A 56,017-nucleotide genomic window follows, 5' to 3' on the forward strand; every position below is an offset into this window, starting at 1 on the left:
TGGCTGGCAAGTCACTGGAATATGGTTGTTTCGGCCCGTCCCCGGATGAGGCGCCGACCATCGTTCTGCTGCACGAGGGGTTGGGGTGTCTTGCGCTCTGGCGCGACTTTCCGCAGCGCCTGTCGCAGGCCACGGGTTTCGGTGTCATGGCCTATTCGCGCGCGGGTTACGGCCAGTCCGACCGCGCCGAACTGCCACGCCCGCTGGACTACATGACCCGCGAGGCCACAGGGGTGCTGCCGCAGGTGCTGGGTGCCGTGGGCTTTCGGCGCGGCGTGTTGATGGGGCATTCCGACGGCGCGACCATTGCCGCGATATACGGGGGCACTGTGTCGGACATGCGGGTGCGCGGGCTGATCCTGATGGCGCCCCATTTCTTTGCCGAGGACATGGGTCTGGCCGAGATCGCCAGGGCGCGCGAGGGCTATGAGGATGGCCTGCGCGACCGTATGGCCCGGTATCACCGCGACCCGGACAACGCCTTTCGCGGCTGGAGCGAGGCCTGGCTCGATCCGGCGTTCCCTGCGTGGAGCGTGGCTGATGTCATTGACTACCTGCGGATTCCGACGCTGGCGGTTCAGGGGCGGCAGGACCAGTATGGCACGCTTGCGCAGGTGGACGAGATCGCGCGCCGCGCCTATGCGCCTGTCGATACGCTGATCCTCGACGATTGCCGCCACGCACCGCATCGGGACCAGCCCGAGGCGGTGCTGGAGGGGGTCGCCGATTTCTGTGCGCGGCTGGAGCGCATCGAGGCTGCCCAGCCTGTCGGCGCATGAGCTTTCCGCGCCCTGTGGCCTACATTCCCGGCCAGACGCCGCGTCACCCCGAAGGTCTCTTTGAGGCCCTGCGCGCCACCGTCCGCGCGGGCATGTCCGAGGGCGCGCTTGCCGACTGCGACGCCCTGCGGGCCGGGCTATATTACCTCGATGAGGGGCTGTTCTGGGAGGCGCATGAGGTGCTGGAGCCGGTCTGGATGGCCTGTCCGCCCAATTCCGCCGCGCGGCAGGTCGCTCAGGCGCTGATCCAGATTGCCAATGCGCGCCTGAAGCTGCGGATGGGGCGGCGGCAGGCTGCCGCGCGCATCGCCGCGCTGGCGGATCGCCATGTCACGGAGGTGCGCCACGCGGGTGGGGAGGCGCCCCTTGGGCAATCGCTCGAGTCGCTGGAGAGACGGTTGGAGGGGCTGCGGCAGGATCTGCGGTAGTGCAATATAATGCATTAAATTAGGTTTGCTTTTTAAGGTGCTGAAATTGGGTTGTATTGCTGGGTGTTCTGAGTGCAATAAAGGGCATGATCCTTGTTTACCGGCGCCGAATGATGCTCTATAGTGCATATTAAATGGAGGAGACGCGCATGGCCAGGGTCATCGATTTTCAGACCGATCCGTCGAAGTACCACCACTGGAAGGTCGAATACGACGGCCCCGTGGCCCGCCTGATCATGGATGTGGACGAAAATGGCGGCCTCTTCGAGGGGTATCAGCTCAAGCTGAACTCTTACGATCTGGGCGTCGATATCGAGTTGAACGACGTGGTGCAGCGCATGCGCTTCGAACACCCCGAGGTGAAGGTCGTGGTGATGATGTCCGGCAAGGAGAAGGTCTTTTGCGCCGGGGCCAATATCCGCATGCTGGGCGGCGCGGCGCATAGCCACAAGGTCAATTTCTGCAAGTTCACCAACGAGACGCGCAACGCTTTCGAGGCCGCCGAGGCGGACTCGGGGCAGAAATACATCGCGGCGGTCAAGGGGGCCTGTGCGGGCGGCGGCTACGAGCTGGCACTGGCCTGCAACCATATCATGCTGACGGACGACTCGCAGTCCTCCGTCGCCTTGCCCGAGGTGCCGTTGCTGGCGGTTCTGCCCGGCACCGGCGGGCTGACCCGCGTCACCGACAAGCGCAAGGTGCGCCGCGATCTGGCCGACATCTTCTGCTCGACCGAAGAGGGTGTGCGCGGCAAGCGGGCCCGCGACTGGCGGCTGGTGGACGAGGTGATCCCCAACTCGACGTTCGACGAGGCGGTTGCCGCGCGCGCACAGGAATTCGCCGCCGCCTCGGCCAAGGGCGACGCGCAGGGCATCACGCTGGGGCCGCTTGACCGGACCATCGCCGAGGACGGCTCGGTCAGCTACAGCCTTGTCGAGGTCGCGGTGGACCGCGCCGCGCGCAGGGCCGTCATCACCCTGAAGGGCCCCGAAGAGGAGGCGCCCGCCGACATGGAGGCCTTTCAGGCGCAGGGCGATCAGGCCTACCTGCTGAAGCTGGCGCGCGAGTTCGAGGACGCGATCCTGCACCTGCGCCTGAACGAGATGGATTGCGGGCTTTGGGTGATCCGCACGCAGGGCGACCCCGAGGCCTTGCTGGAGCAAGAGGCGCTGCTGGCCGACCATGCCGATCACTGGCTGGCCAACGAGGTCCGGCAATACTGGAAGCGCACGCTGAAGCGCGTGGACGTGACCTCGCGCTCGCTGGTGGCGCTGGTCGAACACGGGTCGTGTTTTGCCGGGGTGCTGGCGGAACTGCTCTGGGCCGTCGACCGCAGCTACATGATGGAGGGTGAATTCGAGGGCGACAACCGGCCCATCGCCACCGTCACCCTGTCGCCCGACAACTTCGGCACCTACCCGATGGGCAACGCGCTGTCGCGGCTGCAGACCCGCTTCCTTGCCACACCCGAGACGGTCGAGGCGCTGAAGGCCAGGATCGGCGAGCCGCTGGAGGCGGAAGAGGCCGATGCGGCGGGGCTGGTCACGATGATCCTCGACGACATCGACTGGGAGGACGAGATCCGCATCTTCATGGAAGAGCGCGCCAGCTTCAGCCCCGACGCCATGACCGGGATGGAGGCCAACCTGCGCTTCGCCGGCCCCGAGACGATGGAGACGCGCATCTTCGGCCGCCTGACCGCCTGGCAGAACTGGATCTTCAACCGGCCCAACGCGGTGGGCGCCGACGGCGCCCTGCAACGCTACGGCACCGGTCTGCGCGGCGATTACGCCATGGAACGTGTTTGAAGAAATTTCGAAGAAAATTCATGAACGACAGAGCTTTCGGCGAAAGCTCTGAGACCCCGGAGGACCCCAATGCTCGACCTGATCAACGTCAGCTACGACACCCAGATCCCCAATAACGTCGGCCTCAGCGAGGACCGCAAGGTGCTGAAGGCGCTTGAAAAATGGCACCCCGGCTACCTCGACTGGTGGAACCGGCTGATCCCGCAGAACTTTCAGGAGTCGATGGTCTACCTGCGCACCGCCGTTTCGGTCGACCCCAAGGGCTGGGCCAAGTTCGACTACGTCAAGATGCCCGAGTACCGCTGGGGCGTGCTGCTGGCGCCGCAGGTCGAGGATCGCAGGATCCCCATGGGCGAACACGCTGGCCAGCCCGCCTGGCAGGAGGTGCCGGGTGAGTATCGCAACATGCTCAAGCGCCTGATCGTGATCCAGGGCGACACAGAGCCGGGTTCGGTTGAACAGCAGCGCTTCCTGGGCCTGACGGCGCCCTCGCTCTACGACATGCGCAACCTCTTTCAGGTCAATGTCGAAGAGGGCCGCCACCTCTGGGCCATGGTTTACCTGCTGCAGAAATACTTCGGCAAGGACGGGCGCGAAGAGGCCGATGCGCTGCTGGTGCGTTCTTCGGGCAGCGAAGAGGCGCCGCGCATGCTGGGCGCCTTCAACGAGGAGACGCCGGACTGGCTGTCCTTCTTCATGTTCACCTATTTCACCGACCGCGACGGCAAGATGCAGCTTGAATCGCTTGCGCAGTCCGGCTTCGACCCGCTGTCGCGCACCTGCCGCTTCATGCTGACCGAAGAGGCGCACCACATGTTCGTGGGCGAGACCGGTGTGGGCCGCGTCATCCAGAAGACCTGCGAGGTCATGACCGAAAACGGCATCACCGACCCCTATGACATCGACCGGGTGCGCAGCTACGACGTGATCGACCTGCCGACGATCCAGAAGAAGCTGAACCTGCACTACACGCTCTCGCTCGACCTCTTCGGGCAGGAGGTCTCGACCAATGCGGCCAATGCCTTCGCCGCCGGGATCAAGGGCCGGTACATGGAGCACCGGATCGACGACGACCACCAGCTGAAGGGCGACACCTACGTGGTCTGGGATTTCGAGAACGGCAAGGCCGTGCAGAAGGAGGTGCCCGCGCTGACCGCGATCAACATGCGCCTGCGCGACGACTACATCCGCGATGCGGCGGGCGGCGTGGGACGCTGGAACAAGGCGATCCAGAAGGCCGGCATCGACTTTGAACTGAAGCTGCCGCACGAGAGCTTCCACCGCCAGATCGGCGTCTTCGCGGGCAAGAATTTCGACCCCGAGGGCAATATGGTCGGCCAGACCGACTGGGATGCGCAGGTCAAGGACTGGCTGCCCACCAAGGGTGACGGCGACTACATCGCCTCGCTGATGAAGCCCTGCTACGAGCCCGGCAAATACGCGTCCTGGATCGCGCCGCCCAAGGTCGGGATCGACAACAAGCCGGGCGATTTCGAATACGTCAAGCTGCACATGGCTTGAACTGGGGGTCTGAAATCGGGGGCCTGCGCCTTCGGTCAGGGCCTTCAGGCCGGGGCGCATGACCCCGAAGACCGAACCGACAGGGCAGGGCGCCCGCGCGCCCGCCACACCAAAGGGAGGAAACGCGATGCAGACCGAACGGTTTTGCGGCCACGCGCCGCGCGCCAAGGAACTATCCCGCGAGTTGCTGAGCAGCGGCCCCTGTCTGGGCTGTCCCGGCTGCCGGGGCATCTGCGCCGCGCTGATCGAGGCGCTGAGTGTGCCGGAGGTGGTGCTGAACCGGGGCGGCTCATGAACAAGCCCCTGAAGCAGCACCTGATCGACCCGGAAATCTGCATCCGCTGCTACACCTGCGAGATGACCTGCCCGATCGAGGCGATCACCCACAATGACGACAACGTCGTGGTGGATGCGTCAAAGTGCAACTTCTGCATGGATTGCATCCCGGTCTGCCCGACCGGCTCCATCGACGAATGGCGCGTGGTGTCCGAACCCTACAGCCTCGCGGAGCAGTTCGAGTGGACCGAACTGCCCGAGCAGGAGGACATCGGCCAGTCCGAGGCAGACACCGGCCTCGAGGCATTGGACGAGGCCATGGTAGCCCTGCTGGCAGAGGCGCACAGGGGCGCGGGCGGCAAGGCAAAGGCACCGGCCAGCGCGGCCAAGCCCTCGGTCAACATGTACACGCCGGGCAAGCCCGCCACCGCCAGGGTGCAGGGCAACTACCGCCTCACCGACGACCCGGATCACGACGTCCGTCACATCATCCTCGACCTCGGTGGCCAGCCCTTTCCCGCGCTCGAAGGCCAGAGCATCGGCATCATCCCCCCGGGCGCCGACGGCAAGGGCCAGCCGCATCTGCCGCGGCTCTATTCCATCTCCAGCCCGCGCGACGGCGAGCGCCCGAACTACAACAATGTCTCGCTGACGGTGAAGCGCGAGGCGCAGGGCCTCTGCTCGAACCACCTCTGCGACCTGAAACAGGGCGACACGGTGCAGATCACCGGCCCCTTCGGCGCGACCTTCCTGATGCCCGACAACCCCGAGGCGCGGCTGCTGATGATCTGCACCGGCACCGGCGCCGCGCCCATGCGCGCCTTCACCATGCGGCGCCAGCGCACCACCGGCGGCAAGACCGGCGGCATGGTGATGTTCTGCGGCGCCCGCACGCAGAAATCGCTGCCCTACTTCGGCCCGCTCAAGAAGGTGCCCAAGGACCTGCTCGACCAGCACCTCGTCTACTCGCGCGAGGGCGCGCGCGAATACGTGCAACAGGCCATCGCCCGCGAAGAGGACAAGGTCGCCGAACTCCTGAAGGATCCCGCCACGCATATCTATGTCTGCGGGCTGCGCGGCATGGAGGAAGGCGTCGAAAAGGCCATGACCAATATCGCCGAAAGCATCGGCGAGCCCTGGCACACCCTGCGCGACCGCATGCGCGAGGAAGGCCGATACCACGTCGAAACCTACTAGGCCCCCCTTGCCCCCGGGCACATCCCCTGCTTCTCTGGTCCTCCAAATACCCTCGGGGGGAGGCCCGCAAGGGCCGGGGGCAGAGCCCCCGCGACGCCCCAGCAAACGAATGACGCCGCCATGACAGACCGCCCCGCCAACGCCCATGCCCATGAGATCCGCGTCACATGGGGCGACTGCGACCCGGCGCGTATCGCCTATACCGCGCGGCTACCGTGGTTTGCGCTCGACGCCATCAATGCATGGTGGGAAGAACACCTCGGCGACGGCTGGTTCCAGATGGAGATCGACCGCAATCTCGGCACGCCCTTCGTGCGGCTGGAGATGGACTTCCGCGCGCCGGTCACGCCGCGCCACAGGCTGATCTGCCACGTCTGGCCCTCGCGGCTGGGCGAGACCTCGATCTCGTTCCGGGTCGATGGCGAGCAGGACGGCAAGCTCTGCTTTTCCACCCATACGACCAGCGTCTTCATCACCGCCGACAAGTTCGCCAAGCAGAAGCCGCCGCAAGCGATCCGCGACCTGATCGCGCCGTACCTGCCGACCGCGGCGGGCTGATCCGGCAGGCTGCGCGCGGGCCGGGTATCCATCACAGAACCAGCAGGAAAGGGAGGCGACCATGCCCGTCACGCGCCGCCGCGAAGGCAACACCGGATATGTCACCCTCGACAATCCGCCCGTCAACGCCATCGGTCGGGCCGAACGCGCGGACCTGCTCGAAGCCGTCGGATGGGCCGAGGCCGAGCGGCTCGACCGGGTGATCGTCACCGGCGCGGGCCACGCCTTTGCCGCCGGGGCCGACGCGCGCGAATTCGACGGCCCGCCCGCCGAGCCGCATCTGCCCGAGGTGCTGGATGCCATCGAACGCAGCCCGGTGCCCTGGGTCGCGGCGATCAACGGGGTCGCGCTTGGCGGCGGTGCCGAGATCGCCATGGCCTGCCGGATGCGCGTGGCCGCGCCCCAGGCGCAGATCGGCCTGCCCGAGGTGACGCTGGGCGTGATCCCCGGCGCGGGCGGCACGCAGCGCCTGCCACGCATCGTCGGGCTGGAAAAGGCGCTCGAGATGATCACCCTCGGCAAGCCCGTCTCTGCCGCCGCGGCGCAGGCCGCCGGTCTGGTGGATGACGTGGACGAAGACCCGCTGGACGCGGCCTTCATGATCAACACCGAGGACATGGGCTGCCGCGTGCCGGTCTGGGAATTGCCCCCGCCGCCCCATGACCCCGCCGCGCTGGCAGCGGCCCGCGAGCGGCTGGCCGCCAGAAGCCCCGGCCAGATTGCCCCGCTGCGCGCCGTCGATGTGATCGAAGAGGGGCTGACCAGGCCCTTCCACGAGGCCATGCAGTCCGAACGCGCCGCCTTCCTCGCGTTGCGGCAGGGCGATCAGGCCCGCGCCCTGCGGCACATCTTCTTTGCCGAGCGTGCCGCCAAGGCGCCCTCGGACCTTGCGGCAGTGCCCCTTCCGCTCGATACCGTCGCCGTGGTCGGTGGCGGTACCATGGGCGCGGGCATCGCCTATGCGCTCCTGAACGCCGGCCTCTCGGTCGTGCTGCTGGAAACCGACGCCGAGGGCGTCGCGCGGGCCGGCGCCAATATCGACAAGATCGTTTCGGCCAGCCTGAAGCGCGGGCTGATCGACGAAGCGGGCGCCGAGGCGCGCCGCGACCGGCTGACCCTGACCAGCGACTATGCCGCCGCCGCAAAGGCCACGCTGGCCATAGAGGCCGCCTTCGAGGCGATGGAGGTCAAGAAACAGGTGCTGTCGGCGTTGCAGGCTGCGCTGCCCGCCGAGGCGGTGCTTGCCACCAATACCTCTTACCTCGACATCGACGAGATGGCCGCCGTGCTCGACGATCCCGCGCGCCTCGTGGGCCTGCATTTCTTCGCCCCCGCCCATATCATGAAGCTGCTGGAGATCGTGCGCGGGGCACAGACCTCCGACGCGGCGCTTGCCACCGGCTTTGCGCTGGCCAAGCGGCTGCGCAAGGTGCCGGTGCTGGCGGGCGTCTGCGACGGCTTCATCGGCAACCGCATCCTCGCCCGCTACCGCGAGGCGGCGGACACGGTCTTCATGGATGCGGCAACCCCGTGGGAGGTGGACGAGGCCATGGTGGCTTTCGGCTATGCCATGGGCCCCTACGAGGCGCAGGACCTTTCCGGCCTCGACATCGCCCATGCCAACCGCCGCCGTCAGGACGTCACCCGCGATCCGGCGCGGCGCTACATTCCCATCGCCGACCGCATGGTCGAACTGGGCAAGCTGGGCCGCAAGACCGGCGCGGGCTGGTATCGCTACCCGGGCGGCGGCGGCAAGGTCGAAGACCCGATCGTCGCCGATCTGGCGCTGGAAGAGGCGCATCTGGCGGGCATCACCCGCACCGAGATGACCGAGGCCGAGATCGCCGAGCGCCTGGTGCTGGCGATGATCAACGAGGGCGCCGACATCCTGCACGAGGGCATTGCGCAATCGGCGCGCGACATCGACCTCGTGACGGTTTTCGGCTACGGCTTTCCACGCTGGCGCGGCGGGCTGATGTGGCACGCCGACAGGCTGGGCGTCGCCCATGTGGTGCAGCGGCTTGAAGCACTGGCCGCCGAGGATCCGGTGGTCTGGACACCCAGCCCCGCATTGCTGCAGTGCCGCGACACCGGGTGTGCGCTGTCGGACTATCGCAAGGCCTGACCGGGGCAGGGGCCGCCTGACCCCCTTGGATTTTAACGGATTGTTAACGACTGATCTTGCCATATGGTGGAAAGATACGGATCGCTGACAACCAACGGGGGCATTGCCCCAGCGGCCGGAGGTCACAAAAGCCGCATTATGGGCATGGATTTTGAAACAGTATTCCCGTCGGGTCCGGGGGGCTCCCGATCACGGGGGGACAGCGCTTTGAGCGGGTCCGCCCTTCCCGGGCGCGACGACCGCGCGGCGGCCCTGCTGCATCTCGTGCGGCAGGGGGTGAGCACGGCGGGCTCCATGATGCGCGCCCTTGTCCCGGCCGAGGACGTGGTGATCGTGACATGGCTGGAGGTCGCGCGGGACGACGTGCCAGGGGCCCGGTCGGAAGACGGGGCGGCTGACGGATCGGATGTGGGGGTCGATGACGCGCCGGGCCAGGGCCCCGGCCGGGCGGCGCTGCACCGGCTGGCCTGCAGGCACCTGCTGGCGGCGATTGCCGGCACCCAGCCGCCGGGAATGGCTCCGGGACCGGATGGCACCATGGCCTGTACCGCGCCGCTGGGCGGGGATACGGCGCTTCTGTGCCCCTTCGACACCGACGGCGGCGAGATCATGGGCGTCGTCGCGCTGCGCGCCCCGGCGGCGGTCCGACCCGCCGACACCGGCCCGTTGTTGGAAAAGATGGCCCGCGCGGCGCGGCTGGTGGGGCTGCATCTCGGCGGGGTCATCAGCAAGGTCGAGCTGGAGCTGGACCTGATCGCCGCCCGGCAGCAGATCAACCGGCTGGAACGCCTGAACCGCACCGATCCCCTGACCGGGCTGCAGAACAAGACCGCCTTCGAGGCGGGCTATCAGGCGCGGATCGGCGCGGCGCAGGACCCCCTTGCGCTGATCATCCTCGACGTCGACCATTTCAAATCCGTGAATGACCTCTACGGGCACCAGTTCGGTGATTCCTACCTGCGCACCCTGTCGCTGGCGCTTGGCTTCGCGCTGCCCGAAAGCGCCGAAATCGGGCGGATCGGCGGCGACGAATTCGCGATCCTCCTCGATATCCCGAAACGCGGCGCCGGCTACCTCGAGGCGGTGATGAAGCGCTGCCGCACCGCGATCCTGCGCGCCACGGCAACCCTGGGCAAGCCGGACCTTGGCAAGGTCAGCATGGGGGCCGCGATCTTTCCCGACCACGCCCGCGACGGCACCACGCTGTACGAACTGGCGGACAGCGCGCTCTATATCTCGAAAAGCGACGGGCGCGGGGCCCAGACGGTCTTTGATCCGGCGCGGCATCAGGCCTTCAACCCCCGGGCCATCGGACGGCGGTTCCGGCAGGCCGCGCATGACGGGCTGATCCGGCCTTATTACCAGCCGATCTACGATCTTCGGACGGGTGCCTGCCATGGCGTCGAAATGCTGGCGCGCTGGGGCGATGCCGACTTCGGGCTGATGACGCCCGAGCAATTCCCGGGCATCTTCCTCGATCACGAGAATGCCGAGCTTCTGACCCATGTGCTGACCGCCCGCGCGCTGTCGGACCTGTCGGACCTGCGGCAGCGCAACCCCGCGCGACCGACCCTGTCGATCAATGTCACCAGCTTCGACCTGATCAACCCGGAGTTCGTCTTCGACCTTCAGGCGCTGCTGTCCGACAACCCCGGCATCGACTGGGACAGCATCGTCATAGAGGTGACGGAAACCATCATGATGGGCGCGCCGAACGGGCAGATCTTCCGGTCGCTCGAGGAACTGCGCCGCCGCGGTGCGCGGGTGGCGCTGGACGACTTCGGCACCGGCTACGGCGGGCTGCGCCACCTCAGCGGCTGGCCCATCGACTGCATCAAGATCGACCGCAGTTTCGTGAACCGGATGAGCGAGAGCGAGACCGACGCCGCCATCGTCGAGGCGCTGCTGACCCTTGCGGGCCGGTCCGGGCTGACGGTGGTCGCCGAGGGGGTGGAAACAGAGGCCCAGCTGCAGCGGCTTCAGGCCATGGGCTGCCGCCTTGTGCAGGGCTACCTGCTGTCCGCACCGGCCCCCGCCGACCGGCTGGATGCGCTGATCCGCCCGCTGGACCTTGGCGCCTTCGCGGCGGCGGGGGCGCCGACCCTTGTCAGGCGCGAAGGGTGACGGAGACCGCGCGGCGCAGGGCGTCGATCGAGGAAGGCTTGCGCAGCATCACCCCGGGCACGATCCGTTCCGGCGGGACCTGCGTTTCGGCATAGCCCGACAGGTACAGCACCGGCAGGCCGGGCTGGCGGTCAAGGGCAAGCGCGGCAAGGCGGTGGCCGTCGACCGGGCCGCCCAGCCGGATATCGGTGATCAGAAGGTCGAAGCGCGGCCCCCGGTCGAGGGCGTCGAGCGCCGCGTCGGGCTGCCCGACCGGCGTCACCTCCAGCCCCATGAGCCGCAGGGCCTCGACCAGCATGGCGCGGAACTGGGGATCGTCCTCAACCACCAGCGCGCGGCGGCCGGACAGCCCGTCCGCCGGGGCGGGTGTGGTGTCGCTGTCTTCCGGGGTGGGGGCTGCCGGACCCATCGGCAGGCGCAGCACCGCCTCCGTGCCATGGCCAAGGCGCGAGGACAGCCGCAGGCTGCCGCCCATCTCGCGGGCGAAGGCGGCGGTCAGCGACAGGCCAAGGCCGCTGCCGTCCTGCATCTGGCGGCTGCCGAAGACGGGATCCTGCGCCTGTTCGAGCGCCTCGGCGGACATGCCGGGGCCATCGTCGCGCACCGTCAGGACCAGCGTGTCGCCCTCGCGCCGGACAAGAACCGCGATGCGCCCTTCGGCGCGCGCGGCATGTGACAGCGCGCTGCGGGCGTTCAGCACGAGGTTCAGCAGGGCGGTCTGCAGGTCGATCCCGCGCCGGATCGCGCCGATGCTCTCTTCCGGAAGGCTGGCGTCCAGCCGGTACTCGGCAGGCAGCGAGGGGCGGATCAGCCGAAGCGCGCCGCCGATCAGGGCAAGCGCATCGTCCGGCGGTGCCTCATGTGAGGGATCGCTGCCGAAGGCCATCATGCGCCGGGTCAGGTCGCTGCCGCGCGCGCAGGCGTCGCGGGCGGTTTCCAGCGCCTGCCGCATCGGCGCCGCCTCGGTCTGCATCAGGCCGGTGTCGCTGGCCAGCCGCACCACGCCCAGCACGTTGGACAGCTCGTGCGCGACGCCGCCGGCCAGTTGGCCAAGCGCCTCGCGGCGCTGCACGCCGGACAGGCGGTCCTGCAGGGTGACGCTGTCGGTCTGGTCGGTGACGGTCAGCACCAGCGATCCGGCATCGGGGCCCGTGGGGCGCAGGGTCTCGCAGTGAAACCGCAGGACCCGCATGCGCGCGGTGTCATCGAACAGCCCCACCAGCCTGCCGGTCTCGCGCCGCGCCACAACAAGCGCCTCCACCGGACGTTGCGCGGCGGCCAGCGGCTTGCGGGTCTCGGGGTCGAGAAAGCGGGCCTCGCGCAGCCAGGCGGCGACCGAGCGTCCCGCTCCGGCAAGGTCGCGGGCAGCCTGGTTCGAGGCGGTGATCTCGGCCTTGGCGTCGAAGACGACGACCGCCATGGGGATGGCGTCCAGCAGCTGTGCGACGCGGCGGCCCTGTTCGAGCGCGGCGCGCTCTTCGCGGTTCTGCGCCCGCGCCAGCCTCAGGACCAGCGCGGCAGAGACCAGCCCCAGCAGGGCCGCGCCCGCGGTCAGGCCGAGCGTGGTGGGAAACAGCCCCTGGCGCGTGGCCATGATTGTCAGCCAGGCGCCGAGGACGGGCAGAAGGATTGCAAGCGGCAGCACCGTGCGCGCGGTCCGGCTGCCGGTGCCCTCTGCGGTGGCCAGCGCGACCCAGCCCCGGTCCGGCGCGCGCAGCAGCGTGGCGGCGAAGATCAGCGCGAGGCTGATGGCGGTGGGCAGCGAGAGGCCGGTCAGCACGCCGACGCTTTGCGTTGCCGTGAGATCCAGCAGCCAGCTTTCCAGAGCGAAGAGGGCCAGCACCAGGCCCGCCGTCGACAGGCCAACCCATCCCGGGCGGCCCGGCGGCATCAGCGAGACCAGCGCCGCCAGCGTCAGCAGCAGGGCCGTGGCCGGTGACATGCGGTCCCCGGCGGCGGTGACAGCGCCGCTGGCCACCGCCCAGCCGCAGATCGCAAGGACGGCAGCCGCGCAGAGCCGCCGCACCAGCCCGGCGCGGGGGTGGTCGGCGGGCAGGACGAGGGACAGCGCCAGCAGCACGACCGCGCCGGCGGTCGAAGGCACCATGACCGGCAGATCGGGCGCCTGACGCAACACCCGGTCGATGCGGATCCCCCATCCCAGCAGCAGCGTGACAAGGGCGATGGCCAGGGCCATCCCCGCGGCGATGCGCGACACGCGCATCAGCCGCGCGCGGCGCAGCCGGGTCGGGGCCGGGGGGCGGTCGGTTTCGGCAGGCGCCGGGGCGGCGTGGCGTCCGGTCATGCGGTCAGGCGGCGCACGGTCCGGTCGAAGGACGACAGCGGCTCTGTCTTGTGGAACCGGGCCGAGGCCAGCCGCAACCCTTCGGTGAACAGCGGCGAAAGCACAAGCTCCATGTGGCCGGTCACGATGACGACGGGCAGCGCGGGGTCGTGCGCGTGCAGGCTGTGCAGCGTGGACAGCGCGCCGCCGCCCTCCATCAGGACGTCGAGAAAGACGATGTCCGCCGGGCAGCGGGCCAGCGCCGGAAGCACCTCCTGACCGGAGGCCACCCCGGTGACCGCATGGCCCAGTGCCTGCATCGCGGTGATGAAGGCGGCACGATAGTCGGCATCGTCGTCCGCGATCAGGATACGCGCCATGCTTCGCCTCCGGATTGAAGAATTCACGCAAATGTGTGATATCAGTGTGCAAAGGGAAAAGATACGGGCTGTAGGGGGTGCATGGCACAACAGGAACCCGCCGCGCAGGGAATACCGCTCGTTGTCATCGGTGCGTCGGCCGGCGGGCTTGAACCGCTCGAGGCCTTCTTCGAGGCCGCGCCGCTGTCCGCGGGCTGGGCCTTTGTCGTGGTCCAGCATCTGTCGCCCGAGTACCGGTCGCGCATGGATGAGCTTCTGGCCCGGCGCTCGCGCCTTGCGATCCGGCCGGTCGAGGACGGGCTGGCGATCGAGCCGGACACGATCTACCTCAACCGTCCGAACGCCTATGTCGAGATCGTCGACGACCGCTTCCGCGAAACCGCCTATTCCGACGAGGCCACGCGTCCGCATCTGCCCGTCGACGCGGTGTTTCAGTCGCTGGCCGGGCGAAGCGGTGGCTTCAGCCTTGGCGTCGTGCTCTCCGGTTCGGGCCGCGACGGGGCCAAGGGCGCGCGGATCCTGAAGGCCGGGGGCATTCCCGTCCTCGCCCAGACCCCGACAGAGGCGCGTTTCGATTCCATGCCGCTTGCGGCGATCGGCGAAGGCGCGGCCACGCGCGTCCTGTCCGCCGGTGACATGCCACGGGCCATCGCCGAGCTTCTGCGCGAGGCCAGCGGCGCCCGCAGCGGCGCCGAGGCCGAGGAGGGGGCGCTGGCGCGGATCATGCGCCTGCTCGAGGAAAACCGCAAAATCGACTTCACCGCCTATCGCCACGCCAATGTGCAGCGCCGCATCCAGCGCCGCCAGCAGCTGCGCGGCTTTGAGCGGCTGGAGGACTACGCGGCCTTTCTTGCCAGCGACAAGACCGCCCTCGACCAGCTGTATCAGGACCTGCTGATCGGCGTGACCCAGTTCTACCGCGACCCAGAGGCGGTTGTGGCGCTGCGGCAGAAGCTGCTGGACCCGCTGGCCGGGGCCGAACACGACGGCACGCCGATCCGCATCTGGGTGCCCGCCTGCGCCAGCGGTGAAGAGGCCTATACCATCGCCATCGAACTGACCGAGGCGCTTGAGAAGGCCAAGTCGAACCGCAAGTTCCGCATCATCGCCACGGATGTGCATCGCGGTTCGCTGGAGCGCGCCTCGCTGGGCATCTACACCCCCTCCGCGCTGGCCAATATGCCGTCCGGGCACCTGTCGCGATACTTCGAAAGGCAGGGCAACCTCTTCGTCGTTGATCCGGTGCTGCGGCAGAAGATGATCTTCTCGACCCATGATGTGCTGCGCGATCCGCCCTTTATGAACCTCGACCTGATTTCCTGCCGCAACCTGTTCATCTACCTGCGCGAAGAGCCGCAGGCGCAGGTGCTGTCGATGTTCCTGTTCGGCCTGCGCCATGACGGGCACCTGATGCTGGGCGGCTCGGAAAGCGTCGGGCGCTTTACCGAGGAATTCGCCACTGTCGACGCGCGCTGGCGGTTGTATCGCAAGACCACCGACAGGCGTTTCGTCGACCCCGCCGCGATGCACCAGCAAAGCCTGCCGCAGTCCCGGACAGAGCCGATCGTCAACCGCAGCCGTTCGGTGGCGCAGGATCGCACGATGATCGCCGATATCGCGGATATCCGGAACCGCGACGTCCTGATCAAAAGCTACAACCTGCTGCTGCGCCGCTACGCGCCCTCTTCGATTCTGGTGACAGGGGAAGGCACGGTGCTGGGCTGGTTCGGCGCCGCCGCCGCCTTCGTCGACACGATGAACAACCTTGCGGACTGGACCGTCGAGGACATCGTTCACCCGGATCTTCATTTCCCGATCAAGGTCGGCATGGAAAAGCTGCGGCAGGGCGCACTGGAGGTCTTTACCCGCAGCGTGACGGTGACGCTTGTGGCGGGCCGCCAGCAGCAATGCACGGTGCGGATCGAGGCGCTGGAGCAAAGCGCCCGGGTCAAGATCATGCTAGTGGCGGTCACGATGGAGGGCGGCGAAGAGGTCCTGCCGCCCCCCGCCGGGGCCAGCCCGGTCAGCAGCGACGACATGTCCCTTGTGACGGGGCGGGTCCGCGAGCTGGAGCGCGACCTGCGCCTGAGCGAACAGACCCTGAAGCAGGTGACCGAGCGGCTGGAGGCCAGCGGCGAGGAATTGCAGGCCTCGAACGAGGAGTTGCAGGCCTCGAACGAAGAGTTGCAGGCCTCGAACGAGGAACTGCAGGCCTCGAACGAAGAGCTGCACGCGGTCAACGAAGAGCTCGTCTCTGTCAGCTCCGAGCACGAGCGCAAGATCCAGCAGTTGTCCGAACTGAACGACAGCACAGAATTCGTGATGGACCTGATGAGGATGGGGGTGATCCAGGTGGACCCCGAAGGCCGCATCCAGCGGTTCAGCCGCCTGATGTCGCGCGACTTCGGCATGGTCGCCCATGATACCGACCGCCCTCTGTCCGTGATCAGCCCGCGGCTGGGGTTTGTCGACCTGCCCGATCTCGTCGCCCGGGTTGCGGAAAGCGGCGAACCGCAAGAGGCGGAGGGCGAGGTCGAGGGCCGCCGGACGGCGGTTCTGGTTTCGCCGCTGCGTCAGTCCGACGGCGCGTCCTTCCCGGGCGCGGTGATCGTGATCCGCTACCTGTAAGGGGCGCCGGACGGTCCCGGTCGCGCCGCGACCCCCGGCGCGGCCAGAAGCGCGCACCGGACATATCCGTCTGGCCGATCCGCCTGACGGATCCCCTTGGCAGGCCGATCGGCAATGCGCAGGCCGTGGCAAGACGCGCCGCGAGAGCCACCGCTGTGTCTGCGAAGACGGGGTGATGTCCCCTGCAGGCGGTCGGTCGGGGGCGGCAAGGGACTTGGTCGGAGGGCGGCACCTGTGGGCCAGAGAAATCGAAACCGGCTGCACACGCGGGCATCGCGCGGGCGCGCCGCCGGGGATGGCTGCCGGCGGCAGGGGGGCTTTGCGCCGGAGGGAAAGCAGGTCCGCCAGTATCAACCGGCGGGTGCCGATATCAGGGATCGCAGCGTCACCGGCTGCGGGGGGCGCGCGCTTTGCGACCGCCACAGGGCACAGGGCGCGGGACCTATTCCAAGGCCGGGCTGGACAGAGAGGCCGGGGCTGAACATCCAAGCCCGTTCTCGATTTCATTGTCGAAAAATCTGGCGACCCAAGGCGTGACCTTCCCGACCAGGTCCATGGGGGCGGCCATGCAGAGAAACCGGACGGTTCCCGGCTTACTGGTTTGGCTGAAAGCGGGCATGTTCCAGCCGTACCCTTGTGGTCCGTGATGGACAGGGCGGATTTATGGGGATCGCTTGCTTTTCCCCCTTGGCATCAAGGCCTTGGGGGAAGTGGCGGAGAGACAGGGATTCGAACCCTGGGTCCCCGTGAAGGGACAACGGTTTTCGAGACCGCCCCGTTCGACCACTCCGGCACCTCTCCGCGGGGGTCTTGGTAGCGGGGCGTTTAGCCAATTCGGATTCCGCTTGCAACAGCATTCGCAAAGAAAGTTTGCGGAAGCCCCGGGCGCCCCCTGCCGGAGCGGGGCCGACCGGCCCGGGATGGGCGTGCTCTTGCGCAAAACCGACAGGGGCGCTTGTTGCCGGACACCGCCTGCTCTAGGTCATCGGCATATCAGCAGGCACAGGCAGGAGCATGACGGATATGTCGGCAAGGCTTCGGAACAATGGCAGGACTCAGGGCGGGCCTTCCGCGATGGGGGCACTGACGTCCTTCGGACTGTCCGCGCTCTGGGCGCTGCCCGCCGGGGCCGAACCGGTCGACGACCTGTTCGAGGCCCTGCGGCTGCCCGAGATGATCGGAATCATGCGCGAAGAGGGCATGGCATACGGCGACGAGCTGGGGCGGGACATGTTCGCCGACAGCGCCTCGGCGCGCTGGACCGGGATGCTGGACGATGTCTACGACACCACCCGGATGGAAGCCGCCGTCCGCGAGGATTTTGCCGAGGCCATCGCGGGCACCGATCTCGACCCGCTGCTGAGCTTCTTCGAGGGCGAGACCGGGCAGCGCATCGTCGGGCTGGAGCTGGAAGCGCGCCGGGCCCTGATCGACGACGACGTCGAGCAGGCCGCGCGCGACGGCTTCCGTGCCGCGCAGGTCGACGAGGATCCGCGGCTTGACCAGCTGGGGCGGTTCATCGCGGTCAACGACCTGCTGGAGGCGAACGTGGCGGGGGCGCTCAATGCCTCGTTCCAGTTCTACAGCGGCCTCGTCGACGGCGGCGCGATGCAACTGTCCGAGGGCGACATCATCAGCGACGTCTGGGCGCAGGAGGAAGAGACCCGCTTCGACACCGAGGAATGGCTGCACGCGTTCCTGCTGATGGCCTATGATCCGCTCGACGACGAGACGCTGGACACCTATATCGAGGTCTCGGCCTCGGACGAGGGCAGGGCGCTGAACCAGGCCCTGTTTGCCGCCTTCAATGCCATGTACGACGATCTGTCCTATGCGCTTGGCCTGGTGGCGGCGCAGCAGATGCAGGGGCAGGATCTCTAGGCGGACCGGCGGGGCGAAGGGCTTGACAACGCAAGCGCGCCGGGGATAGAGAAAGGCACACAAGACGGGGCTTCGGCCCCGCCTTTTGTTTTTGGTCAATCGATGCCCCGATGGGGCACGCTGTTCGAGGCGGCCGGTAGCCCGGCCCGAAACGCCCGGAACCCCGGGGGCCGCAGAACGCGGGAGAGAAAAGGAAGACGCGCATGTTCGCGGTGATGAAAACCGGTGGCAAGCAGTACAAGGTTGCAGCCGGCGATACGCTCCGGGTGGAAAAGCTGGCAGCCGATGCCGGTGAAACCGTCCAGTTCAACGATATCCTGATGATCGGTGGCGACAGCCCCGTCGTCGGTGCGCCGCTCGTGGCCGGTGCTGCCGTTCAGGCCGAGGTCGTGGATCAGGTCAAGGGTGACAAGCTCATCCACTTCGTGAAGCGCCGCCGCAAGCACAGCTCGCAGCGCACCAAGGGCCACCGCCAGCAGCTGACCCTTCTGCGGATCACCGAGATCCTGTCCGAAGGCGGCGACAAGACCGGCGTGAAGGCCGCCGTTGGTGCGGGTTCCGCGCCGAAGGCCGCTGCTGACGCCGCCCCGGCGAAGGCAAAGGCCGCCAAGGCAGCCGCCCCCGCAGCCGAGGGCGACGACCTGACGCAGATCACCGGTGTCGGCCCCGCCGCCGCCAAGAAGCTGAACGAAGCCGGCGTCACCACCTTCGCCGCCCTCGCCGCAGTCGACCCCGAGACCTTCGAGGGCGCCAAGGTGAAGGCCGAGTGGGTCGAACAGGCAAAGACGCTGGCGTAAGCCGCGATAGCAAGGAGAGAGACACATGGCACATAAAAAGGCAGGCGGTTCCTCCCGCAACGGTCGCGACTCCGCCGGACGCCGTCTTGGCGTGAAACTGTACGGTGGCCAGGCTGCGATTCCGGGCAACATCATCGTGCGCCAGCGCGGCACGAAGTTCTGGCCGGGCGAAGGCGTTGGCATGGGCAAGGATCACACGATCTTCGCAACCGCCGAAGGCGCCGTGAACTTCCGCAAGGGCCTCAAGGGCCGCACCTTCATTTCGGTGCTGCCGGTGGCCGAGGCCGCGGAGTAAACCGACCGACGACGTCGCAGGATATTCGGGGGATCGGTCTGATGGCCGGTCCCCTGTGCCGTTTGTTCGGCACGGATCGGTCACATTCTGAACAGAAACGACTTGTATCCGCAGGGCCTGCAAAGGCCCGAATTACAGGCGGTTGCACGAGAGGAGAGTGCAGATGGGCCTTCATAACGTCATGGATCAGCCGACGGTTGAAACGGATCGTTTCGACCTGCGCCCGCTGCGTCGGTCCGACATGGGCCTGCTGGAGCATTATTCCGGCGACAAACGCGTGGCGACCATGACCACCTCTATCCCGCATCCGCTGCCGCCCGGCGCGACCGAGGCCTATGTCACCCGCGCCATCGCGCCGGAACGGGTCGAGGATATCTGGGCCATGGATGCGACGAAGTCCGGCGGGGCCGAACTGATGGGCGTGATCGCGCTGGAACGGATGGAGGGCAACCAGTCCGAAGTCGGCTACTGGGTCGCACCGCCGTTCTGGAACACCGGTCTCGCCTCCGAGGCGGTGCGCGCGCTGGTCGAGGCGAACCCGATGAAGAACGCCACGATGTTCGCCAGTGTCTTTCAGGACAACCCGGCCTCGGCCCGGGTGCTGGTGAACTGCGGCTTCGAATACATCGGCGATGCCGAAGCCTATTCCGTCTCGCGCGCCGCCAAGGTGCCAACCTGGACCTACCTGCGCAAACTCTGAGGATACGCCCATGCTCCGGACAGAGCGGCTGGTCCTCCGGCCTGTTCGGGCCGGAGACGCGGACTGGATCGCGACAGAAATCGCACGGCCCGAGGTGCAGCAATGGCTCACCTCGCCGCCGCACCCCTACAGGCTGGCGCATGCACGGGATTTCATCGCGCGCTTCGGCAGCGGCCCCGGCACGCGCGTCATCGACGCGGGCGGGACATCCTGCGGCGTGATCACCATCGAGGCGGCGAACAGCTTTGCCGATGACCGGTCCGAGGGCTGGGAACTGGGCTACTGGCTGCGCGTCGATGCCTGGGGCCGCGGCCTGATGACAGAGGCGGCGCGGGCCATGCTGACCGATCACCGCGCACGCCACCGGGCCACGATCCACTCCGGCTGGATCACCGGAAACGCCGGCTCCGCGCGGGTGCTGGCCAAGCTGGGCTTCCTCGGCCCGACCGAAACGCTGCGCCGCCATGCGCATTTCCGGGGCGGTCCGGTGCCGGTCGAACGGGTCCATCTGCCCGCCGATGCGCCGCTGCCGTGATGCGGCCTCGCTTGTTCCCCTGACCAAAACCCGTTAAGCGCGGGCCAGCCCTGACGAAAGCCACCACCCATGAAATTCCTCGATCTCTGCAAGGTCTACATCCGCTCCGGTTCGGGCGGCAACGGCTGCATCTCTTTCCGGCGCGAGAAGTTTATCGAATTCGGCGGCCCGGATGGCGGCGACGGCGGCACCGGCGGCTCTGTCTGGGTCGAGGCGGTGGACGGGCTGAACACGCTCATCGACTTCCGCTACCAGCAGCACTGGTTCGCGCAGAACGGGCAGGGCGGCATGGGCCGCAACCGCACCGGCAAGGATGGTGACGACATCGTGCTGCGCGTGCCCGTGGGCACCGAGATCCTCGAAGAGGACGAGGAAACCGTGGTGGCCGATCTCGCCACGCTGGGCGACCGTGTGCTTCTGGCCAAGGGCGGCAACGGCGGCTGGGGCAACCTGCGCTTCAAGACCTCCACCAACCAGGGGCCGCGCCGCGCCAACCCGGGGCAAGAGGGCGTCGAGCGCACGCTCTGGCTGCGGCTGAAACTGATCGCCGACGTCGGATTGGTGGGGCTGCCCAACGCGGGCAAGTCCACCTTCCTCGCCGCGACATCGAACGCGCGGCCCAAGATTGCCGATTATCCCTTTACCACGCTGCACCCGAACCTCGGCGTCGTCTCGGCGGACGGACGCGAATTCGTCGTGGCCGACATCCCCGGCCTGATCGAGGGCGCGCACGAAGGCCGCGGCCTGGGCGACATCTTCCTCGGCCATGTCGAACGCTCCGCCGTGCTGCTGCACCTGATCGACGGCACCTCGGGCACGCTGATCGAGGACTGGCAGACCATCTGCGACGAGCTTGACGCCTATGGCGCGGGCCTGTCGGACAAGCCGCGCGTGACGGTGCTGAACAAGATCGACGCGCTGGACGACGAGGAACGCGCCTTCCTCAAGGAAGAACTCGAAGCGGCGGGCGCCAGGGACGTCATGCTGATGTCGGGCGCCACCAACGAGGGTGTGACAGAGGTGCTGCGCGCCCTTGCGCCCCATGTTCAGGCCCGCCGCGCCGCCGATCGCCCCGCCGACCCCGACGCGGAGGAGGACGGCTCGTGGCAACCCTGACCGACGCGCGCTGCGTCACGGTCAAGATCGGCTCCGCCCTCCTGGTGGACCGTGAAACGCGCGGGCTGCGCGCGGGCTGGCTGGCCGCCATCGCCGAGGACGTGGCGGCGCTGAAGGCGCGCGGCGCCGAGGTGATCCTCGTGTCCTCCGGCTCCATCGCGCTGGGGCGGCAGGTGCTGGGCCTGAGCGAACCCGACCTGCCGCTGGAACAAAGCCAGGCGGCGGCGGCGGTGGGGCAGATCCGCCTCGCCCGGGCCTGGGAGGACGCGCTGGCGCCGCACGGGCTGACCGCCGCGCAGCTGCTTCTGACGCTCGAAGACACCGCCGACCGGCGCCGCTACCTGAATGCGCGCGCGACTCTGGCGACCCTTCTGTCCCATGGCATCGTGCCCATCGTGAACGAAAACGACACGGTGGCCACCGATGAAATCCGCTACGGCGACAACGACCGGCTCGCGGCGCAGATCGCCGTCACCGCAGGCTCGGACCTGTTGGTGCTGCTCTCGGATGTCGACGGGCTTTACACCGGCAATCCCGCCAGCGATCCCGCCGCGCAGCACCTCGCCGTGGTCGACCAGATCACACCCGAGATCGAGGCCATGGCGGGCGACGCCGGGTCCGGCCTGTCCAAGGGCGGCATGAAGACCAAGGTCATGGCGGCCAAGACCGCCACCGCCTCGGGTTGCGCCATGCTGATCGCCCACGGCGCCGCGCCGCACCCGCTGCGGCGGATCATGGAGGGCGAGCGCACCACGCTTTTCACCCCGCAGCTGGACCCGCATGCAGCCCGCAAGCGCTGGATCGCCGCGATGAAACCGCAGGGCACGCTGGTCATCGACGCGGGCGCCAGCCGCGCGCTGGCCTCGGGAAAATCGCTGCTGCCGGCGGGTCTGACCCAGGTCGAAGGCGGCTTTGGCCGTGGCGATCCGGTGACGATCCGTGCGCAGGACGGCACCGGTCTGGGGCAGGGGCTGACACGCTATACCGCCGCCGAAGCCCGCGCCATCGCCGGCCACCAAAGCGCCGAGATCGAGACCATCCTCGGCTATCCGGGCCGGGCTGTGCTGGTCCACCGCGACGACATGGCGCTCTGACCGAAGCGCTTTGCGCCCTCTGCTTCTTCTTGGTAAAAATACCTCACTGAACGCTCTCCAAAAAAGGCCAGACCGATGAAGGATCTCACCGACATTCCCGCCCTGATGCATGACATCGGCGCGCGTGCGCGTGCGGCTGCTGGGGATCTCGCCTTTGCCCCATCCGAGGCCAAGCAAAAGGCGCTGGAGGCCGCCGCCGATGCGGTTTGGGCGCGCCGGGCCGAGATCGTCGCGGCCAATGCCAAGGATCTCGACTTCGGCCGCGAAAAGGGCCTGACCGAGGCCATGATGGACCGGCTGGTCCTGACCGAGGACCGCATCAAGGGCATCTGCGACAGCCTTCGGACGGTGGCGGCGCAGGACGATCCGGTCGGCGCCGTGACCTCTGAATGGGACCGGCCCTCGGGCCTGCACATCCAGCGCGTGCGCACCCCGCTGGGCGTTGTCGGCGTGATCTACGAATCGCGCCCCAACGTGACGGCGGATGCGGGCGCCCTGTGCCTGAAGGCGGGCAATGCGGTGATCCTGCGCGGCGGCTCGGAAAGCTTCCATTCCTCCGGCGCCATCCACGCCTGCCTTGTGGAAGGGCTGAAGGCGGCGGGCCTGCCCGAGGACGCGATCCAGTTGGTGCCGACGCGCGACCGGGCCGCCGTCTCCGAGATGCTGACCATGACCGATTTTATCGACGTCATCGTGCCGCGTGGCGGCAAGGGCCTCGTCGGGCTGGTCCAGCGCGAGGCGCGGGTGCCGGTCTTTGCCCACCTCGAAGGCATCGTGCACATCTACCTCGACAAGGAGGCCGACCCGGTCAAGGCGCTGGCGGTGGTCCGCAACGCCAAGACCCGGCGCACCGGCATCTGCGGCGCCGCCGAATGCCTGCTGATCCACCGCGACGTGGTGGATACCATCGGGCAGGGCGTGATCCGCGCGCTGCTCGAGGCCGGGGTCGAAGTGCGCGCCGACGAAACCCTGCGCGCCATCGAGGGCACGCAGGAGGCGACCGCCGACGACTGGGGCTGCGAGTATCTTGACATGATCATCGCGGCGAAGGTCGTCGAGGACATCGACGGGGCGATCGCGCACATTCGTCGCTATGGGTCGAACCACACCGACTGCATCGTGACAGAGGATGACGCCGCCGCCGACCGCTTCTTCCAGCGCCTCGATTCGGCGATCCTGATGCGCAACGCCTCGACCCAGTTCGCCGATGGCGGCGAGTTCGGCATGGGCGCCGAGATCGGCATCGCCACCGGCAAGATGCATGCGCGCGGCCCGGTGGGTGCGGAACAGCTGACCAGCTTCAAGTATCTCGTGACCGGCGACGGCACGGTGCGCGGCTGACACCGCAAGGCGTGCCGGGCCCCGCCTGGTCCGGCGCGTCAGGCGATCTTGATCGACAGGGTCTCGTCGCGAAGCCGTGCCAGAAGCTTCTGGTCGCGGTCCTCCGCAAGGACGGCCAGCAGCACGAAATGCACCCGGTCGGGGGTGGGGTTTTCCAGCGGCGCGGCGCCGTTCAGGTGGTCCCACAAAGGCTGCTCGACCTTCAGGCGCGGTCCCTCGGCCCCGATCGACCAACCGGCGGCATCGCGGTCGAAGCGCACCCTGCCGCCCTGCGGAAGGGCGCTTTCACAGCACAGGAACGCAAGGAAGGCCAGTTGCACCTCGGCCCGGGGCAGATCGGCCTGGATCTGCCAGTCGACGCTGGTCCGGCTGTCCTTCAGCAGCGATTCGAAGATCGACAGGACCTCGCGCCGCCCCATCATCTGGGTCAATCCGGCACTGCCGAAGGCGACTCGGAAGAAGCGGATGCGGGCGGTGGCATTGCCGCAGCTCTCGTGGATCAGCTCCATCTCCGGCCCCGAGGCATCGCCGCCGGAAAGCGCCAGAAGCTCCAGCCCGTTCTGGATTGCGCCGATGGGGCTGATAAGGTCGTGACACAGGCGGGACCCCACGAGGGTCGCAAGATGGGCGGTGCTGAGGGACATGGTTTGCTTTGCCTTGAAAGGTTAGTTTTATGAACGACATCAATTCTTTACTCGAACCGGGCATGCTTGTCCGGCACCCCGGGCAACCGGATTGGGGCCTGGGGCAGGTGCAATCCAACATCGGCGGCCGGATCACCGTGAACTTTCGCGAGCAGGGCAAGGTGGTCCTTGATGGCGCCCGCGTCACGCTGGTCCCGGTCTACGATGGTTAAGCTATGGTATCACCGGTTGAAAAATAGTTAAGCCGACACAGGGGAAAGTCGGAGATCGCGCGGGCGCGCGCTCTGGCGGCAAGGGTTGATATGGCCCGCGCGCTTCTTTACGAGGCGGTCGGCGGCGCAACAGGGAGCGAAGGCATGGGCGAGGGCACGCAGGCGATCTCGGTCCGGCTGGCGCGGGACTCGGCAGAGATCGCGGCGGCACAACGGTTGCGCTACGAGGTCTTCGTCGAGGAACTGGGCGGCGACGGGCCGCTGGTCGACCACGGGGCGCGGCTGGAAAAGGATCGCTTCGATCCCTTCTTCGACCATCTTCTGGCGCTCGATGGCGACCGGGTGATCGGCGTCTACCGGCTGCTGCGCCAGGATCAGGCCGAGGCCGCCGGCCAGTTCTATTCCGAGGACGAATACGACCTGACCGCGCTCAAGCGCAGCGGGCGGCGCCTGCTGGAACTGGGTCGATCCTGCCTGCATCGCGATTATCGCGGCGGCACGGCGATGTTCCAGCTGTGGCAGGGGCTGGCGGACTATGTGCTGGCGCATGGGATCGAGGTGCTCTTCGGCACCGCCAGCTTTCACGGGACGGATGTGGAGGGCCTTGCCGGACCGCTGTCCTTCCTGCACCACCGCCACCTCGCCCCCGCGGATCTGCGGGTGCGCGCGCGGGCCTTCCAGCCCATGGACCTCGTGCCCGAAGCGGCCATCGACCGGCGGCAGGCGATGCGCGAGATCCCGGCCCTGATCAAGGCCTATCTGCGGCTGGGCGGCTGCGTGGGCGAGGGTGCCTTCATCGACCACGCCTTCAACACCACGGATGTCTGCCTTGTCATGGACACCGCCCGCATGGATGGTCGCCAGCGGGCGCTTTACACCCGGGGCAGCGCGGAATGAGCGCCACATGGGACGGCGGCGCGCCGCCACCGGCGCCCCGGCGCGGCGTGGGGGGCGCGCTGCGGATCGCCCTGCGCGCGCCCGCCATGCTGCTGGTGCTGACCGGGGGCATGATCGTCCTGATGGGCCTGAGGCTGCTGGAGCGGCCCTTCTGCGGGTTACACCGCCCGCTGTCGCCGCATGTGACCGTGGCGGTCTGCCGGACGGTGCTGCGGATCATCGGGCTTCGGGTGGCGCGGAGCGGGCCGGGCATGGCCGGCCCCGGCGCCATCGTCGCCAACCATACCTCCTGGCTGGATATTTTCGTGCTGAACAGCCTCGGGCCGGTCTATTTCGTATCGAAGGCCGAGGTGGCGGGCTGGCCCGGCATCGGCTGGCTGGCGCGGGCGACGGGGACCGTCTTCATCAACCGCGACCGCCGCGAGGCACAGGCCCAGACGCGGGTGTTCCAGGACAGGCTGATGGCCGGGCACCGGCTGCTGTTCTTCCCCGAGGGCACCTCGACCGACGGGATGCAGGTTCTGCCCTTCAAGACCACGCTCTTCGCGGCCTTCCTCGCCGATCCCCTGCGCGACCGGTTGCAGGTGCAGGCCATGAGCCTGCGCTACCATGCGCCCGAAGGCCGCGACGCGCGGTTCTACGGCTGGTGGGGAGACATGGAATTCGGGCCGTCGCTGCTGATGGTGCTGGCGCAGGCACGGCAGGGCCGCGTGTCGGTGGTGCGGCACCCGGTGCTGCGCGTGGCCGAGACGGCGGACCGCAAGAGCCTTGCGCAACGGCTGGAGCAACAGGTCCGAGACGGCCACCGGTCCGGCTGAGCAGCCCGGAATTTTCCAAAAATTCCGGACCGAATTTCCCGTGGAAATTCGCGGCCCGTCTCAGCCGCGGCCCAGAAGGCCGCGCAGCGCCGCCAGCGGGTCCTCGGCCTGCCAGATCTCTTCGCCGACCGACAGGAAGTCCGTGACCTGCGACAGCTCGGCCACCGCCTCGGCGGTCAGCCCGCCCTCGGCCACCACCGGCACTTCGATCATCTCGGACCACCATTCGAACAGGGCGCGTTCCGCCAGCGCGCCGTCCCCCAGCACGCCCGAAACGGGACCGAAAGAGACATAGTCCGCCCCGGCCTCTCCGGCGTTCATGCCGTCGTGGCGCGACTGCCCGCAGAAGGCGCCGACGATGGCATCCGCCCCCAGCGTCTTGCGTGCCGCCCGGACAGAGCGCGCGCCGTCCAGCAGGTGCACCCCGTCAAGGCCCAGCCGGTCGGCCAGCACCACATGGGTGTCGATCACCAGCGCCACCTCTGCCGCATGGGCGACCTCGCGCACGGCGTCGGCGGCGCGCGTCAGGCGATCCTCGTCGCGGGTCGCCAGCGACAGGCGCAGGCAGGCGATCTCTTCGCCCTCCAGCACCCGGGCGAGCTGGGCGGGAAAGCTGCCGAGGTCGAACTCGGGCGGTGTCACGAGGTAGAGCTGCGGCGCGGCGGCGGTGTCGGTCATCGTCTGGTCCCGTCTGGTCAGGGGGTCTCATATCGGCTCCAACCGCCTTTGACCATGGGATTTGTCGTGGCGATGCCTGTCCCGGGGCCTTGCCCGCGGGCCTGCGCTTGTCTAGGCAGGCGCGACCCTGATCCCGGAGGACTCCATGGCAACCGGCACCCCCCAACCGGCCTTCGTGCTGGTGCGCCCGCAAATGGGCGAGAACATCGGCGCGGCGGCCCGCGCCATGTGGAACTTCGGCCTCGACCGCATGCGGCTGGTGGCGCCGCGCGACGGCTGGCCCAATCCCTCCGCCGTGGCCATGTCCTCGGGCGCGGGGCGGCTTCTGGACGAGGCGCAGCTGTCGGAGGATATCGCCGGCGCCGTGGCGGATTGCTCGTGGGTTCTGGCCACGACCGCGCGCCCGCGCGACATGACCAAGACCGTCTACACCCCCGAGGCCGCCATGGCCGAGACCGCGCGCCGGATCGCTGCGGGCGAGAAGGTGGCCGTGCTCTTCGGGCCGGAGCGGGCGGGGCTGGAGAACGAGGACGTGGCGCAGGCCAATGCCATCGTCTCGGTCCCCGTCAACCCGGCCTTCGCCTCGCTGAACCTTGCGCAATGCGTGCTGCTTTGCGCCTACGAGTGGCAGCGCGCCACCCAGGAGGCCACGCCGGTGGTCGAGGCGCTGGCGGGCACCGAGTTCGCCGCCCAGCACGAGGTCGACCATCTTGCGCGGCACTACGAGGAGCGGATGGAAGAGGCGGGCTTCTTCTTCCCCGCCACCAAGGCCCCGGCGATGAAGCTCAACCTGCGCAACATGTGGTCGCGGATGCCGCTGACCCGCGCCGACGTGCAGATGCTGCACGGGATGATGCGTCAGATCGTGCGCTGGAAAGACAAAGACGCGGACTGAGACGGGGCTCAGTCCGCGAGGGCACCGGACCGGTCAGGGAGGAGGCACCGGTCGGGTGCGTTCGACAGGATCGGCGCGGGCCCGGGCCGGATCCCCGTCAGGCGATCAGTAGCCGTAGCCGCCGCCGTGGTGCTTCTTCTGGTGGGTCTTGTACTGCGGCTTCTGGTAGCAGCTCTTGCCCTGCAGGTACTTGGCGGAGACCCAGTAATAGTTGTGCTGGTAGGCGACCTTGGCCCAGCCGTGCTTGTAGGCCACCACATGCACCGGGGTGCAGGGATTGAAGGTGCCCAGGACGTGGTAATGGGTGCCGGGGCCCGAGCGGGCGTTCAGGGCGCTGTGGCCGACCCAGGCCTGGGTCGCGGAGGCGGCGGAGGCACCAAGGGTTGCGGCGGCGATAATGGCGGAGGCAATGAGGGTTTTCATGGGATGAGATCCTTTGGACGATGTCTTTGGTGATGTGATCCTGGGAACTGTCTGTCTTGGCACTGGTCTGCGTATCTGGTGCCTTCAATCTACCGTCCGCGCCCCTGTCCCATAAGTCCGGAAAGCCTGACTGCGGTATTCCTGACCCTCTGTCGCGCGGCTTCGAACCGGGTTGCGCGTGCTCGGCGCGGCATAGCGCCTCGCTTGAAGCCCCGCGTCACCGGCACTAGTGTCCGCGCGAAACCGGAGGGACCGATGGCCACAAATCGCAAGCTTTTCGAGGAAGTCGGGGAGGGCGGACGCCCGACCCAGCCACCGGCGGGCGGCATGATCGACGCCGGACGGCGCGGGGCGCGGGGCGCCATCCGCGCCTGGCTGTGGGTGCTGTTCGCGCTGGTCGTGGTCATGATCGCCGTGGGCGGCCTGACCCGGCTGACGGATTCCGGCCTGTCGATCACCGAATGGCGGCCTGTGACCGGCGCCCTGCCGCCGCTGAACGCCGAGGCCTGGGCCGCGGAGATGGAGAAGTACCGCCAGTCGCCGCAATACCAGTTGCAGAACCAGGGCATGAGCCTGTCCGAGTTCCAGTTCATCTACTGGTGGGAATGGGGCCACCGGCAGCTTGGCCGGGTCATCGGTCTTGTCTGGGCGGCGGGCTTCCTGTTCTTCCTCGTCACGAAGAAGATCCCGACGGGCTGGAATTCCCGCCTGCTTCTGCTGGGGGTCCTCGGCGGCGCGCAGGGGGCGATTGGCTGGTGGATGGTGTCCTCGGGGCTGGTGGGCGAGCGCGTCAGCGTTGCCTCTTACCGGCTGGCCACGCATCTTGGCCTTGCCTTCGTGATCCTCGGCTTCATCGCCTGGTACGTCTATTCGCTGGGCCGCGAGGAACGCGTGCTGATGCAGGCCCGCAGGCTGGCGGAGCCGAAGCTCTTCAGCATGTCCACGGGCCTCTTGCACTTCGCCTTCCTGCAGATCCTGCTGGGCGCGCTGGTGGCGGGCATCGACGCGGGCCGCAACTATCCCAGCTGGCCGCTGATGGAAGGCGCGCTCTGGCCGTCGGACATGCTGGTGCTGGAGCCGCTCTGGCGGAACTTCTTCGAGAACGCGGGTCTTGTGCAGTTCATGCACCGGATGGCGGGCTACCTGCTGGCGGTCTTTGGCGTGGTCGTCTGGCTGCGCGGGCGCCGCTCTCCGAACACCGACACGCGGTACCGGTTCAACGCCGTGCTTGCGGCATTGCTCCTGCAAGTGGCGCTGGGTATCGTCACGGTTGTTTATGCGGCACCCTGGCACGTGGCGATCCTGCACCAGCTGGGCGCGGTGCTGCTGTGGGCGGTGATCCTGCGGGCGCGTTTCGCGGCGCGGTATCCGGTGGAACAGTCGGTGAGGGGACGAAAGACGGCATGACGGCATACGACAACTTGATGGCCTTCCAGCGTGACACAGAGGCGCTGGCGCAGATCGCCGGTCGGCTCAGCTGGGATCAGGAGACGATGATGCCGCGCGGCGCGGCGGACCAGCGCAGCGACGAGCGCGCGGCGATGGAGGCGGTGCTGCACCAGCGCCGCACCGATCCGCGCATCGGCGACTGGCTGGCGCAGGTGGGCCAGCCCGAGGAACCGGTGGCCGCAGCCCAGGTCCGCCACATCCGCCGCAGCTATGAGCGCGCGGCGCGGGTGCCGGAGAAGCTGGCCAGCGACATCGCACGGTTGGTCAGCCGGGCGCATGTGGTCTGGGCCGAGGCCCGCGCCGACGACGATTTCGCCGCTTTCGCGCCGGTCCTGAAAGAGGTCGTGGCCCTGCGCCGGGCCGAGGGCGAGGCTCTGGCGGATGGCGGCGACACCTACGATGCGCTGTTGGACGACTACGAACCGGGGGCGAAGGCCGCCGATCTTGTCGAGATGTTCGGCGCGCTGCGTCCCCGGCTGGTCGCCCTGCGCGAGGCGGTTCTGTCGAAGCCGCCGATGCCGGGCCTTACCGGCAGTTTCGACGAGCAGGGGCAGATGAAACTGTCGCGCCTGCTGGCCAAGACCTTCGGCTACGACATGGCGCGCGGGCGGGTGGACAAGGCCGTGCACCCCTTCAGTTCCGGCAGCGGCGACGACGTGCGCATCACCACCCGCACCGTGCCGCTGGAGCCTTTCAACTGCCTTTACTCGACGATCCACGAAGTCGGCCACGCCAGCTACGAGCAGAACATCGATCCGGCCTACCGGCTGACCCCGCTGGGCGGGGGCGTCTCCATGGGCGTCCACGAAAGCCAGAGCCGCATCTTCGAGAACCAGCTTGGCCGCTCGCGCGCCTTCTGCGGCTGGCTCTACGGCCAGATGCGCGACACCTTCGGCCCCGACATCGGCGTTTCGACCGAGGAAGACTTTTACCGCGCGGTGAACCGGGTCCAGAACGGCTATATCCGCACCGAGGCGGACGAGTTGCAGTACAACCTGCACGTCCTTCTGCGCTTCGATCTGGAACGCGCGCTGATCTCGGGCGATCTTGCGGTGGACGACCTTGAAACCGCGTGGAACGACCGCTTCGAGGCGGACTTCGGCTTTGCCGTCGACCGGCCCGCGCATGGCGTCCTGCAGGATGTGCACTGGTCGGCAGGGCTGTTCGGCTATTTCCCGACCTACTCGCTGGGCAATGTCTATGCGGGATGCCTTTATGCGGCGCTGCGCAAGGCGGTGCCGGATCTCGACGAGGGGCTGGCGCGCGGCGACACCTCGGCTGCGACGGGCTGGCTGCGCGAGAACCTGCAACGCCACGGCGGGCTCTACAGCCCGCGCGCGGTGATCGAGCGCGCCGCGGGTCAGGTGCCCTCGGAAGGGCCGCTGCTGGACTATCTCGAAGAGAAGTTCTCGGGCCTCTACGGGCTGTAACGCAGTGCGGACCGCGCCGCCCCGGGTCGTGGCGCGGATCTTCAAACGACGGGGGCAGGGTGCGAAACCCTGCCCCCGCCGGGCGCCATGCTGTTCGTGAGTGATGGAACGCCGTACCGGTGCCGTTCCGATCAGCCTAGCGCGAAGTCGGCGCGTGGTCCCCTATGCTTTGGAATAGGTTTGCCGCATTCGCGGATTCCCTGAAAACAGGTAGCGGGATCGGGGATCACGCCGGAACGGCTGTGCCCCAGCCCAGGCGTCGATCCACCGACCATGCGCCCGCGCCGGTGATCGCGATCGCCAGGTAACCGCCGGCCAGCGCCATGTTCTTCAGGAAGTTGGTCATCTGTGCCGGGTCCGCGGGCGAGTGAAACATCACCGCCGTCGCCACCGAGAACAGGCCAAGCGCCAGCGCGGCCGGTCGGGTCAGCAGGCCAAGGATCAGGGCCAGCCCGCCAAGGATCTCGAACAGCACCACCGGCCATGCAAGGAAGGCGGGCACGCCGCCCGAGGCCATGTAACCGGCAAAGCCCTGCACATCGGCCAGCTTGCCCCAGCCCGCCACGAGAAACAGCAGGCCAAGGAGGATACGGGCAACCAGAAGCCCGGAATTCTGAAGTGTCATGTCATCGGTTCCTTGATGGAATGGTAAGATGACCGGACACTTATCACTGTGCGGACTGCAGGGAATTCCCGCAGTCCAAACAGGGATGGTGCATGAAAGCGCAGATTACTCTGCGCTTTCACCCTCGACTTCTCCGCCGTCCTCGTCGCCCTGGTCGGCGATCCAGGCAACAGAGACCACGGTTTCCCCGGCGCCGGTGTTGAACACCTTCACGCCGCCCGCGCTGCGCGAGCGGAAGGAAATGCCGTCCACCGGCACCCGGATCGACTGTCCCTTCGAGGTCGCCAGCATGATCTGGTCGCCCTGTTCCACCGGGAAGGAGGCGACGATATCGCCGCCGCGCATGCTTTTTTCCCAGGCGGTGACGCCCTGACCGCCGCGTCCGCGCACCGGGTAGTCGTGCGAGGAGGACAGCTTGCCAAGGCCCTTGGCGGTGATCGTCAGGATCAGGTTCTCGACCGCCGACATCTCGGCGTAGCGTTCCTGCGGCAGCGGCGCGTCGGCATTGCCCTCTTCGTCGGCGGGCTCGTCCTCTGTCACGCCCGCCATCAGGCGGCGCATCTTCAGGTAGGACGCGCGCTCGTCCGTGTCTGCCTCGAAGTGGCGGATCACCGACATCGACACGACCTCGTCGCCATTGGTCAGGCGGATGCCCCGCACCCCGGTCGAGTTGCGCGAGTTGAAGACCCGCACCTCTGGCACCGGGAAGCGGATCGCGCGGCCCGAATTCGTCACCAGCATGACGTCGTCATCCTCGGAACAGATGCGCGCGTTGATCAGGCGGGTGTTCTCGTCCTCGCCCTCGAACTTCATCGCGATCTTGCCGTTGCGCATGACGTTGGTGAAATCCGACAGCCGGTTGCGGCGGACAGAACCCTTGGAGGTGGCAAAGACGATCTGAAGATCGTCCCAGTCGCTTTCGTCCCGGTCCACCGGCATGATCGCCGCGATGGAAACCCCGGTCGGGATCGGCAGGATATTGACGATGGCCTTCCCCTTGGAGGTGCGTCCGCCCAGCGGCAGGCGCCATGTCTTCAGCTTGTAGACCATGCCGTCGGTGGTGAAGAACAGCAGCTGCGTGTGGGTGTTGGCGACAAACAGCGTGGTGACCGCGTCGTCCTCTTTCAGCCCGCCGCCCGACAGGCCCTTGCCGCCACGCTTCTGCGCGCGGAAGTCGGCCAGCGCGGTGCGCTTGATATAGCCGCCCGCAGTGACGGTGACGACCATGTCGGCGCTCTCGATCAGGTCCTCGTCGTCCATGTCGCCGGCCCAGTCGACGATCTCGGTCCGGCGGGGGACGGCGAATTCGTCGCGCACGGCGACCATCTCGTTGCGGATGATCTCCATGATCCGGTCGCGCGAGGACAGGATGTCGAGGTAGTCCTTGATCTTGGCCGCCAGCTCTTCGAGCTCGTCGGTGACTTCCTTGACGCCCAGTTGCGTCAGGCGCTGCAGGCGCAGTTCCAGGATCGCGCGGGCCTGCGTTTCCGACAGGTTATAGGTGCCGTCGTCATTGGCCCTGTGGGTCGGATCGTCGATCAGCGCGATATAGGGCAGGATTTCCTCGGCGGGCCAGCGCCGGGTCATCAGCTTTTCGCGTGCCTCGGAGGCATCGACCGAGGCGCGGATCGTGCGGACCACCTCGTCGACATTGCTGACCGCCACGGCCAGACCGCAGAGGATATGCGCCCGTTCGCGCGCCTTGCGCAGCAGGTAGGCGGTGCGCCGCGCGATCACGTCCTCGCGGAAGTCGAGGAAAGCGGTCAGGAAGGTGCGCAGGGTCAGCTGTTCCGGCTTGCCGCCGTTCAGCGCCAGCATGTTGCAGCCGAAAGAGGTCTGCATGGGCGTGAAGCGGAACAGCTGGTTCAGCACCACCTCGGCGGTGGCGTCGCGCTTCAGTTCCACGACGACCCGCACGCCGTCGCGGTCGGATTCGTCCTGCACGTGGGCGATGCCCTCGATCTTCTTGTCGCGCGCCGCCTCGGCGATGCGCTCGATCATCGTCGCCTTGTTCACCTGATAGGGGATCTCGTCGATGACGATGGCGTAGCGGTCCTTGCGGATCTCTTCGATGCGGGTCTTGGCGCGGATGATGACACTGCCACGGCCCTGCGTATAGGCCTTGAAGGCGCCAGAGCGGCCAAGGATCACGCCCCCGGTGGGGAAGTCCGGCGCCGGGATGTATTCGATCAGCGCCTCGGAGGACAGGTCGGGGTTCTCCATCAGCGCCAGCGTCGCGTCGATCACCTCGCCCAGGTTATGGGGCGGGATGCGGGTCGCCATGCCGACCGCGATGCCCTCGGAGCCATTGACCAGCACGTTGGGATATCTGGCAGGCAGAACAGTGGGTTCCATGCGTTCGTTCGCGTAGTTCGGAACGAAGTCCACGGTCTCCTTGTCGATGTCTTCCAGCAGGCTTTCGGCAACCTTTTGCAGGCGGCTTTCGGTGTACCGGTAGGCGGCGGGCGGATCGCCGTCCATAGAGCCGAAGTTGCCCTGACCGTCGATCAACGGCAGCGACATGGAAAAGTCCTGCGCCATCCGGACCAGCGCGTCGTAGACGGCGGAGTCGCCATGCGGGTGATAGCGGCCCATGACGTCGCCGACGGCGGTGGCGCATTTGCGGTAGGGCTTGGCCCGGGTCTGGCCGTTCTCCCACAGCGTATAAAGGATGCGCCGGTGCACGGGTTTCAGGCCGTCGCGCAGATCGGGAATCGCCCGGCTGACGATGACGCTCATCGCGTAGTCGAGATAGCTCGACTTCATCTCGTCTTCGATCGAGATCTGTGGCCCCGCGGGGGGCTTGCGAATTTCGTCTTCGTTTTCAGGGGGTTCGGGCGTATCGCTCACGTCGTGGGCCTGCTTGTTGTTCTGCCATATCTTGTTGGCGAGACTATATCAGATGCAGGATATGGGGTGCAATGGCGGCCCGGGCGGCCAGATTGGCAGCCAGCGCCCTTGGTGGCTAACACACTGTTTTTGTTGAAAAGTTAACCGGCACGCGGCAGCCTGATATGACAGGTTGCAAGAGGGTACAAGATGCAGATGTCGGAAACCGAAATGATGCTGAAGGGCTACGGGCTGACCACGGCGGAATTCTTTTATCACATGCCGGATTATGCCCATGTTCTCAATACCTTCGTCTGGCAGGACTATGACATAGCCCCGGATCATCCGCGGCTGTTCAGGTTCATCGACTTCTGGAAGGAAGAGATCGAGGGGCCGCTGCACTCGATCCGCTTTACCCACCGCAGGATGATCTCTCCGGGCGAGTGGCAGAACGTGGTGGGCGAATTCACCTATCATTGACGGAAGGGCGCGGGCGGATGGTCGGCCCCGGGTGCCCGCAGTGCAGCGGCGCCCCCTTGGATCATCGGTCGACACGGCGCAGGGCAAGGCCGGGCCGGGTCATGCCGGGGGCGTCAGCGCAGCAGGTCCTCGGTGCACAGCCGTCGTGGGCCGCCGCCGTAGGGCTGATAGGTGCAGTCCGAGGCGCGGAACGAGCGGAAGGCCCGGTCGCAGGCGCGGATATTGCATTGCCCCTGCGCGGCGGGCTGGGCGATCGACTGGATGACAACCTCCCTCAGCGAGGCGTTGTCACTGTTGCGCAGCCGTTCCTGCAGGGCGGCGCGCAGGGGCGCTACCTCGCGCGGGCTGAGGACGCCGTTATCCTCCAGCCGGGACAGCGCGGCCCCAAGCGCGTCGGTCTGGCCGGGTTCGGCGAAGGCTATCGCACCATCCCCGGCCACGTGCCGCGCGGGGCGGGTGTCGTCAAGGTCCTCTGGCAGATCGGCGCCCCCGGCGATCAGGCCAGCGTCGGGCGATTGGGCGGCCTGCAAAGCCGCAAGCTGGAACGAGGCCCAGATCTGCGCGGGCAGGGTGCCGCCGGTGACCTCGTCCATCGGGCTGTTGTCGTCATTGCCGACCCAGACGCCGACGATCAGCTCTTCGGTCCAGCCGACGAACAGTGCATCGCGGAAGTTCTGGCTGGTGCCGGTCTTGCCCACGGCACCCGGCACCTCGGCCACGGCACTGCCGGTTCCCTTGGTGACGGCGCCGCGCAGCAGGGCGGTCATGGCGTCCCGATGCGACAGCAGTTCGGCGGCGCGGCCCGAGGGCGCCGGTTGGGTCCAGTCGAAGGGGTAATAGGCGCGATCCGCACCGGCGGTGACCCCTTCGACGAAATGCGCCCGAAAGGGGGCCCGACCGGTGGCGATGGCGCCATAGGCCTCTGTCAGCTCCAGCAGCGACAGGCCCGAGGCGCCAAGCGCCAGCGAAGGCGTTTCAGACAGCGCCGCGTCGATGCCAAGCAGGCGGGCGGTCTCGGCGACCCTGTCGATGCCGATGTCCATGGCCATGTGGACCGTCGCAGCGTTGAGCGACTGCGCGAAGGCACTGGCCAGCGTCACCTCGCCATGAAAACTTCCGTCGAAGTTCTCGGGGGTGTAGCCGTCGATGTCCACGGGCCGGTCGGCGAGGCGGCTGTCGGGGCTGTAGCCCTCGGCAAGGGCGGTGAGATAGGCGAAGGTCTTGAAGGTCGACCCGGGCTGGCGCTGCGCCTGTGTCGCACGGTTGAACTGGCTGGCGTCGTAGTCCTTGCCGCCGACCAGCGCCGCGACACTGCCATCGGGCCGCAGTGCCACCAGCGCGGCCTCGGTCGGCAGGCCGGACAGATGGGCCTGCACGGCCTGTTCCGCTAGCCGCTGCAACTGCGGGTCCAGCGTGGTGCGCAGCGCCTGTGGATCGGTGAAGCGTTGGGCCAGTGCGTCGGCCCGGGCCATGACCACGTCGGCGAACCAGCCGCCATAGGGCTTTTCGCCGATTGCGGGGCGCAGAACCATCAGCTCGGCCTGCGCCGCATTGGCCCGCGCCTCGTCGATCATGCCCGCCCGCTGCATCAACCGGATCACCAGTTGCGCGCGGCTGCGCACGGCCTCGGTGTCGCTGCGCAGGTTCAGGACCGAGGGCGCCTTGATCCCGGCGGCGAGTATCGCGCTTTCCGCCAGCGTCAGCGCTTCGACAGGTTTGCCGAAGTAGACCTGCGCGGCGCTTTGCACGCCATAGGCGCCGCTGCCCAGATAGATCCGGTTGAGATACATTTCGAGGATCTCGTCCTTGCTGTGACCGGCCTCCATCTCGCGGGTCAGAAGCGCCTCGTGCAGCTTGCGGCTGTAGGTGCGTTCGGGGGCGAGGTAGGTGATCTTGACCAGCTGCTGGCTGATTGTGCTGCCGCCCTGCACGATCCGGCCCGCCGCGGCATTGGCCCACAGCGCGCGCGAGATCGAGCGGAAGTCGAGCCCGCCGTGGCTGTGAAAGCGCTGGTCCTCGATGGCGATGACCGCCTGTTCGAGGTGATCGGGGATGCGGTCCAGGGGGGCGTGATCGGCGTGGCGCTGGCCGCCGGTAAACAGCGGCGCACCGCCGCTGTCCTCCATGCGGATCGGCTGGGCGCGCAGCGCTTCGAGATCGTCGAGGTCGTCCAGCGAGGCGACCGCCACGGTGCCTGCGGCGGCGCTCAGGATGAGGACGGAACTGGCGGCCAGCGCGGCGCGCGCCTTCCAGCCAGAGCGCGACAGCTGGCCCGTGGCCTTGCCCAGCAACCTGCGCGCCGCCTGTTGAAGTTGTCTGGCCCGGGGGGCCTTCGCGGCAGGGGTGCGATTGTGCTGGCTGGACGGCGCGTCGTGGCGGTGCATGTGGGTCTCCCTCGTCGGAAGGTCAATGCACCATGGCCAATCCTGTTCCCGCCCTTGGCAGGGATCGATCACAATTTCTCGGGGTTGCGGATGATTTCTTCACAAGGGCACCGCCCAAGGGTCGAATGCGCGCCGCAAATGCCTTTGCGGGATCAATACGAAAACGCCCCCGGTCTGTCCGGGGGCGATCCATGGGCCTTCGGGGCCGAAGCGAATGGTCCGGGGCGCCGGACCCGCGCGGCCGCGCTCAGGGAATGATGCGGGTGTATTTCACGCCTTCGAGGGTCGCACCGACGCGCAGGCCGCTTTGACCGAAGATCACCGCGATCACCGGCGCAAGCGAGGTCGTGGTCTCGGCCGAGAGGGTGCCGCCCTTTTCCGGGGTCGCGTACAGGATATTGGCGCTTGCCGCGTAGCCGCCCGAGCGGCGGAAGGTTTCCAGCGCGTCCTGGGTCATGAAGAACAGGACATGCGCGTATTGCTGCGCGCCGATCTGCAGGCCGCCGCTGGCCTTGACCATCGAGTAGTAATCCACCGTCGCGCCGCCGACCCGCAGCGCGCCGCTGCCATAGGCGCCGCCCAGCCCCAGCCCGGCCTCGGTCACCAGCGGCATGACCAGAAGGCCCGCCGCCTTGGCGCCCAGATCGCGGGTACCGGGGTAGTTGCTGTACATCTGCGACAGCGTCGAATCCACGCGCGCGTCGATCTTTGCCGCGCCCGATCCGCCGATGCCGTTCACGCAGGCGCCCGTCAGCAGCGTGGCGCCAAGGCCCATGGCCACAGTTCGTCTGTTGAATGTCATAGTCCGCTCGTCCTTGCCGATGCCTCTGGTTCCGGCTGTGCCGCCGGTTGGTGGCGATCTTACGCCTGTGGACAAGGCTTGTCACCGCCGATTGTGGGGGATCGGCAGCGAACCGCTAAGGATGGGAGGGCAGGGGGCTTGACAGGGGCTGCGCGCGCCTCTGCCGGGGCCGGGCGCCCGCCGCAAGCCCGCGCAGGGATTCGGTCTGCAAGGGGGCGCCCCGGCGCGTCGGCCCGGGGCGCCGTCCTGGGGCGCGGGGCGATCCTGCCTCAGCCGTTCAGCAGGCGGGCGGCGGCGGGGGCAAAATAGGTCAGCACGCCGTCGCAGCCCGCGCGCTTGAAGGCGGTCAGGCTTTCCATCATGGCCTTTTCGCCATCGATCCAGCCGCGTTCCGCGGCCCCCGCCAGCATCGCGTATTCGCCGGACACCTGGTAGGCGAAGGTCGGCGCGCCGAACTCTGTCTTGGCGCGGCGGCAGATGTCGAGATAGGGCATCCCGGGTTTGACCATGACCATATCGGCGCCCTCGGAGAGGTCGCGTTCAATCAGGCGCATCGCCTCGTTGGCATTGCCGGGGTCCTGCTGATAGCTTTTCTTGTCGCCCTTCAGCGCGCCGGAGGCACCCAGGGCGTCGCGGAAGGGGCCGTAGAAGGCCGATGCGAATTTCGCCGCATAGCTCAGCAGCAGGACGTTTTCGTGGCCCCGGGCTTCCAGTTCCGACCGGATCGCGCCGATGCGCCCGTCCATCATGTCCGAGGGCCCGATGATGTCGGCGCCCGCATCGGCCTGGCTGAGCGCCTGCTTGACCAGCGCCTCGACGGTGCGGTCGTTCACGATCTGGCCGTCTTCGAGATAGCCGTCGTGGCCGGTGATATTGTAGGGATCGAGCGCCACATCGGTCATCACGGCCAGCTCGGGCACCGCCGCCTTGATGGCGCGGGTGGCCTTGTTCGACAGGTTCTCGGGGTTCCAGGCCTCGGCGCAGTCCTCGGTCTTCAGCGCCGGGTCGGTATAGGGAAAGAGGCAGATCGCCGGGATGCCGAGGGCATGGGCCTCGCGCGCGGCCTCGACCACCTTGTCGACCGACAGGCGGTTGACGCCGGGCATCGAGTGGATCGGTTCCGACACGCCCTCGCCGTCGCGCACGAAGACCGGCCAGATGAAATCGCCGGGCGTCAGCGTGGTTTCCGCCACCAGCGCGCGCAGGGCCGGGGTGCGGCGGGTGCGGCGCAGGCGGTTGGCGGGGAAGGGGGCTTGGGTCGGTCGCATCGGCGCTCTCCTTGGATTGCGCATCAGACATGCCTTCCTTGCCCGCGATAGTCCAGAGGCCGCCCCGTCAGGCCGCCTGCAAGAGCGGGCCGTCGTGGATCTCCTGCGCCTGCGCCTCGGTCAGGGGAGCGTGGCTGCGGTCGGAGGGCCAGAGCACCGGGTCGGTGCGGTCCATCCAGCGTTCGGGTTCGGGGGTGCGGGGGTGCAGGTGGGCTCCGCATCGGCGCATGCGGCAGCCTGCGCGTATTCCAGCGGCATTGCGGTCTCCTTCGGGTTTGGTTGTGCTGCCGGTCCTGAAACGGCCCGACACCCGGTCCAGGCCCAGACGCGCGGTTCGGTTCCAAAATCAAGCGACCTGATGGCGGGTTTGACCAGGGTCGGGAGGCGAGGGCGCGTGGCCCCTATGCAATCGGGCAAGTGCAGGCTAGAAATCGGGAAAATAATAGGGGCCCGGGCACGTGGATTGGTACAGCACCGTATTCGAAGTGATCGACATGCGATCCTTCTCGAACCTGTGGTTCTGGATCTTGCTGGCGGTCTTCTGGTCCTCGACCAGCCACTGGGTGCTGGGCGTGCCCTTCGACATGGTCGCCCGCGCGCGACGGACTGGCGGTCAGGCGGCGCGCGATCTGGAAGACCTCGCGCGGATCAACTGCAACCGGGTGCTGTTCATCGTCGAGGAATCCGGCCTCTGGCTGGCGGCCATCGTGCCGGCCATCCTCGTGGGGCTTGGTCTGCTGGGGTTCTGGTACCGGATCGAGCTGGCGCAGGCGCTGTTCCTGCTGGCCTTCCCGATGACCTTCGTGGGCCTCTTGAGCATCGTCTCGGCGCGGCGCATCCGGGACGGCGAAGGCGAGGGTGCGGCACTTTGGCGGCGGCTGCGGATCCACCGGATGCTGACGCAGGTCATCGGGATGATGTCCATCTTCGTGACCGCGCTCTGGGGGATGTACCAAAACCTGTCGGCGCATGTGCTTTGACGGCGCATGCCCCCTGAGGGGGCGTGATCCAAAGGAGTGCTTCCGCACGCTCTTTTGACGTGCGCGGCGGCGTGACATGTCCGGTCCGGCGCTGGCGCGGGCCGAACGCGCGCCCGGCTTCCGAATTCACCAGAACGAAGCCCTTCGGTCCTGTGCCATCCCTCCCCTTTGCCCGGCCTGCCGTAGCCGCCTTCGCGCATCAAGCGGAATGGCCGTCTCCCCGTTCCGGGGCCCCTCGGCAATTCCGCCTGACCCGCTGCGGCGTCTGCGGCTGTCGGGCCGCAGGCGAGGGATGGCTCCGGAACGAAGCGTGTCGGGCGGTGCGCGGCGGATAGCGGACGGGTGCCCATGGGGTCGGGAGCACAGATGCCCCCGCGCGAAGCACTGCCCCGGAAAAATGCCCTGTCCGGCCTCAGTGCTTTCTCTGTAAAAGCGGACGGCAGGCACGCCCGGTCGGGCATGTCTGCGGTTCTGTGTTCCCGGCACGAGGGTGCGGCGCGGCCCGGATCCGATATGCGGTTCCAGGCCTGCTGTGTCAGCGTTCCGGCAGCAGGCCGCGCGGGCTGAAGCGCAGCACAACCAGCAGGATCACCCCCATGGTCAGAAGCCGCATGTGCTGGACGCTGTCGCGCAGATGCTCCTTGAGGAACGAGCCGTCGGGCAGGGGCTGCGTCAGCGCGGTCATGAAGCTGGGGCCCAGCACCTCGACCTGCACCCAGAGGAACCAGATCAGGAAACCGCCCAGCACCGCGCCGAGGTTGTTGCCAGAGCCGCCGACGATCACCATGACCCAGATCAGGAAGGTATAGCGCAGCGGCTGGTAGGAGGTGGGGATCAGGAGGCCGTCCAGCGTCGTCATCATGGCGCCCGCGATGCCGCAGATCGCCGAGCCCAGCACGAAGACCTGCAGGTGGCGGAAGGTCACGTCCTTGCCCATGGCGCGGGCCGAGACCTCGTTGTCGCGGATCGCCCGCATCATCCGGCCCCAGGGACTGTTGAGCGCCAGTTGCGCCAGCACCAAGAGCACGATCAGCACCGCGGCGAACATCAGCCCGTAGCTGATCTTGACATAAAGCGTCGAGGCCGAGACCGGATCAAGCCCGAAGCTGGCGGCCTTTTCGATGAAACCGGGATCGTTCTGCAGGTCGATCTCGCGCGGGACCGGGCGGGGCAGGCCGTTGACGTTCTTGACGCCGCGGCTCAGCCATTCCTCGTTCTTCAGGATGGCGATGATGATTTCAGAGATGCCCAGCGTCGCGATGGCAAGATAGTCGGAACGCAGTCCCAGCGCCGTCTTGCCGATGATCCAGGCCGCGCCCGCCGCCAGCAGGCCGCCGACGAACCACGAGAAGACCACCGGCAGGCCGAGACCGCCGAGAAAGCCGGTGCCCGCCGGGTCGACCGCCTCGATGGCATCGACAGCGGGGTCGCGTACCATGCGGTAGAGCACGAAGCCGACGATCAGGATGGCAATGACCAGCCATTTGTTGCGGGTGCGTTTCCAGGCCATCACGGTCGCGGTCATCACCGCCGCGCCCAGAACCAGCGCCCCGATGGCGCGCAGCCCGCCCGCCGACCATGCGTCGGGCACCGGGGCTACAGAGGTCAGGACGACGGCGAGGCCGCCCAGGGCCACGAAGCCCATGACGCCCACGTTGAACAGCCCGGCGATGCCCCATTGCAGGTTCACGCCCAGCGACATGATCGCGCTGACCAGCCCCATGTTGAGGATCACCAGCGCCAGGTCCCAGCCCTGGAGGATCCCGGTGCCGACGATCAGCAGCGCCACGAAGCCGAAGAGGGTGAATGTACGGACGGTCGGGTTCATACGGATTTCCCCTTGAAGAGGCCGGTGGGCTTGAACAGCAGCACCACGACGAGGATCACGAAGCTGACGGCGAATTTGTACTCTGTCGCCATCAGTTGCAGCAGGCTGTCGGGCGCGAGGCTTTCGGGCAGCGCGTAGCCCAGCACCTTCTTCCAGGCATAGGTCACGGCGACCTCGGAAAAGGCGATGACAAAGCCGCCGGCGATGGCGCCCAGCGGGCTGCCCAGGCCGCCGACGATGGCCGAGGCGAAGATAGGCAGCAGAAGCTGGAAGTAGGTGAAGGGCTTGTAGCTCTTGTCGAGGCCGTAAAGCACCCCGGCCACGGTGATCAGCGCCGCGACGATCAGCCATGTCACCTGTACGACGCGCTCGGGGTTGATGCCGGACAAGAGCGCCAGATCCTCGTTGTCGGAATAGGCGCGCATGGACTTGCCGGTGCGGGTCTTGTTGAGGAACCAGAACAGCAGGGCGACGACGATGATCGCGGTGACGACGGTGATGCCCTGCGTGGTCTTGATCGCCAGCCCCTCGGCCAGGCCGGTGCTTTCCTTGAACTCGCGGGCATTGATGATGAAGCGCTCGCCATCGGCAAAATACTGGTCATCGGCACCCAGAACGAAGCGCGTGAGGCCGTTGTAGATGAACATCACCCCGATCGAGACGATCACGAAGACCACCGGCTTGGCCTTCTGCGCCCGGTAGAAGCGATAGACCGTGCGGTCGGTGATCAGCACCAGCGCGGCGGTGGCGGCGATCCCGAAGGGGATGGCCAGCAGCGCCGTGGGCAGGGGGCCAAGGTTGATCCCCATCGACTGGAACCACCAGGTCACCAGGATCACCGACATGGTCCCGAAGGCCATGGTGTCGCCGTGCGCGAAGTTCGAGAACCGCAGGATGCCGTAGATCAGCGTCACCCCCAGCGCGCCCAGGGCCAGCTGCGAGCCATAGGCGATCGCAGGCACCAGCACGAAGTTCGAAAGCGCCACGATGGCGTTCAGCAGGTCCATTTTAATCCCATCCCCGCCCGGGTCTGCCCCGGGTTCTTCATTCTGCGGTTATCTTGCACGTGCCGTGATAGGTCACGACCGAAAGGTCCTTTGCGAAATGCACGCTCAGCTTGGCATAGCCATTGTCGGCATTCGACATCATGTAGCTGGCATTGGCGTCGCTGGCGCTGACCACCAGCACGTCGTTGACGATCTGCGCCGCGCCCGGCGCATCCCCGGTGCCAAGGTGCAGCACGGCCTCTCCCGGCATGGTGCGCGGAATCTCGAGGTCATGCCCGAACTGCGCGAAGGTGCAGGGCTCTTCCTCGAAACACTCCGAGGTATAGTCGCAGACCATGGTCGAGGCGCCTTGCTGCTCGATCACCTGGGCACTCGCGGCACTTGCCGTCAGAGCCAGAAGGGCAGCGCATCGGTTTCTCATGTCACGTCTCCTCGCGTCGTCCTGTTCCCTCGACTGGCCCCGCGTCAGCCGCGCCATCGGGTGCCCGGGTCAGCATCGCCCCCTCGGCACCGCGGTGAAAGCCGGGCCGCCTTGGGCCCGTCCGGGCAGAAGCGGGCGCCGCATGCGCATCCCTCAGCCCCCCAGGAAGGACTTGCGGACTTCCGGATCGGCCAGAAGCTCCTTGCCGGTCCCGGTGAAGGCATTGCGGCCCTGCACCAGCACATAGCCCTTGTCGGCGATCTCCAGCGCCTGCCGGGCGTTCTGCTCGACCATCAGGATCGAGATGCCGGTCCGCGCCACCTCGATGATCCGGTCGAAAAGCTCGTCCATCACGATGGGCGACACACCCGCCGTCGGCTCGTCCAGCATCAGCACCTTGGGCTGGGTCATCAGCGCGCGGCCCACGGCAACCTGCTGACGCTGGCCGCCCGACAGCTCGCCGGCGGGCTGGCGCCGCTTCTCGTGCAGGATCGGGAAGAGCTCGTAGACCTGCTGCATGGTCTTGCTGAAATCGTCGGTGCGGATGAAGGCGCCCATCTCGAGGTTTTCCTCGACCGTCATCGAGGTGAAGATGTTCGAGGTCTGCGGCACGAAGCCCATGCCCTGCGCCACCCGGTCCTGGGGCGTCAGCGCGCTGATGTCGTGACCGTCCAGCCGCACCGCGCCCGAGCGCAGGTCCAGCATCCCGAAGACCGCCTTCATCGCCGTCGACTTGCCGGCGCCATTGGGGCCGACGATCACCGCGATCTCGCCCTTGTCCACGGCGATCGTGCAGTCGTGCAGGATGTCCGGCCCCCTGCCGTAGCCGCCGGTCATGCGGTCGCCGATCAGGAAGGGGCCGCCGGGAGCGTCCTTGATCGGACCGGAGCGCCGGGTCGGATCGACCGTGCCCTCGCCGCCGCGCCGGGTGATCGAGGCATCGTGGTTGCCGCGGTCGTCTTGATAGGGGTTGCCGCTGCCCGTCATCCGCGCGCCCCCGCTTCTTCGGTCCTGAAAATACGGCGGGGGGAGGCCGAAGGCCGGGGGGCAGAGCCCCTGTCAACCGTCCCACCCGGCACGACGCCGACCGCCGCGCGCCCGAAAGCTCTGCGCCGCAGAGCTTTCCCGCCGGCAAGACTTTGCGGCGCAAAGTCTCGCTGTCCAGCCGCCTCGCTCATCCGACCTGCTCCTTGTTCTTCAGCCCGGTGCCCAGATAGGCCTCGATCACCTGTTCGTTGGCCTTGATCTCGTCCAGCGTGCCCTCGGCCAGCTTCTTGCCCTCGGCCATGACGATGACCGGGTCGCAGATGCGGCCGATGAAATCCATGTCGTGCTCGATCACGCAGAAGGTGTAGTTCCGCTCCTCGTTCAGCCGCACGATGGTGTCGGCGATGGTGTTCAGCAGAGTCCGGTTCACCCCCGCGCCGACCTCGTCGAGGAAGACGATCTTGGCGTCGACCATCATTGTCCGCCCGAGCTCCAGCAGCTTCTTCTGTCCGCCCGAAATGGCACCGGCCGGGTGGTCGGCCAGATGCGAGATGGTCAGGAAATCCAGCACCTCGTCGGCCTTGGCGCGCAGCGCGCGCTCTTCCTCGGCGATGCGGCGGCGCCCGAACCAGGTGTTCCACAGCGTCTCGCCCGATTGTCCGCCCGGCACCATCATCAGGTTCTCGCGGCAGGTCATCGAGGAAAACTCATGCGCGATCTGGAAGGTCCGCAAGAGCCCCTTGTGGAACAATTCGTGCGGCGGCAGGCCGGTGATGTCCTCGCCGTCCATGAGCACGGTGCCCGAGGTCGGCGGCAGCGCCCCGGCGATCACGTTGAAAAGTGTCGTCTTGCCGGCGCCGTTGGGGCCCACCAGCCCGGTGATCGACCCCTTGGCGATCTCGATGCTGGCGCCGTCGACGGCCCGGAACGCACCGAAATGACGGTGCAGGTTGTCCACTCGGATCAAGAAATGTCCCTCCCGGGCGCGCATCGCGCAGGACAGCGCCCGTCAGAATGCTGAAACAGCCCGAACCATGGGTCGGGCTGTTTCGTCATCATGTGGATTACTTGAATTCCACGGTTTCCGAGGCACCGTCGGTGACGGTGTAGTGGCGGTAGGAGCCCGCCGCCTCGCCGGGGCCGATCAGCTCCACGCCCGATGCGCCGACATAGTCGATGTCGCCACCCTCGGCGAGGATCTGCAGGGCCTTGCCCAGTTCGCCCGGAAGGATCTCTTCGCCCGGCGCGTTGGCCACGTCGAGGAGGTTCGCCGCCACGGCCTCTGCCGTCGCTGCGCCGCCCTTCATCATCGCCAGCGCCATCAGCGCCGCGGCGTCGTAGGATTCCCGCGTGTAGGAGGACGAGGAGTCGACGCCTGCGTCGCCCGCCACCGTGTCGAAGGCATCCGCACCCGCGCCCTGCGCCCAGGGCGCGGTGCCGATCGAGCCGGTCAGCGCCTCGGCCTGTTCCGAGAACAGGGTGTCGCCATACATGCCGTCGCCCAGGATGAAGGTGTCGAAGGCGCCGGTGTCGTAGGAGGCCTGGATCATGCCCTTGCCGCCCTGGTCGGTATAGCCGAACACCGCCAGTGCCTCGCCCCCGGCAGAGGCCAGCGCGCCGACCTCGGCCGAGTAGTCCGCCTTGCCGTCGTCATGCGGCGCGGACATGGTCACGGAACCGCCCATCTCGCCGAAGCTCTGGGCGAAGGCATCGGCCAGACCCTTGCCGTAGTCGTTGTTGGTATAGGTGACGGCGACTTCCTTGATGCCCTTCTCGTTCAGGATCTCGGCGATCACCTGGCCCTGACGGGCGTCGGAGGGCGAGGTGCGGAAGAACAGGCCGTTGTCCTCGGCGGTCGACAGCGCCGGAGAGGTGGCAGAGGGCGAAACCATCGGGATGCCGTTCGGCACGGCGACGTTCGACAGCACCGCGCCGGTCACGCCAGAGCAATCGGCGCCCATGATCGCCACGATGCCCTCGGAGACGAGGCGTTCGGCGGCGGCGGTTGCCGCACCGGAGTCGATGCAGGTCGAATCCGCACGCTCGGGGACCAGCGTCACGCCGTCGAGGAAGTTGCCGGAGTCGTTGATTTCCTTCAGGGCCAGTTCCGCCGAATCGGCCATCATCGGCGTGATCGATTCAAGCGGGCCGGTGAAGCCGAGGATAATGCCGATCTTGACGTCCTCGGCGGATGCGGCACCCGCGGTCAGCGCGGCGGCGGTCGTGGCCAGAAGCAGCTTCTTCATGGAAAGTCTCCCGTGTTGGTATTCGGATCTTGTCGTCCTGGGCAAAAGCCTATGCGGGGAGTTTCAAAAAGAAAAGAGTTCTGAGCAAGGGCGACCCAGCGGAATGTGCGCCCCGGGTGCTTGCCTGTCCCGCAGGCGCCCCCATGTGAAGGACCAAAGGAGACAAGCCCATGCCGAACAAACCGCTCGCCGCCTTGTTGTGCACCGCCCTCGGGGCGGGCCTCGCCACCGGGACCACCGCAGGCCCGCTGAAGACAGAGGCCGGCGCCATGACCGCCGAGCCCGTCATCGAGGGGCTCGAGATGCCCTGGGCCTTCGGCTTCCTGCCCGACGGCACCGTCCTGGTGACCGAGAAGGATGGCCGCCTGCTGGCGGTGCGCGACGGCGAGCGGCAGGAGATCGGCGGCCTGCCGAAGGTGCGCGACGAGGCGCAGGGCGGTCTGCTCGATCTGCTGGTGCCCCGGGATTTCGCCGAGGACCGCCTGTTGTACATGACCTATTCGAAGCGGCAGGGCTTTCGCGGTTCCGGCACGGCGGTCTACCGCGCGCGGCTGTCCGAGGACGGGACGCGGCTGCAGGATGGCGAGACCATCTTCGAGATCGCGCGCGGCAGCGGCGGCGGCTACCACTTCGGCTCGCGTCTGGTCGAGGCCCCGGACGGCGCGCTTTTCGTCACCATCGGCGACCGGGGCGAGGGCGGTCTTGCGCAGGACCTGTCGATGCACAACGGCTCGGTGCTGCGGATCACGCCGGAGGGCGCGACGCCCGAGGGCAACCCCTTCGCCGGTCAGGACGGCGCGCTGGCCGAGATCTGGTCCTACGGCCACCGCAACCCGCAGGGCGCGGCGCTGGATCTGAACGGCGATCTCTGGGCCGTCGAGCACGGCGCGCAGGGCGGCGACGAGGTCAACCGCATCGAGCCCGGCACCAACTACGGCTGGCCGGTGATTTCCTACGGCAAGAACTACGACGGAACCCCGATCGGCGAAGGGACCGAGGCCGAGGGCATGGCCCAGCCGGTGCATTACTGGGATCCCTCCATCGCGCCCTCGGGGATGACCTTCTACGATGGGTCGGTCGGGGACTGGCGGGGCAATGCCTTCATCGGCTCGCTGAAGTACAACTACATCTCGCGGCTGGCGGGCGAGCCCCTGGCCGAGGTCGAACGGCTGGAGAACGACGACACCCTCCGCGTCCGCGACGTGCGGCAGGGCCCGGACGGCGCCCTGTGGTTCCTGTCCGAGGGCAATGGCGCGCTCTATCGCATCACCGCCGCGCCCGGGGGCTGAGGCCCGGGCGCGCGCGACCCGCGTTACGGCCTGTCGATCACAGCGACAGGCGTTGCGGCGAGGCGTGCGTCCCGCGTTCGCGGTAGGGGGTGGTCTGGTAATGGGCGCGGTAGCATTTCGAGAAATGCGAGGGTGAGGCAAAGCCGCAGGCCAGCGCCACGTTGATCACGCTCATGTCGGTCTGCATCAGCAGGTTGCGCGCCTTCTGCAGCCGCAGCTCCATGTAATAGCGCTTGGGCGAGCGGTTCAGGTAGCGCCGGAACAGCCGCTCCAGCTGGCGGGTCGACATTCCGACGTCCTGCGCCAGAACGGCGGGGCTGATCGGTTCCTCGATGTTCTGTTCCATCATCTGGATGACCTGGCTCAGCTTGGGGTGCCGGACGCCGATGCGCGTCGGCACCGACAGGCGCTGGGTGTCCTGATCGGTGCGGATCGAGGAATAGATCTGCTGATCCGCCACCGCGCTGGCCAGTTCCTCGCCGTGATCGTTGGCGATGATCTGCAAAAAGAGGTCGATCGACGAGGTGCCGCCCGCCGTGGTCATGCGCTTGCCGTCGATGGTGAAGACCGCGCGCGTCAGGGTCACCTCTTCGAATTCCTCGGAAAAGCTGTCCTGGTTCTCCCAGTGGATGGTGGCGCGCTTGCCGTCCAGAAGACCGGCCTCGGCCAGGCAGTAGGCGGCGGTGCAAAGCCCGCCCAGCGTTCCGCCCTTGCGCGCCTCGCGCCGCAGCCAGGACACCAGCCGCTTGGTCGTCGCCTTCTGGACGTCGGCGCCGCCGCAGAGGATCACCGTGTCGTCGCGGTGGATGTCGTCGAGATCGCCGTCCAGCTTGAAGACGGTTCCGGTGGAGCAGGTGGCGGTCTCGCCGCCCTCGCCAATCAGCCGCCATTCGTAGAGCTGCCGGTTCGACATGCGGTTGGCCAGCCTCAGGCAGTCCAAGGCCGCCGCGAAAGAGAGAAGGGTGAAGTCCTTCAGCAGGACAAAGACGAAGCGCGCGGGCTTGTCCGGGACCGTATCCAGTTCGACGATCTGGCGCTGAGCGTTTGGCAGCATGACGGACGGCTTTCCTGTTGGCATGTCCGTCCCGTCTGGCGCGGGACTGGCAGCGACTTGGGCAGACTGTACCATCCGCGTCAAGAGATGTCGCAATTATCCCTTGGCCCGGGGCGGCATTTCGCCTTGTCGGGGGTGGCCAAGGCGGGGGTGCCCTTGTATAGAACGGGACCGTCCATGCCCAAGAGAGACAGGGGGAGGAAGACCATGACCGAGTGGCAGAAATCGACATGGCGCAACAAGCCGCGCGTGCAGATGCCCGAGTATACGGACGCGGCCGCGCTGAACGCCGTCGAGGCGCAGCTTGCCAAGTATCCGCCGCTGGTCTTCGCCGGAGAGGCGCGCCGCCTGAAACAGCATCTGGCCGCCGCCGGGCGCGGAGAGGCCTTCCTGCTGCAGGGCGGCGACTGCGCCGAAAGCTTCGAACAGTTCAGCGCCAATGCGATCCGCGACACCTTCAAGGTGATGCTGCAGATGGCCATGGTCCTGACCTATGGTGCCAAGGTGCCGGTGGTGAAGGTCGGCCGCATGGCGGGCCAGTTCGCCAAGCCGCGCTCGGCCCCGACCGAGGTGGTGGATGGCGTCGAGCTGCCCAGCTACCGCGGCGACATCATCAACGATCTGCCCTTCACGGCAGAGGCGCGCATTCCCAACCCCTCGAAGATGCTGCAGGCCTACACGCAGGCCGCCGCGACGCTGAACCTGCTGCGGGCCTTTTCGACCGGCGGTTATGCCGACGTGCATCAGGTGCACCAGTGGACGCTGGGCTTCACCGAGGCCGACGAGGCGGGCAAGTACCGCGACATGGCGAACCGGATTTCCGACACGCTGGACTTCATCAAGGCGGCGGGTGTGACCGGCGATCAGGCGCATACCCTGCACACGGTCGAATTCTATACCAGCCATGAATCGCTGCTGCTGGAATACGAAGAGGCGCTTTGCCGGCTCGATTCGACCTCGGGCAAGTGGCTGGCGGGCTCGGGTCACATGATCTGGATCGGCGACCGCACGCGGCAGCCGGACGGCGCGCATGTGGAATTCGCCAGCGGCGTGCAGAACCCGATCGGTCTGAAATGCGGTCCCTCGACCACGGCGGAGGACCTCAAGGTCCTGATGAAGAAGCTGAACCCGAAGAACGAAGAGGGCCGCCTGACGCTGATTGCCCGCTTCGGCGCGGGCAAGGTGGCCGAGAACCTGCCGCGCCTGATCAAAGCGGTGAAGGACGAGGGCGCCAATGTGACCTGGGTTTGCGACCCGATGCACGGCAACACGATCAAGTCCTCCTCGGGCTACAAGACCCGGCCTTTCGACGCGGTCCTGCGCGAGGTGCGCGAGTTCTTCGCGGTGCACGAAGCCGAGGGCACCATCCCCGGCGGCGTGCATTTCGAGATGACCGGGCTGGACGTGACCGAATGCACCGGCGGCGTGCGCGAGGTGACGGACGAGGACCTGTCCGACCGCTACCACACCGCCTGCGACCCGCGCCTGAACGCCTCGCAGTCGCTGGAACTGGCCTTCCTCGTCGCCGAGGAGCTGAGCAACCGGCGCCTCAAGGCGGCAGAGGCCGCGAACGGCTGAGCCATCGGGTCGGATTTGCGGCCCGCTCTGTAGAATGCGAAACGCCCCCGCAGGGATCTGCGGGGGCGTTTTTGCTTCTGCGTCTCGCGGGGCAGGCGACCCCGGTCCGGGGGTTTACCCTGCCTGCGCCGCGCGGCAGGATCGCGCCCACGACAAAAAAAACGGGAGTCCGGCCATGCTGATCCATGAGGGCACAGAGCGCAGCGACCGGATCGATCTGGGGCTGGCGGCCTCGTTGTCGATGATCGCCGGCGGGATCAATGCGATGGGCTTTCTCGTCGCGGGGTCCTTTACCGCGAATATGACCGGCAACGTGGCCCTCGCGGCGGAGTACATCGCGCGGCGCGACCTTGCGCTTGCGCTTTCCTTCGCCGAGCTGCTGGTCTGTTTCATCCTTGGCGCCATGACGGCGGCGTTGCTGGTCGGTGCCGGGCAGGCACGCGGGCGCCGGGCGATCTATGCGCAGGCGATCCTCGGCGAGGCGCTGCTGTTGATCGGGCTGGGCGTGGTCGCCCTGGGCTGGCCGGGGGCGCTTGCGGAAACAGTGCTTGTCGGGGTCCTGAGCCTGGTGATGGGGTTCCAGAACGCGATCACCACGATGATTTCGCGCGCACGGGTGCGCACCACCCATGTCTCGGGCATGGCGACGGATCTGGGCATCGAACTGGCGGCCATGCTGGGGCCGGAACAGGTCCGGCGCGGCGCGCTGCCGGGCCTGTGGCTGCACGGGCTGACGCTGGTGGCCTTCGCGGTGGGCGGGGTTCTGGGCACGGCGATCTTCCTGGGGCTGGGCAACTGGCTGCTGCCGATCCTCGGCGCGGCGCTTCTGGCGCTGGCCCTGCCGGACATCGCCCGCGTGCGCCGCCGTAGAGCGTAGGGCCTCCTGCCGCGCCGGGCGCCTGACGGGAAGCGGGGCAGGCCGTGGCAACGGCGGGGCCACGGCATCCACGCGACCGAGCCGCTGCTCAGCGCCGGTGCCGCGCCGGGCGCCTGACGGCAGGCGGGCAGGCCTGCAACCGGCAGGGCACGGCAGCCGTTCTCCCGAGCCGCTGCGCAGGCCTCAAGAGGGGTGCCAGCCACCGCGGCCTTGCAGGGCAGGGTGGCAGGTTCCGGGCGCAGGGGCGCGACGGCGCGTCAATTCCGCGCTTCGCCGTTGCCGATTGACACCTTTTCTTTCCCGTCCCTGCGTGCAATAGGGACGTGCCAACCGATGCCCTCCCAAGGAGTTCCCCCATGGAGATTCGCGAGGCTCTGACCTTCGATGACGTTCTTCTGGTTCCGGCCGCCTCCAGCGTCCTGCCCAGCACCGCGGATACCCGCACCCGGGTCACGAAGGCGATCACGCTCAATATCCCCTTGCTGTCCTCGGCCATGGACACGGTGACAGAGGCGCGCATGGCGATCACCATGGCGCAGGCGGGCGGCATCGGGGTGATCCACAAGAACCTCGACGTCGAAAGCCAGGCCCGTGAAGTGCGCCGGGTCAAGCGCTTCGAAAGCGGCATCGTCTACAACCCCGTGACCCTGACCCCCGACCAGACGCTGGCCGACGCCAAGGCGTTGACCGAACGCTACGGTTTCACCGGTTTCCCGGTGGTCGACGACCAGCATCGCGTCGTGGGCATCGTCACCAACCGCGACATGCGCTTCGCCGAGCGGGACGAGACCCCGGTGCGGGCCATGATGACCCATGAGAACCTCGCCATCCTGCATGAACCCGCCGACCGGCAGGAAGCCATCAACCTGATGAAGGCGCGCCGGATCGAGAAGCTGCTGGTGACCGACAAGGCGGGCAAGCTGACCGGCCTCCTGACCCTGAAGGACACCGAGAAGGCGGTGCTGAACCCCACCGCCTGCAAGGACGACCTTGGCCGCCTGCGCGTCGCGGCGGCCTCTTCGGTCGGCGATTCCGGCTTCGCGCGGACAGAGGCTCTGGTCGATGCGGGTGTCGACATCGTGGTGATCGACACCGCGCACGGCCATTCCCGGGGCGTGATCGAGGCGGTTCGCCGCGCCAAGGGCCTGTCGAACGCGGTGCAGGTGATCGCGGGCAACGTGGCCACGGCAGAGGCGACCCGCGCCCTGATCGACGCGGGCGCGGATGCGGTGAAGGTCGGCATCGGGCCGGGCTCGATCTGCACCACCCGCATGGTCGCGGGCGTGGGTGTGCCACAGCTGACGGCGGTGATGGACTGCGCGGCGGCGGCGGGTGACGTGCCGGTGATCGCCGACGGCGGCATCAAGTTCTCGGGCGATTTTGCCAAGGCCATCGCGGCGGGCGCCTCCTGCGCCATGGTCGGCAGCATGATCGCGGGCACCGATGAAAGCCCGGGCGAGGTGATCCTGTACCAGGGCCGGTCCTTCAAGGCCTACCGGGGCATGGGCTCGCTGGGCGCCATGGCGCGCGGCTCGGCGGACCGGTATTTCCAGAAGGACGCGGCCTCGGACAAGCTGGTGCCCGAGGGGATCGAGGGGCAGGTGCCCTATAAAGGCTCTGCGGGGGCGGTCATTCACCAGCTGGTGGGCGGGCTGCGGGCGGCCATGGGTTACACCGGCTGCGCCACGGTGGACGAGATGCGCCGCAACTGCAGCTTCGTGCGGATCACCAATGCCGGGCTGACCGAAAGCCATGTGCACGACGTGCAGATTACCCGCGAGTCGCCAAACTACCGGATCGGCTAGGACCGGGTCCGGTCGAACAACCAGACAGACAGCGGATGCCGGCCTTTGCCGGCATCCATGCTTTTACCAGAACGGATTTCGCAGGCTCGACGCCGGGCCGAAGCTGGCCCCGGCATACGCCCCCGGGTCAGAGCTGCGTCAGAGCTGGGTCAGGTAGTCGGCAGAGACGTAGCCCGTCACGCCGGGCGACTCGACAAGCGACACGCGGCACCAGCGCTGGCCAAGCTCTGTCACGCAGTCGCGGCGCTGCAGTTCCGTGCCGTCGGGCAGGCCCATGATGATCTTGTATTCAAGGCTCGGGCCGCTGCGCAGCTTCAGCAGGTCGTCCGGCCCCGTGCCCGAGACGATCATGCGCCCACCGGCATCGGAGGCGCAGCCCGCCGCAAGAAGGCCCGCGCACAAAGTCATCACTGCCAACGGTTTCATGAAGCCTCCTGTCGCTCTGTCCTGCGGGCTTTGCCACAGGCGTCCGGCGGTCGCAACGGTGCGTTCGCCGCGCCCGGCGCCCCTTTGCGTTCCGTGAATGAGGCTGAGGGCCGGGAAGGCCGGGCAATACCCCTGTGGCAGCAGCCGCAGCCCGGCCATGGGGGCAGGGCGGTCCCGTTGGATGCGCGCCGCGCAGCCGACAGGCGGGCGCGTTTCGGCAATCCGCCGCCGATGCAGCCGCGGCGGGCGCGGCGATTGCCCGGGCTGGCATCGCCACCGCCCCCCGGGACGCCGCGCCCGGGCGGTTGTGCAGGGAATGTGCCCCGGTGCGGGACGCCGACCCGTCCCGGGCGGCCCCTGTCACCGTCTTCGGGTGTCATGACACCCTTTGCCGGTTTTCGCCTTTCGCGCACTGGACGCTTCGGTCGCCTTCGGGATAGGGACGGCAGGCGACCCGTCCAGGCCCTGACGCCGACGGTGCGCGCAGAACGGCAGCCCTTGGACGGAAGACGGAAGCAGTACAGATGCCCGGTCATGGTTTCGAATGAGAACGGCTCTTGCGGTGATGGCAGCGGGCACAGCCCGTTGTGCCCGGCCTGCGGGATCGGCTGAGGCGATGCGGTCGGACCCCGGATATCTGTCGGGAAGGGCAAGGCCATGACCCCTGCGGCGCGCATCCAGACCGCGATCGAGATCCTCGACCGGATCGCCCTTGGCGTTCCCGCCGAAAAGGCGCTGACCACATGGGGGCGGCGGGCACGGTTTGCCGGGTCCGGGGATCGCGCGGCGGTCCGCGACCACGTCTTCGACGTGCTCCGGCGCTGGCGCAGCACCGCTGCGCTGGGGGGCGGCGAGTCCGGGCGCGCGCGGATGCTGGGGCTTCTGCGCATGCAGGAGGCCGCGCCGGAGGCCCTGTTTTCGGGTGATCGCCACGCCCCCGCGCCGCTGACAGAGGCCGAGCAGGTCGCTGGCCAGACGCCCGAGGGCGCCGCCGCGCTGGATCTGCCGGACTGGCTGGCCGAGCGGTTTCGCGCCAGCCTTGGCGTCCGGGCCGGGGCGGTGGCAGAGGCCCTGCGGCACCGCGCCGATGTCTTCCTGCGGGTGAACCTTCTGCGGGGCGACCTGACGGCGGCCCTTGCGGCGCTGTCCGGCGAGGGCATCACCGCCGAACCGCACGACCTCTCGCCGACCGCGCTGCGGGTGACCGAGGGCGCGCGCCGGATTGCCCGCAGCCAGGCCTATCTCTCGGGGCTGGTCGAGCTTCAGGACGCGGCCAGTCAGGCGGTGGTCGATGCCCTGCCGCTGACGCCCGGCGCCCGGGTGCTGGATTTCTGCGCGGGCGGCGGCGGCAAGACGCTGGCGCTGGCCGCGCGCCTTGGCGGCAGCCCTGTCGAGGCCCATGACGCCGACCCGGCGCGCATGAAGGACCTTCCGGGGCGCGCCGACCGTGCCGGGGCCGCTGTGCGCCTGCGCGAGGCGCCCGCCGGTCCCTACGATCTCGTGCTCTGCGATGTGCCTTGTTCCGGCAGCGGGGCGTGGCGCCGCGCGCCCGAGGGCAAGTGGCGTCTGACGCCCGATGCGCTGCAGGCGGTGTGCCGCGAACAGGCCGCTATCCTCGAAACCTGCGCCGGGCTCGTGGCGCCGGGCGGGCATCTGGCCTATGCGACCTGCTCTGTGCTGCAAGAGGAAAACGCCGCCCGGATCGCGGCCTTCACGGCGGATCATCCGGCCTGGACGGCGATCACAGAGCGTCAGTTCCTGCCGCAGGACGGCGGCGATGGCTTCTACGTGGCTGTGCTGACACGCCGGTGAGGCAAC

General features: G+C 67.7%; 50 protein-coding genes and 1 tRNA gene (1 of these 51 only partly in view). 31 read left to right on the plus strand and 20 right to left on the minus strand.

The window, feature by feature from the left end:
• From ACN5KJ_RS11165 to ACN5KJ_RS11205, 9 genes are all read left to right on the plus strand, one after another.
• Positions 1-779, plus strand: the 3' portion of a protein-coding gene (locus ACN5KJ_RS11165) for an alpha/beta fold hydrolase (RefSeq protein WP_418594000.1). The gene continues 1 nt to the left of window position 1, outside the view; the window shows 779 of its 780 coding nt (coding positions 2-780); its start codon straddles the left edge of the window (only 2 of its three bases are visible, at positions 1-2); it ends in the stop codon at positions 777-779.
• Positions 776-1,207, plus strand: a complete 432-nt coding sequence (locus tag ACN5KJ_RS11170; RefSeq protein WP_418594001.1) for a DUF309 domain-containing protein — start codon at positions 776-778, stop codon at positions 1,205-1,207. Before ACN5KJ_RS11165 ends, ACN5KJ_RS11170 begins: the two co-directional genes overlap by 4 nt.
• A gap of 149 nt (positions 1,208-1,356) precedes the next feature.
• On the plus strand, positions 1,357-3,015 hold the full coding sequence (gene boxC / locus ACN5KJ_RS11175) for a 2,3-epoxybenzoyl-CoA dihydrolase (RefSeq protein WP_418594003.1): 1,659 nt from the start codon (positions 1,357-1,359) through the stop codon (positions 3,013-3,015).
• 69 nt (positions 3,016-3,084) lie between these two features.
• Complete coding sequence (gene boxB / locus ACN5KJ_RS11180) at positions 3,085-4,536, plus strand: benzoyl-CoA 2,3-epoxidase subunit BoxB (protein WP_418594004.1); 1,452 nt, start codon at positions 3,085-3,087, stop codon at positions 4,534-4,536.
• Between the two features lie 127 nt (positions 4,537-4,663).
• Positions 4,664-4,831: a hypothetical protein gene (locus tag ACN5KJ_RS11185; RefSeq protein WP_418594006.1), complete on the plus strand. Its 168-nt coding sequence runs from the start codon at positions 4,664-4,666 to the stop codon at positions 4,829-4,831.
• Positions 4,828-6,009: a benzoyl-CoA 2,3-epoxidase subunit BoxA gene (gene boxA / locus ACN5KJ_RS11190; protein WP_418594007.1), complete on the plus strand. Its 1,182-nt coding sequence runs from the start codon at positions 4,828-4,830 to the stop codon at positions 6,007-6,009. Before ACN5KJ_RS11185 ends, boxA begins: the two co-directional genes overlap by 4 nt.
• Before the next feature lie 120 nt (positions 6,010-6,129).
• The gene (locus ACN5KJ_RS11195) at positions 6,130-6,567 is read left to right on the plus strand and encodes an acyl-CoA thioesterase (RefSeq protein ID WP_418594009.1); all 438 of its coding nucleotides are present in this window, start codon (positions 6,130-6,132) and stop codon (positions 6,565-6,567) included.
• Positions 6,568-6,628: 61 nt separating this feature from the next.
• Positions 6,629-8,692, plus strand: coding sequence for an FAD-dependent oxidoreductase (locus tag ACN5KJ_RS11200; protein WP_418594011.1), 2,064 nt, complete (start codon positions 6,629-6,631; stop codon positions 8,690-8,692).
• Between the two features lie 207 nt (positions 8,693-8,899).
• A complete protein-coding gene (locus tag ACN5KJ_RS11205; RefSeq protein WP_418594012.1) occupies positions 8,900-10,816 on the plus strand; it encodes a putative bifunctional diguanylate cyclase/phosphodiesterase in 1,917 nt (638 codons plus the stop codon).
• Here ACN5KJ_RS11205 and ACN5KJ_RS11210 read toward each other — a convergent pair.
• Positions 10,800-13,121: an ATP-binding protein gene (locus ACN5KJ_RS11210; RefSeq protein WP_418594014.1), complete on the minus strand. Its 2,322-nt coding sequence runs from the start codon at positions 13,119-13,121 to the stop codon at positions 10,800-10,802. The genes ACN5KJ_RS11205 and ACN5KJ_RS11210 overlap by 17 nt on opposite strands.
• Positions 13,118-13,480 carry a response regulator gene (locus tag ACN5KJ_RS11215; RefSeq protein WP_347167857.1) on the minus strand — a complete coding sequence of 121 codons (363 nt, stop codon included), beginning with the start codon at positions 13,478-13,480 and terminating at the stop codon, positions 13,118-13,120. The genes ACN5KJ_RS11210 and ACN5KJ_RS11215 overlap by 4 nt, the downstream gene beginning before the upstream one ends.
• 81 nt (positions 13,481-13,561) lie before the next feature.
• On the opposite strand from ACN5KJ_RS11215, the gene ACN5KJ_RS11220 reads away from it, so the two are divergent.
• On the plus strand, positions 13,562-16,108 hold the full coding sequence (locus ACN5KJ_RS11220) for a CheR family methyltransferase (protein WP_418594016.1): 2,547 nt from the start codon (positions 13,562-13,564) through the stop codon (positions 16,106-16,108).
• Between the two features lie 711 nt (positions 16,109-16,819).
• Here ACN5KJ_RS11220 and ACN5KJ_RS11225 read toward each other — a convergent pair.
• Positions 16,820-16,909: transfer RNA gene (locus tag ACN5KJ_RS11225), tRNA-Ser, on the minus strand.
• 273 nt (positions 16,910-17,182) lie between these two features.
• Between ACN5KJ_RS11225 and ACN5KJ_RS11230 the strand changes: the two genes are divergently transcribed.
• The 8 genes from ACN5KJ_RS11230 to ACN5KJ_RS11265 all read left to right on the plus strand — a co-directional run bounded on the left by ACN5KJ_RS11230 (position 17,183) and on the right by ACN5KJ_RS11265 (position 23,867).
• Complete coding sequence (locus tag ACN5KJ_RS11230) at positions 17,183-17,989, plus strand: hypothetical protein (RefSeq protein ID WP_418594017.1); 807 nt, start codon at positions 17,183-17,185, stop codon at positions 17,987-17,989.
• 203 nt (positions 17,990-18,192) lie between these two features.
• Complete coding sequence (locus ACN5KJ_RS11235; RefSeq protein ID WP_347167853.1) at positions 18,193-18,786, plus strand: 50S ribosomal protein L21; 594 nt, start codon at positions 18,193-18,195, stop codon at positions 18,784-18,786.
• Positions 18,787-18,811: 25 nt separating this feature from the next.
• A complete protein-coding gene (gene rpmA / locus ACN5KJ_RS11240; protein WP_023850923.1) occupies positions 18,812-19,081 on the plus strand; it encodes a 50S ribosomal protein L27 in 270 nt (89 codons plus the stop codon).
• Between the two features lie 163 nt (positions 19,082-19,244).
• Complete coding sequence (locus tag ACN5KJ_RS11245; protein ID WP_347167852.1) at positions 19,245-19,781, plus strand: GNAT family N-acetyltransferase; 537 nt, start codon at positions 19,245-19,247, stop codon at positions 19,779-19,781.
• A gap of 10 nt (positions 19,782-19,791) precedes the next feature.
• Entirely contained in the window at positions 19,792-20,316 is a 525-nt protein-coding gene (locus ACN5KJ_RS11250; RefSeq protein WP_418594019.1) for a GNAT family N-acetyltransferase, read from the plus strand.
• Between the two features lie 69 nt (positions 20,317-20,385).
• The gene (gene obgE, locus ACN5KJ_RS11255) at positions 20,386-21,432 is read left to right on the plus strand and encodes a GTPase ObgE (protein ID WP_418594021.1); all 1,047 of its coding nucleotides are present in this window, start codon (positions 20,386-20,388) and stop codon (positions 21,430-21,432) included.
• Positions 21,420-22,526: a glutamate 5-kinase gene (gene proB, locus ACN5KJ_RS11260; RefSeq protein ID WP_418594023.1), complete on the plus strand. Its 1,107-nt coding sequence runs from the start codon at positions 21,420-21,422 to the stop codon at positions 22,524-22,526. Before obgE ends, proB begins: the two co-directional genes overlap by 13 nt.
• A 75-nt stretch (positions 22,527-22,601) precedes the next feature.
• Complete coding sequence (locus ACN5KJ_RS11265; protein WP_418594024.1) at positions 22,602-23,867, plus strand: glutamate-5-semialdehyde dehydrogenase; 1,266 nt, start codon at positions 22,602-22,604, stop codon at positions 23,865-23,867.
• 38 nt (positions 23,868-23,905) lie between these two features.
• Here the strand turns inward: ACN5KJ_RS11265 and ACN5KJ_RS11270 are convergent, their stop codons facing one another.
• The gene (locus tag ACN5KJ_RS11270; RefSeq protein WP_418594026.1) at positions 23,906-24,511 is read right to left on the minus strand and encodes a histidine phosphotransferase family protein; all 606 of its coding nucleotides are present in this window, start codon (positions 24,509-24,511) and stop codon (positions 23,906-23,908) included.
• Positions 24,512-24,540: 29 nt separating this feature from the next.
• Between ACN5KJ_RS11270 and ACN5KJ_RS11275 the strand changes: the two genes are divergently transcribed.
• The 3 genes from ACN5KJ_RS11275 (at position 24,541) to ACN5KJ_RS11285 (ending at position 26,438) form a co-directional block, all read left to right on the plus strand.
• The gene (locus ACN5KJ_RS11275) at positions 24,541-24,723 is read left to right on the plus strand and encodes a DUF3553 domain-containing protein (protein ID WP_023850929.1); all 183 of its coding nucleotides are present in this window, start codon (positions 24,541-24,543) and stop codon (positions 24,721-24,723) included.
• A 144-nt stretch (positions 24,724-24,867) separates the two neighbouring features.
• Entirely contained in the window at positions 24,868-25,620 is a 753-nt protein-coding gene (locus ACN5KJ_RS11280; protein WP_418594203.1) for a GNAT family N-acetyltransferase, read from the plus strand.
• Positions 25,617-26,438 carry a lysophospholipid acyltransferase family protein gene (locus tag ACN5KJ_RS11285; protein ID WP_418594027.1) on the plus strand — a complete coding sequence of 274 codons (822 nt, stop codon included), beginning with the start codon at positions 25,617-25,619 and terminating at the stop codon, positions 26,436-26,438. The genes ACN5KJ_RS11280 and ACN5KJ_RS11285 overlap by 4 nt, the downstream gene beginning before the upstream one ends.
• A gap of 60 nt (positions 26,439-26,498) precedes the next feature.
• Here ACN5KJ_RS11285 and ACN5KJ_RS11290 read toward each other — a convergent pair whose 3' ends face one another.
• Positions 26,499-27,116, minus strand: a complete 618-nt coding sequence (locus ACN5KJ_RS11290; protein ID WP_347167846.1) for a thiamine phosphate synthase — start codon at positions 27,114-27,116, stop codon at positions 26,499-26,501.
• A gap of 145 nt (positions 27,117-27,261) precedes the next feature.
• Here ACN5KJ_RS11290 and ACN5KJ_RS11295 point away from each other — a divergent pair, with 145 nt between their 5' ends.
• Positions 27,262-28,011: an RNA methyltransferase gene (locus ACN5KJ_RS11295; RefSeq protein WP_418594028.1), complete on the plus strand. Its 750-nt coding sequence runs from the start codon at positions 27,262-27,264 to the stop codon at positions 28,009-28,011.
• A gap of 105 nt (positions 28,012-28,116) precedes the next feature.
• Here the strand turns inward: ACN5KJ_RS11295 and ACN5KJ_RS11300 are convergent, their stop codons facing one another.
• On the minus strand, positions 28,117-28,434 hold the full coding sequence (locus ACN5KJ_RS11300) for an SH3 domain-containing protein (RefSeq protein ID WP_418594029.1): 318 nt from the start codon (positions 28,432-28,434) through the stop codon (positions 28,117-28,119).
• A 255-nt stretch (positions 28,435-28,689) separates the two neighbouring features.
• Between ACN5KJ_RS11300 and ctaA the strand changes: the two genes are divergently transcribed.
• Positions 28,690-29,841 (plus strand): heme A synthase, encoded by a 1,152-nt coding sequence (ctaA, locus tag ACN5KJ_RS11305; protein ID WP_418594031.1) that lies wholly within the window; start codon positions 28,690-28,692, stop codon positions 29,839-29,841.
• A complete protein-coding gene (locus ACN5KJ_RS11310; RefSeq protein WP_418594032.1) occupies positions 29,838-31,313 on the plus strand; it encodes a carboxypeptidase M32 in 1,476 nt (491 codons plus the stop codon). Before ctaA ends, ACN5KJ_RS11310 begins: the two co-directional genes overlap by 4 nt.
• A gap of 226 nt (positions 31,314-31,539) precedes the next feature.
• Here the strand turns inward: ACN5KJ_RS11310 and ACN5KJ_RS11315 are convergent, their stop codons facing one another.
• Positions 31,540-31,938: a DoxX family protein gene (locus tag ACN5KJ_RS11315; RefSeq protein ID WP_206564973.1), complete on the minus strand. Its 399-nt coding sequence runs from the start codon at positions 31,936-31,938 to the stop codon at positions 31,540-31,542.
• A gap of 105 nt (positions 31,939-32,043) precedes the next feature.
• Complete coding sequence (gene gyrA, locus ACN5KJ_RS11320) at positions 32,044-34,788, minus strand: DNA gyrase subunit A (protein ID WP_347167841.1); 2,745 nt, start codon at positions 34,786-34,788, stop codon at positions 32,044-32,046.
• A gap of 189 nt (positions 34,789-34,977) precedes the next feature.
• On the opposite strand from gyrA, the gene ACN5KJ_RS11325 reads away from it, so the two are divergent.
• Positions 34,978-35,247: an usg protein gene (locus ACN5KJ_RS11325; RefSeq protein ID WP_347167840.1), complete on the plus strand. Its 270-nt coding sequence runs from the start codon at positions 34,978-34,980 to the stop codon at positions 35,245-35,247.
• Positions 35,248-35,360: 113 nt separating this feature from the next.
• On the opposite strand, the gene ACN5KJ_RS11330 is transcribed toward ACN5KJ_RS11325, so the two are convergent.
• From ACN5KJ_RS11330 to ACN5KJ_RS11345, 4 genes are all read right to left on the minus strand, one after another.
• Positions 35,361-37,631, minus strand: a complete 2,271-nt coding sequence (locus ACN5KJ_RS11330) for a transglycosylase domain-containing protein (protein ID WP_418594034.1) — start codon at positions 37,629-37,631, stop codon at positions 35,361-35,363.
• Positions 37,632-37,878: 247 nt separating this feature from the next.
• Positions 37,879-38,433, minus strand: coding sequence for a YSC84-related protein (locus tag ACN5KJ_RS11335; protein WP_418594035.1), 555 nt, complete (start codon positions 38,431-38,433; stop codon positions 37,879-37,881).
• Between the two features lie 269 nt (positions 38,434-38,702).
• Positions 38,703-39,701 carry a porphobilinogen synthase gene (gene hemB / locus ACN5KJ_RS11340; RefSeq protein WP_418594037.1) on the minus strand — a complete coding sequence of 333 codons (999 nt, stop codon included), beginning with the start codon at positions 39,699-39,701 and terminating at the stop codon, positions 38,703-38,705.
• A 67-nt stretch (positions 39,702-39,768) separates the two neighbouring features.
• Positions 39,769-39,930, minus strand: a complete 162-nt coding sequence (locus ACN5KJ_RS11345) for a hypothetical protein (protein WP_418594038.1) — start codon at positions 39,928-39,930, stop codon at positions 39,769-39,771.
• A gap of 229 nt (positions 39,931-40,159) precedes the next feature.
• On the opposite strand from ACN5KJ_RS11345, the gene ACN5KJ_RS11350 reads away from it, so the two are divergent.
• Positions 40,160-40,681: a component of SufBCD complex gene (locus ACN5KJ_RS11350; RefSeq protein WP_418594039.1), complete on the plus strand. Its 522-nt coding sequence runs from the start codon at positions 40,160-40,162 to the stop codon at positions 40,679-40,681.
• A gap of 535 nt (positions 40,682-41,216) precedes the next feature.
• Here the strand turns inward: ACN5KJ_RS11350 and ACN5KJ_RS11355 are convergent.
• The 6 genes from ACN5KJ_RS11355 to ACN5KJ_RS11380 all read right to left on the minus strand — a co-directional run bounded on the left by ACN5KJ_RS11355 (position 41,217) and on the right by ACN5KJ_RS11380 (position 47,170).
• Positions 41,217-42,509 carry a branched-chain amino acid ABC transporter permease gene (locus ACN5KJ_RS11355; RefSeq protein WP_418594041.1) on the minus strand — a complete coding sequence of 431 codons (1,293 nt, stop codon included), beginning with the start codon at positions 42,507-42,509 and terminating at the stop codon, positions 41,217-41,219.
• Positions 42,506-43,516, minus strand: coding sequence for a branched-chain amino acid ABC transporter permease (locus tag ACN5KJ_RS11360; protein WP_418594043.1), 1,011 nt, complete (start codon positions 43,514-43,516; stop codon positions 42,506-42,508). The genes ACN5KJ_RS11355 and ACN5KJ_RS11360 overlap by 4 nt, the downstream gene beginning before the upstream one ends.
• A 37-nt stretch (positions 43,517-43,553) precedes the next feature.
• Entirely contained in the window at positions 43,554-43,937 is a 384-nt protein-coding gene (locus ACN5KJ_RS11365; RefSeq protein WP_418594045.1) for a hypothetical protein, read from the minus strand.
• Positions 43,938-44,090: 153 nt separating this feature from the next.
• A complete protein-coding gene (locus ACN5KJ_RS11370; RefSeq protein WP_347167834.1) occupies positions 44,091-44,924 on the minus strand; it encodes an ABC transporter ATP-binding protein in 834 nt (277 codons plus the stop codon).
• 187 nt (positions 44,925-45,111) lie between these two features.
• Positions 45,112-45,891: an ABC transporter ATP-binding protein gene (locus ACN5KJ_RS11375; protein WP_418594047.1), complete on the minus strand. Its 780-nt coding sequence runs from the start codon at positions 45,889-45,891 to the stop codon at positions 45,112-45,114.
• Positions 45,892-45,988: 97 nt separating this feature from the next.
• Complete coding sequence (locus ACN5KJ_RS11380; RefSeq protein ID WP_418594049.1) at positions 45,989-47,170, minus strand: ABC transporter substrate-binding protein; 1,182 nt, start codon at positions 47,168-47,170, stop codon at positions 45,989-45,991.
• Between the two features lie 170 nt (positions 47,171-47,340).
• Here ACN5KJ_RS11380 and ACN5KJ_RS11385 point away from each other — a divergent pair, with 170 nt between their 5' ends.
• Positions 47,341-48,459 (plus strand): PQQ-dependent sugar dehydrogenase, encoded by a 1,119-nt coding sequence (locus ACN5KJ_RS11385; protein WP_418594051.1) that lies wholly within the window; start codon positions 47,341-47,343, stop codon positions 48,457-48,459.
• 37 nt (positions 48,460-48,496) lie between these two features.
• Here the strand turns inward: ACN5KJ_RS11385 and ACN5KJ_RS11390 are convergent, their stop codons facing one another.
• Entirely contained in the window at positions 48,497-49,513 is a 1,017-nt protein-coding gene (locus ACN5KJ_RS11390) for a GlxA family transcriptional regulator (RefSeq protein ID WP_347167832.1), read from the minus strand.
• Positions 49,514-49,720: 207 nt separating this feature from the next.
• Here ACN5KJ_RS11390 and ACN5KJ_RS11395 point away from each other — a divergent pair, with 207 nt between their 5' ends.
• The 3 genes from ACN5KJ_RS11395 to guaB all read left to right on the plus strand — a co-directional run bounded on the left by ACN5KJ_RS11395 (position 49,721) and on the right by guaB (position 53,773).
• Entirely contained in the window at positions 49,721-51,091 is a 1,371-nt protein-coding gene (locus ACN5KJ_RS11395; RefSeq protein ID WP_418594052.1) for a class II 3-deoxy-7-phosphoheptulonate synthase, read from the plus strand.
• Positions 51,092-51,266: 175 nt separating this feature from the next.
• Complete coding sequence (locus tag ACN5KJ_RS11400; RefSeq protein ID WP_418594053.1) at positions 51,267-51,968, plus strand: YoaK family protein; 702 nt, start codon at positions 51,267-51,269, stop codon at positions 51,966-51,968.
• A gap of 356 nt (positions 51,969-52,324) precedes the next feature.
• Positions 52,325-53,773 (plus strand): IMP dehydrogenase, encoded by a 1,449-nt coding sequence (guaB, locus tag ACN5KJ_RS11405; protein WP_418594055.1) that lies wholly within the window; start codon positions 52,325-52,327, stop codon positions 53,771-53,773.
• Between the two features lie 138 nt (positions 53,774-53,911).
• Here guaB and ACN5KJ_RS11410 read toward each other — a convergent pair whose 3' ends face one another.
• On the minus strand, positions 53,912-54,199 hold the full coding sequence (locus ACN5KJ_RS11410; protein WP_347167830.1) for an SH3 domain-containing protein: 288 nt from the start codon (positions 54,197-54,199) through the stop codon (positions 53,912-53,914).
• Between the two features lie 657 nt (positions 54,200-54,856).
• On the opposite strand from ACN5KJ_RS11410, the gene ACN5KJ_RS11415 reads away from it, so the two are divergent.
• Complete coding sequence (locus ACN5KJ_RS11415; RefSeq protein ID WP_418594056.1) at positions 54,857-56,011, plus strand: RsmB/NOP family class I SAM-dependent RNA methyltransferase; 1,155 nt, start codon at positions 54,857-54,859, stop codon at positions 56,009-56,011.
• Positions 56,012-56,017: the final 6 nt, after the last annotated feature.

It is taken from the genome of Ponticoccus sp. (in: a-proteobacteria) (assembly GCF_048381735.1).

Bases quoted from the DNA above. Each gene is read 5' to 3' on its own strand.
- ACN5KJ_RS11170 (WP_418594001.1), top strand. From the start codon at position 776: ATGAGCTTTCCGCGCCCTGTGGCCTACATTCCCGGCCAGACGCCGCGT.
- boxC (WP_418594003.1), top strand. From the start codon at position 1,357: ATGGCCAGGGTCATCGATTTTCAGACCGATCCGTCGAAGTACCACCAC.
- boxB (WP_418594004.1), top strand. From the start codon at position 3,085: ATGCTCGACCTGATCAACGTCAGCTACGACACCCAGATCCCCAATAAC.
- ACN5KJ_RS11185 (WP_418594006.1), top strand. From the start codon at position 4,664: ATGCAGACCGAACGGTTTTGCGGCCACGCGCCGCGCGCCAAGGAACTA.
- boxA (WP_418594007.1), top strand. From the start codon at position 4,828: ATGAACAAGCCCCTGAAGCAGCACCTGATCGACCCGGAAATCTGCATC.
- ACN5KJ_RS11195 (WP_418594009.1), top strand. From the start codon at position 6,130: ATGACAGACCGCCCCGCCAACGCCCATGCCCATGAGATCCGCGTCACA.
- ACN5KJ_RS11200 (WP_418594011.1), top strand. From the start codon at position 6,629: ATGCCCGTCACGCGCCGCCGCGAAGGCAACACCGGATATGTCACCCTC.
- ACN5KJ_RS11210 (WP_418594014.1), bottom strand. From the start codon at position 13,121: ATGACCGGACGCCACGCCGCCCCGGCGCCTGCCGAAACCGACCGCCCC.
- ACN5KJ_RS11215 (WP_347167857.1), bottom strand. From the start codon at position 13,480: ATGGCGCGTATCCTGATCGCGGACGACGATGCCGACTATCGTGCCGCC.
- ACN5KJ_RS11220 (WP_418594016.1), top strand. From the start codon at position 13,562: ATGGCACAACAGGAACCCGCCGCGCAGGGAATACCGCTCGTTGTCATC.
- ACN5KJ_RS11230 (WP_418594017.1), top strand. From the start codon at position 17,183: ATGGGGGCACTGACGTCCTTCGGACTGTCCGCGCTCTGGGCGCTGCCC.
- ACN5KJ_RS11235 (WP_347167853.1), top strand. From the start codon at position 18,193: ATGTTCGCGGTGATGAAAACCGGTGGCAAGCAGTACAAGGTTGCAGCC.
- rpmA (WP_023850923.1), top strand. From the start codon at position 18,812: ATGGCACATAAAAAGGCAGGCGGTTCCTCCCGCAACGGTCGCGACTCC.
- ACN5KJ_RS11245 (WP_347167852.1), top strand. From the start codon at position 19,245: ATGGGCCTTCATAACGTCATGGATCAGCCGACGGTTGAAACGGATCGT.
- ACN5KJ_RS11250 (WP_418594019.1), top strand. From the start codon at position 19,792: ATGCTCCGGACAGAGCGGCTGGTCCTCCGGCCTGTTCGGGCCGGAGAC.
- obgE (WP_418594021.1), top strand. From the start codon at position 20,386: ATGAAATTCCTCGATCTCTGCAAGGTCTACATCCGCTCCGGTTCGGGC.
- ACN5KJ_RS11265 (WP_418594024.1), top strand. From the start codon at position 22,602: ATGAAGGATCTCACCGACATTCCCGCCCTGATGCATGACATCGGCGCG.
- ACN5KJ_RS11270 (WP_418594026.1), bottom strand. From the start codon at position 24,511: ATGTCCCTCAGCACCGCCCATCTTGCGACCCTCGTGGGGTCCCGCCTG.
- ACN5KJ_RS11275 (WP_023850929.1), top strand. From the start codon at position 24,541: ATGAACGACATCAATTCTTTACTCGAACCGGGCATGCTTGTCCGGCAC.
- ACN5KJ_RS11280 (WP_418594203.1), top strand. From the start codon at position 24,868: ATGGGCGAGGGCACGCAGGCGATCTCGGTCCGGCTGGCGCGGGACTCG.
- ACN5KJ_RS11285 (WP_418594027.1), top strand. From the start codon at position 25,617: ATGAGCGCCACATGGGACGGCGGCGCGCCGCCACCGGCGCCCCGGCGC.
- ACN5KJ_RS11290 (WP_347167846.1), bottom strand. From the start codon at position 27,116: ATGACCGACACCGCCGCCGCGCCGCAGCTCTACCTCGTGACACCGCCC.
- ACN5KJ_RS11295 (WP_418594028.1), top strand. From the start codon at position 27,262: ATGGCAACCGGCACCCCCCAACCGGCCTTCGTGCTGGTGCGCCCGCAA.
- ACN5KJ_RS11300 (WP_418594029.1), bottom strand. From the start codon at position 28,434: ATGAAAACCCTCATTGCCTCCGCCATTATCGCCGCCGCAACCCTTGGT.
- ctaA (WP_418594031.1), top strand. From the start codon at position 28,690: ATGGCCACAAATCGCAAGCTTTTCGAGGAAGTCGGGGAGGGCGGACGC.
- ACN5KJ_RS11310 (WP_418594032.1), top strand. From the start codon at position 29,838: ATGACGGCATACGACAACTTGATGGCCTTCCAGCGTGACACAGAGGCG.
- ACN5KJ_RS11315 (WP_206564973.1), bottom strand. From the start codon at position 31,938: ATGACACTTCAGAATTCCGGGCTTCTGGTTGCCCGTATCCTCCTTGGC.
- ACN5KJ_RS11325 (WP_347167840.1), top strand. From the start codon at position 34,978: ATGCAGATGTCGGAAACCGAAATGATGCTGAAGGGCTACGGGCTGACC.
- ACN5KJ_RS11330 (WP_418594034.1), bottom strand. From the start codon at position 37,631: ATGCACCGCCACGACGCGCCGTCCAGCCAGCACAATCGCACCCCTGCC.
- ACN5KJ_RS11335 (WP_418594035.1), bottom strand. From the start codon at position 38,433: ATGACATTCAACAGACGAACTGTGGCCATGGGCCTTGGCGCCACGCTG.
- hemB (WP_418594037.1), bottom strand. From the start codon at position 39,701: ATGCGACCGACCCAAGCCCCCTTCCCCGCCAACCGCCTGCGCCGCACC.
- ACN5KJ_RS11345 (WP_418594038.1), bottom strand. From the start codon at position 39,930: ATGCGCCGATGCGGAGCCCACCTGCACCCCCGCACCCCCGAACCCGAA.
- ACN5KJ_RS11355 (WP_418594041.1), bottom strand. From the start codon at position 42,509: ATGAACCCGACCGTCCGTACATTCACCCTCTTCGGCTTCGTGGCGCTG.
- ACN5KJ_RS11360 (WP_418594043.1), bottom strand. From the start codon at position 43,516: ATGGACCTGCTGAACGCCATCGTGGCGCTTTCGAACTTCGTGCTGGTG.
- ACN5KJ_RS11365 (WP_418594045.1), bottom strand. From the start codon at position 43,937: ATGAGAAACCGATGCGCTGCCCTTCTGGCTCTGACGGCAAGTGCCGCG.
- ACN5KJ_RS11370 (WP_347167834.1), bottom strand. From the start codon at position 44,924: ATGACGGGCAGCGGCAACCCCTATCAAGACGACCGCGGCAACCACGAT.
- ACN5KJ_RS11380 (WP_418594049.1), bottom strand. From the start codon at position 47,170: ATGAAGAAGCTGCTTCTGGCCACGACCGCCGCCGCGCTGACCGCGGGT.
- ACN5KJ_RS11385 (WP_418594051.1), top strand. From the start codon at position 47,341: ATGCCGAACAAACCGCTCGCCGCCTTGTTGTGCACCGCCCTCGGGGCG.
- ACN5KJ_RS11390 (WP_347167832.1), bottom strand. From the start codon at position 49,513: ATGCTGCCAAACGCTCAGCGCCAGATCGTCGAACTGGATACGGTCCCG.
- ACN5KJ_RS11395 (WP_418594052.1), top strand. From the start codon at position 49,721: ATGACCGAGTGGCAGAAATCGACATGGCGCAACAAGCCGCGCGTGCAG.
- ACN5KJ_RS11400 (WP_418594053.1), top strand. From the start codon at position 51,267: ATGCTGATCCATGAGGGCACAGAGCGCAGCGACCGGATCGATCTGGGG.
- guaB (WP_418594055.1), top strand. From the start codon at position 52,325: ATGGAGATTCGCGAGGCTCTGACCTTCGATGACGTTCTTCTGGTTCCG.
- ACN5KJ_RS11410 (WP_347167830.1), bottom strand. From the start codon at position 54,199: ATGAAACCGTTGGCAGTGATGACTTTGTGCGCGGGCCTTCTTGCGGCG.
- ACN5KJ_RS11415 (WP_418594056.1), top strand. From the start codon at position 54,857: ATGACCCCTGCGGCGCGCATCCAGACCGCGATCGAGATCCTCGACCGG.